47 protein-coding genes, 1 tRNA gene, 1 other RNA gene and 2 pseudogenes (2 of these 51 running past the window's edge) are annotated in these 57,671 nt (G+C 41.0%); 12 read left to right on the top strand and 39 right to left on the bottom strand.

Translation table 11 applies throughout. The features are described 5' to 3' along the window. The 3 genes in view from BWR56_RS03275 to BWR56_RS03265 are tightly spaced (each overlapping or abutting the next) and all read right to left on the bottom strand, a layout consistent with a single transcriptional unit that may run on beyond the window. Positions 1–504 carry the start of a PTS fructose transporter subunit IIABC gene (locus tag BWR56_RS03275; RefSeq protein WP_049506061.1) on the bottom strand. The gene continues 1,449 nt to the left of window position 1, outside the view, so only the first 504 of its 1,953 coding nucleotides appear in the window; the start codon lies at positions 502–504; its stop codon lies off the left edge, out of view. Then, positions 501–1,412: a 1-phosphofructokinase gene (pfkB, locus tag BWR56_RS03270; protein WP_049506063.1), complete on the bottom strand. Its 912-nt coding sequence runs from the start codon at positions 1,410–1,412 to the stop codon at positions 501–503. The genes BWR56_RS03275 and pfkB overlap by 4 nt, the downstream gene beginning before the upstream one ends. After that, the gene (locus BWR56_RS03265; RefSeq protein WP_049506065.1) at positions 1,409–2,149 is read right to left on the bottom strand and encodes a DeoR/GlpR family DNA-binding transcription regulator; all 741 of its coding nucleotides are present in this window, start codon (positions 2,147–2,149) and stop codon (positions 1,409–1,411) included. The genes pfkB and BWR56_RS03265 overlap by 4 nt, the downstream gene beginning before the upstream one ends. A 161-nt stretch (positions 2,150–2,310) precedes the next feature. Between BWR56_RS03265 and BWR56_RS03260 the strand changes: the two genes are divergently transcribed. Continuing rightward, positions 2,311–2,398, top strand: a tRNA-Ser gene (locus tag BWR56_RS03260). A gap of 242 nt (positions 2,399–2,640) precedes the next feature. Here BWR56_RS03260 and ssrA read toward each other — a convergent pair. The 4 genes from ssrA to BWR56_RS03240 all read right to left on the bottom strand — a co-directional run bounded on the left by ssrA (position 2,641) and on the right by BWR56_RS03240 (position 5,854). Beyond that, positions 2,641–2,988: a transfer-messenger RNA gene (gene ssrA, locus BWR56_RS03255) on the bottom strand. Positions 2,989–3,046: 58 nt separating this feature from the next. Further along, positions 3,047–3,682: an SGNH/GDSL hydrolase family protein gene (locus BWR56_RS03250; protein ID WP_049506067.1), complete on the bottom strand. Its 636-nt coding sequence runs from the start codon at positions 3,680–3,682 to the stop codon at positions 3,047–3,049. A 1-nt stretch (position 3,683) separates the two neighbouring features. Continuing rightward, the gene (locus BWR56_RS03245; RefSeq protein WP_049506070.1) at positions 3,684–4,511 is read right to left on the bottom strand and encodes a Cof-type HAD-IIB family hydrolase; all 828 of its coding nucleotides are present in this window, start codon (positions 4,509–4,511) and stop codon (positions 3,684–3,686) included. A 23-nt stretch (positions 4,512–4,534) separates the two neighbouring features. Continuing rightward, positions 4,535–5,854 (bottom strand): CapA family protein, encoded by a 1,320-nt coding sequence (locus tag BWR56_RS03240; protein WP_076984455.1) that lies wholly within the window; start codon positions 5,852–5,854, stop codon positions 4,535–4,537. Between the two features lie 155 nt (positions 5,855–6,009). Between BWR56_RS03240 and def the strand changes: the two genes are divergently transcribed. Further along, a complete protein-coding gene (gene def / locus BWR56_RS03235; protein ID WP_042767740.1) occupies positions 6,010–6,621 on the top strand; it encodes a peptide deformylase in 612 nt (203 codons plus the stop codon). A gap of 44 nt (positions 6,622–6,665) precedes the next feature. Beyond that, entirely contained in the window at positions 6,666–7,394 is a 729-nt protein-coding gene (rlmB, locus tag BWR56_RS03230; protein ID WP_076984454.1) for a 23S rRNA (guanosine(2251)-2'-O)-methyltransferase RlmB, read from the top strand. A 32-nt stretch (positions 7,395–7,426) separates the two neighbouring features. Here the strand turns inward: rlmB and trxB are convergent, their stop codons facing one another. The 7 genes from trxB to BWR56_RS03195 form a co-directional block, all read right to left on the bottom strand. Continuing rightward, positions 7,427–8,338, bottom strand: coding sequence for a thioredoxin-disulfide reductase (gene trxB, locus BWR56_RS03225; RefSeq protein ID WP_049506075.1), 912 nt, complete (start codon positions 8,336–8,338; stop codon positions 7,427–7,429). Between the two features lie 65 nt (positions 8,339–8,403). Further along, a complete protein-coding gene (locus tag BWR56_RS03220; protein WP_049506076.1) occupies positions 8,404–8,628 on the bottom strand; it encodes a DUF4059 family protein in 225 nt (74 codons plus the stop codon). Positions 8,629–8,705: 77 nt separating this feature from the next. Beyond that, positions 8,706–9,449, bottom strand: coding sequence for an amino acid ABC transporter ATP-binding protein (locus BWR56_RS03215; protein WP_000590997.1), 744 nt, complete (start codon positions 9,447–9,449; stop codon positions 8,706–8,708). After that, positions 9,449–10,249, bottom strand: coding sequence for an amino acid ABC transporter permease (locus BWR56_RS03210; RefSeq protein ID WP_049506079.1), 801 nt, complete (start codon positions 10,247–10,249; stop codon positions 9,449–9,451). The genes BWR56_RS03215 and BWR56_RS03210 overlap by 1 nt, the downstream gene beginning before the upstream one ends. Before the next feature lie 156 nt (positions 10,250–10,405). Next, positions 10,406–10,762, bottom strand: coding sequence for an arsenate reductase family protein (locus BWR56_RS03205; protein ID WP_049506081.1), 357 nt, complete (start codon positions 10,760–10,762; stop codon positions 10,406–10,408). 12 nt (positions 10,763–10,774) lie between these two features. Continuing rightward, positions 10,775–11,290 carry a methylated-DNA--[protein]-cysteine S-methyltransferase gene (locus BWR56_RS03200; RefSeq protein ID WP_049506082.1) on the bottom strand — a complete coding sequence of 172 codons (516 nt, stop codon included), beginning with the start codon at positions 11,288–11,290 and terminating at the stop codon, positions 10,775–10,777. Further along, positions 11,287–11,781, bottom strand: coding sequence for a GNAT family N-acetyltransferase (locus BWR56_RS03195; protein WP_049506084.1), 495 nt, complete (start codon positions 11,779–11,781; stop codon positions 11,287–11,289). The genes BWR56_RS03200 and BWR56_RS03195 overlap by 4 nt, the downstream gene beginning before the upstream one ends. Before the next feature lie 134 nt (positions 11,782–11,915). Between BWR56_RS03195 and BWR56_RS03190 the strand changes: the two genes are divergently transcribed. Both BWR56_RS03190 and trhA read left to right on the top strand, forming a co-directional pair. Next, entirely contained in the window at positions 11,916–12,362 is a 447-nt protein-coding gene (locus BWR56_RS03190) for a DUF1836 domain-containing protein (protein WP_049506086.1), read from the top strand. Further along, the gene (gene trhA, locus BWR56_RS03185; protein WP_001097972.1) at positions 12,359–13,006 is read left to right on the top strand and encodes a PAQR family membrane homeostasis protein TrhA; all 648 of its coding nucleotides are present in this window, start codon (positions 12,359–12,361) and stop codon (positions 13,004–13,006) included. The genes BWR56_RS03190 and trhA overlap by 4 nt, the downstream gene beginning before the upstream one ends. Positions 13,007–13,025: 19 nt before the next feature. On the opposite strand, the gene pdxT is transcribed toward trhA, so the two are convergent. The 3 genes from pdxT to nox form a co-directional block, all read right to left on the bottom strand. Further along, positions 13,026–13,607, bottom strand: coding sequence for a pyridoxal 5'-phosphate synthase glutaminase subunit PdxT (gene pdxT, locus BWR56_RS03180; protein ID WP_049506088.1), 582 nt, complete (start codon positions 13,605–13,607; stop codon positions 13,026–13,028). Further along, a complete protein-coding gene (gene pdxS / locus BWR56_RS03175) occupies positions 13,608–14,483 on the bottom strand; it encodes a pyridoxal 5'-phosphate synthase lyase subunit PdxS (protein WP_000138520.1) in 876 nt (291 codons plus the stop codon). 153 nt (positions 14,484–14,636) lie between these two features. Next, entirely contained in the window at positions 14,637–16,016 is a 1,380-nt protein-coding gene (nox, locus tag BWR56_RS03170; protein ID WP_076984453.1) for a H2O-forming NADH oxidase, read from the bottom strand. A 307-nt stretch (positions 16,017–16,323) separates the two neighbouring features. Between nox and BWR56_RS03165 the strand changes: the two genes are divergently transcribed. From BWR56_RS03165 to BWR56_RS03155, 3 genes are read left to right on the top strand one after another with little or no spacing between them, the layout of a single operon-like run. Continuing rightward, positions 16,324–17,238, top strand: a complete 915-nt coding sequence (locus tag BWR56_RS03165; RefSeq protein WP_049506096.1) for an FAD:protein FMN transferase — start codon at positions 16,324–16,326, stop codon at positions 17,236–17,238. Positions 17,239–17,271: 33 nt separating this feature from the next. Continuing rightward, positions 17,272–17,877, top strand: coding sequence for an NADPH-dependent FMN reductase (locus BWR56_RS03160; protein ID WP_000915929.1), 606 nt, complete (start codon positions 17,272–17,274; stop codon positions 17,875–17,877). Between the two features lie 17 nt (positions 17,878–17,894). After that, on the top strand, positions 17,895–19,136 hold the full coding sequence (locus tag BWR56_RS03155; protein ID WP_049506092.1) for an NAD(P)H-dependent oxidoreductase: 1,242 nt from the start codon (positions 17,895–17,897) through the stop codon (positions 19,134–19,136). 184 nt (positions 19,137–19,320) lie between these two features. Here BWR56_RS03155 and tnpA read toward each other — a convergent pair whose 3' ends face one another. From tnpA to BWR56_RS03050, 22 genes and pseudogenes are all read right to left on the bottom strand, one after another. Then, the gene (gene tnpA, locus BWR56_RS03150; RefSeq protein WP_049504985.1) at positions 19,321–19,785 is read right to left on the bottom strand and encodes an IS200/IS605 family transposase; all 465 of its coding nucleotides are present in this window, start codon (positions 19,783–19,785) and stop codon (positions 19,321–19,323) included. A gap of 189 nt (positions 19,786–19,974) precedes the next feature. Beyond that, on the bottom strand, positions 19,975–20,232 hold the full coding sequence (locus BWR56_RS03145) for a DUF896 family protein (RefSeq protein ID WP_049504983.1): 258 nt from the start codon (positions 20,230–20,232) through the stop codon (positions 19,975–19,977). Between the two features lie 41 nt (positions 20,233–20,273). Next, positions 20,274–22,310: a glycine--tRNA ligase subunit beta gene (gene glyS, locus BWR56_RS03140; protein ID WP_049504981.1), complete on the bottom strand. Its 2,037-nt coding sequence runs from the start codon at positions 22,308–22,310 to the stop codon at positions 20,274–20,276. Positions 22,311–22,573: 263 nt separating this feature from the next. Beyond that, complete coding sequence (gene glyQ / locus BWR56_RS03135; protein WP_000038733.1) at positions 22,574–23,491, bottom strand: glycine--tRNA ligase subunit alpha; 918 nt, start codon at positions 23,489–23,491, stop codon at positions 22,574–22,576. An 18-nt stretch (positions 23,492–23,509) separates the two neighbouring features. Further along, positions 23,510–24,271 (bottom strand): elongation factor Tu, encoded by a 762-nt coding sequence (locus tag BWR56_RS03130; RefSeq protein ID WP_061421194.1) that lies wholly within the window; start codon positions 24,269–24,271, stop codon positions 23,510–23,512. 272 nt (positions 24,272–24,543) lie between these two features. Beyond that, positions 24,544–25,386: an aldo/keto reductase gene (locus tag BWR56_RS03125; protein ID WP_049504977.1), complete on the bottom strand. Its 843-nt coding sequence runs from the start codon at positions 25,384–25,386 to the stop codon at positions 24,544–24,546. Positions 25,387–25,467: 81 nt separating this feature from the next. After that, on the bottom strand, positions 25,468–26,859 hold the full coding sequence (pgdA, locus tag BWR56_RS03120) for a peptidoglycan-N-acetylglucosamine deacetylase PgdA (RefSeq protein ID WP_076984452.1): 1,392 nt from the start codon (positions 26,857–26,859) through the stop codon (positions 25,468–25,470). Between the two features lie 103 nt (positions 26,860–26,962). Next, positions 26,963–28,690, bottom strand: a complete 1,728-nt coding sequence (gene ezrA, locus BWR56_RS03115; protein WP_049504973.1) for a septation ring formation regulator EzrA — start codon at positions 28,688–28,690, stop codon at positions 26,963–26,965. 80 nt (positions 28,691–28,770) lie between these two features. Continuing rightward, on the bottom strand, positions 28,771–30,717 hold the full coding sequence (gyrB, locus tag BWR56_RS03110) for a DNA topoisomerase (ATP-hydrolyzing) subunit B (RefSeq protein WP_000134077.1): 1,947 nt from the start codon (positions 30,715–30,717) through the stop codon (positions 28,771–28,773). A 13-nt stretch (positions 30,718–30,730) separates the two neighbouring features. Next, positions 30,731–31,294 (bottom strand): HAD-IA family hydrolase, encoded by a 564-nt coding sequence (locus tag BWR56_RS03105; protein WP_049504992.1) that lies wholly within the window; start codon positions 31,292–31,294, stop codon positions 30,731–30,733. A gap of 84 nt (positions 31,295–31,378) precedes the next feature. Further along, positions 31,379–31,933 (bottom strand): DJ-1 family glyoxalase III, encoded by a 555-nt coding sequence (locus BWR56_RS03100; protein ID WP_049504970.1) that lies wholly within the window; start codon positions 31,931–31,933, stop codon positions 31,379–31,381. A gap of 10 nt (positions 31,934–31,943) precedes the next feature. Then, a complete protein-coding gene (locus BWR56_RS03095) occupies positions 31,944–33,167 on the bottom strand; it encodes an FtsW/RodA/SpoVE family cell cycle protein (protein ID WP_049504968.1) in 1,224 nt (407 codons plus the stop codon). A 5-nt stretch (positions 33,168–33,172) separates the two neighbouring features. Then, positions 33,173–35,662 (bottom strand): bifunctional DnaQ family exonuclease/ATP-dependent helicase, encoded by a 2,490-nt coding sequence (locus BWR56_RS03090; protein WP_076984887.1) that lies wholly within the window; start codon positions 35,660–35,662, stop codon positions 33,173–33,175. Between the two features lie 200 nt (positions 35,663–35,862). Continuing rightward, positions 35,863–36,714, bottom strand: coding sequence for an NAD(P)H-hydrate dehydratase (locus BWR56_RS03085; RefSeq protein WP_076984450.1), 852 nt, complete (start codon positions 36,712–36,714; stop codon positions 35,863–35,865). Positions 36,715–36,840: 126 nt separating this feature from the next. After that, positions 36,841–41,460: pseudogene (locus BWR56_RS03080) on the bottom strand (SIALI-17 repeat-containing surface protein); the annotation flags it as partial. Positions 41,461–41,745: 285 nt separating this feature from the next. Then, positions 41,746–41,853 (bottom strand): annotated as a pseudogene (locus BWR56_RS10055) (YSIRK-type signal peptide-containing protein); the annotation flags it as partial. Positions 41,854–42,017: 164 nt separating this feature from the next. Beyond that, the gene (locus tag BWR56_RS03075; protein ID WP_076984448.1) at positions 42,018–49,130 is read right to left on the bottom strand and encodes an SIALI-17 repeat-containing surface protein; all 7,113 of its coding nucleotides are present in this window, start codon (positions 49,128–49,130) and stop codon (positions 42,018–42,020) included. Positions 49,131–49,473: 343 nt separating this feature from the next. Next, positions 49,474–50,247, bottom strand: coding sequence for an HAD hydrolase family protein (locus tag BWR56_RS03070; RefSeq protein WP_049504962.1), 774 nt, complete (start codon positions 50,245–50,247; stop codon positions 49,474–49,476). Between the two features lie 4 nt (positions 50,248–50,251). Next, positions 50,252–51,109: a bifunctional methylenetetrahydrofolate dehydrogenase/methenyltetrahydrofolate cyclohydrolase gene (locus tag BWR56_RS03065; RefSeq protein ID WP_196769371.1), complete on the bottom strand. Its 858-nt coding sequence runs from the start codon at positions 51,107–51,109 to the stop codon at positions 50,252–50,254. A 124-nt stretch (positions 51,110–51,233) separates the two neighbouring features. Continuing rightward, complete coding sequence (locus BWR56_RS03060; protein WP_049504958.1) at positions 51,234–52,397, bottom strand: hypothetical protein; 1,164 nt, start codon at positions 52,395–52,397, stop codon at positions 51,234–51,236. Positions 52,398–52,503: 106 nt separating this feature from the next. Further along, the gene (locus BWR56_RS03055) at positions 52,504–53,238 is read right to left on the bottom strand and encodes an amino acid ABC transporter ATP-binding protein (RefSeq protein ID WP_000140925.1); all 735 of its coding nucleotides are present in this window, start codon (positions 53,236–53,238) and stop codon (positions 52,504–52,506) included. Next, entirely contained in the window at positions 53,238–53,921 is a 684-nt protein-coding gene (locus tag BWR56_RS03050; RefSeq protein WP_001011622.1) for an amino acid ABC transporter permease, read from the bottom strand. Before BWR56_RS03050 ends, BWR56_RS03055 begins: the two co-directional genes overlap by 1 nt. Positions 53,922–54,112: 191 nt before the next feature. On the opposite strand from BWR56_RS03050, the gene BWR56_RS03045 reads away from it, so the two are divergent. From BWR56_RS03045 to BWR56_RS03030, 4 genes are all read left to right on the top strand, one after another. Beyond that, the gene (locus BWR56_RS03045; protein ID WP_000443577.1) at positions 54,113–54,343 is read left to right on the top strand and encodes a DUF1797 family protein; all 231 of its coding nucleotides are present in this window, start codon (positions 54,113–54,115) and stop codon (positions 54,341–54,343) included. A 237-nt stretch (positions 54,344–54,580) separates the two neighbouring features. Then, complete coding sequence (locus tag BWR56_RS03040) at positions 54,581–56,839, top strand: ATP-dependent Clp protease ATP-binding subunit (RefSeq protein ID WP_049504956.1); 2,259 nt, start codon at positions 54,581–54,583, stop codon at positions 56,837–56,839. A gap of 130 nt (positions 56,840–56,969) precedes the next feature. Then, positions 56,970–57,422, top strand: a complete 453-nt coding sequence (locus tag BWR56_RS03035; RefSeq protein WP_049504954.1) for an NUDIX hydrolase — start codon at positions 56,970–56,972, stop codon at positions 57,420–57,422. A 58-nt stretch (positions 57,423–57,480) separates the two neighbouring features. Next, a protein-coding gene (locus BWR56_RS03030; protein WP_000767205.1) for a DUF1827 family protein crosses the window boundary here: on the top strand, positions 57,481–57,671 show its 5' portion. It continues 109 nt past the right edge of the window; only the first 191 of its 300 coding nucleotides appear in the window; its start codon is at positions 57,481–57,483; its stop codon lies off the right edge, out of view.

Genomic DNA, 57,671 nt, shown 5'->3' with positions numbered 1-57,671 from the left:
GATAAAGTCGCCAGATTCATTGGCAGGTGCTTGAACAGGCTCCTCAGCTTTTTCTGAAGCTTGGTCAAAAAGTTCAATAACTTGATCAGCTGATGTTACTTGGCGAAGTTTGTCAGCAAAACCGTCTTTCATCAAGTATTGAGACAATTCTGCCAAGGCTGCTAAGTGAGTATCATTGGCACCTTCTGGAGCTGCAATCATGAAGAAGAGGTCTGTTGGTTGCCCATCCAAGCTTTCATAGTCAACACCCTTGTTTGACTTTGCAAAGAGAACCGTTGCTTCTTTGACAGCAGAGTTCTTGCTGTGAGGCATAGCAATTCCGTCACCCAAACCAGTGGAAGTGAGAGCTTCACGCGCCAAGATCCCTTCTTTAAAGGTTTCAAAATCCGTCACATAACCATGATCTACCAAGCTATGAATCATCTCTTCGATGACAGCTGTTTTTTCAGTTGCCTGTAAATCCAGCAACATGACATCTTTTCTTAATAGGTCTTGAATTTTCATCGTTTTTCTACCTCAACTTTTTCATATGTTTCTTTAATAAATTCCGCTGTTGCCAAGTCATCCGAGAAGGTCGTTGCTGTTCCACAAGCTACTCCCCATTTGAAGGCTTCTACTGCGTCTTTTGATTTAACAAATTCACCTGTAAACCCAGCGACCATAGAGTCACCAGCTCCCACTGAATTTTTGACTGTTCCCTTGATAGGTTTTGCGAAGTAAGCTCCCTCAGATGTGACAAGAAGGGCACCGTCACCAGCCATGGAGATAATGACGTTTTGAGCTCCTTTGGCCAGTAACTGACGAGCATAGTTCTCGATCTCATCTAAACTTTCGAGTTTCACTCCAAAGATAGCTCCAAGCTCGTGATTGTTTGGTTTAACCAATAGTGGCTGGTAGTCCAAACTATCAATCAAGGTCTGTCCTTCAAAGTCACAAACCACTTGCGCACCAGTCTGGCGTGTCAAGGCAATCAAATCTTTGTAGATAACATTACCTAGATTCTTAGCACTTGAACCTGCAAACACCACCGTATCTTCTGCAGTCAGACTAGACAAAATAGCTTTCAATTCTTCCAGCTGAGCTGGTTCCACATTTGGACCAGTCCCGTTGATTTCTGTTTCTTGGTCTGCTTTAATCTTGACATTGATGCGAGTATCTTCTGCTACTTGGACAAAACGAGTTTCGATTTCTTCCTCTGAAAGGGTATCTGTGATAAATTTACCAGTAAATCCTCCGATAAATCCAGTCGCTGTATTTGGAATACCCAAGCGTTTCAAAACTCGACTGACATTGATTCCTTTCCCTCCAGCAAACTTATCATCACTGTCCATACGATTGACACTGCCGACTTGAACTTGGTCCAAGCGCACGATATAGTCTATGGATGGATTAAGTGTGACTGTATAAATCATACTTCTATTACCTCCGTTTTCTTCTTAATGGCCTGCAAGTGCTCATGCCCTTGACTTGTGATGATAATGGCGCGTTTAAGTGGTGCTACCTTGGCAAAGCAAGTTTGACCAATCTTTGACGAATCAACCAAGACATAGGTTTGTTTGGCATTCTCTAAAATAGCACGCTTAACGGCTCCCTCCTCCATATCAGGAGTCGTATAATAACCATCGTCCACACCATTCATCCCGATAAAGGCACGGTCAAAGTGCAATTGATTAATTTGGTTAAGAGCAACACCACCGATACATGCATCTGTTGCCATCTTGACACTTCCTCCAACCATGACAGTTGGAATCTGTTTTTCAACCAACTGAACCGCATGATGAATGGAGTTGGTCACAACTGTGATATTCTTATTAACCAATTCCTTGATTAAAAAAGCAGTTGTCGTTCCAGCATCAATAAAGATAACATCTTGTTCCTTAATAAGAGAGGCTGCTTTTTGAGCCAGTAGCTTCTTCTCTTGAAGGTTTTTGACAGATTTTTCTTGGATGGTTTCTTCTTCCTGCAAGGAGTGGGGCAATTCTGCTCCTCCATGTACACGGCGAAGCTTGTTCTCCGCCTCCAACTCATCCAAATCTCTTCGTACTGTCGATTCTGATGTTTCTAATAGACTAACCAATTTTTCTAAGGAAACTACATGATGTTGATTTAACTCCTCTAAAATCAGTTGCTTCCGCTCAGTTTTTAACACCAAACCACCTCCTGTTATCGTTTACACTATTCATTCTAGCACAATTTCTACCAAAGTCAAGCATTTTTTATCATTTTCTTTCAAATTCTATCATTTTTCTTATTTCCAAAATTTTTATTGCAAGATAAGTGGCTTTATGGTAGACTATTTGAGTAAGTATTGGAAGATTACTCAAGAGGCTTAAGAGGCCGTGTTGGAAACGCGGTAGGCGTGTAACAGCGTGCGTGGGTTCGAATCCCATGTCTTCCGTAGAATAAAGAAAAACTGCACCTTAATGCAGTTTTTTTTATCGCAAGCATTTAAAAATCAAATAATACAAACACTATATGATTTCATAAAACAAAAGGATATCGATTTCTAGGATACAGCAAAACGTTGTATCCTTTGTTGTATCCTTTTTTTGAAAAAGAATGCCAAACAATAAAAAAGATAAAAATAAAAACGCTGATTTATCAACGTTTTAGAAAGGTTTGCGAAATAATGCAAAATATATATGGAGCCGGTGGGAGTCGAACCCACGTCCAAACACCTGCCAACATATTTGTCTACAACCATAGGTTATGTATTGTTTTAACAGCTCCTCGACACATAACTCAAGCCTAGGAACTGCGAGTCTATTAATCTCTTATCAAACCACTAGACAAGGCTTGATCGTATCTCGCTAATCATAAGACCTGTCATTGAACACGAGCAATCCAAATCAGGTCACGCCTGCTGGTTTTTAGGCAGCTAGAGCGTAAGAAGTGTTATTTTTTGCAGTTATATTTAACTGAGCGTTTACGTCGCCACACGGGTTGCAAAATATGCCTCATAATGCCTGTCGAATCCGTAACGACCCCAAAATTATAGAACTATTATAACCTATCTTCATAAAAAATGCAAAATCAAGCCAATTCTTTAGAAAAGATACGTTTTCAAAGCATCTGATAAAGCTTGATAACCAGCTACACTCAGATGGAGACCATCCGTTGTATAGGCTGATTGAAGTTGTCCTTCTGAATCTGTCAAACTATCATAAATTGGTAGAAAATCTACTTGCATATAGGCGGAAGCTAGAGCCTCATAGACTTGATTCCATTCTCTGATCTTTTCATTGGTACGAATATATACTGTCTGCTTGTATTCTTCTCCTTCATTGACTGGCAGAATAGAAACAAGCTTTATTTGTGACAGCGGATAATCTCGGTTAAGCGATTGAATCACTCCTTCAAGATTATCCAAAGCTTCATTCATAGGAATACCTTTTCCGATATCGTTTGTTCCAATTAAGAGAACAATTTGATCGACAGCATCACCATAAAGATGGGCATCAAGATTGTCTAGTAGAAGCCCCGTCTGGTAACCTCGGATGCCTCGATTAACAATCGTCTTGGCAGTTCCCAACAACTCTTGAAGAGGGTAATACTCCACTATCGAATCACCAATAAAGATGATATCTGGCTCTAGAACAGATACTTGATTCAATTCACGATACTTGGTTTGAATCTTTGCCTGCTCCTTTAAGAGCCAATTCTCTAATAACTGTACTGCCACCCTATCCCTCTTTCTCTAACCAATTCTCTAGAACTTGATACACACCCGCCTGGCTGTTGGCTGGTGCCAGGGCAGTCGCAACTGCCTTGACATTATCATCTGCATTTTCCATAGCATAGGCAATTCCAGCCAGCTCTAACATTTCGATATCGTTTTCGCTATCACCAAAAGCCATGATTTGTTCTGATGTCAAATCCCAGCGCTTGAGTAATTTTTCCAATCCCCAAGCCTTGTGAACACCAGCTTGCAGGATATCAATACAGCCATAACCGCTAGAAACAGCCCTTACACGACCATCAAAAAGATCATTGATTTCCTGCAAAACTGAACTAGAACGTTCTTCACCAACGACCATGCTCATCTTTAGAACTCCTCCAAAGAGGTCTGAGTTTAGCTCATCCACAAAATTGGTCCTTTGGTAAAGTTTTTCAATCATCTCTGGAGTCATAAATTTTTCCAGGTCTGTAAAAACCGTTCCTTCCTTGACAAAACTCCCATTCATACTGGTAACGACGAACTGATCTCGACACTCCCTCCCTTTAAAATGAAGGAGAGCCTTGTCAACCATAGCATCATCCCAAGTCTGGGCCTGAAGTAGCGTATCATACTCAAATATACGAGCGCCGTTAGCAACAACCAAGATCACTCGACTCGCCAAGTGTTCTAATAATTGCCTCATTCGATGGACCTCATTTCCCGTCGCAATGACAAAACGGATACCTCGTTCATCTAATTGGTCTAAAATCTTTTCTAAACGTGGCAAGTCCAGTTGCCCTCTTGGATCCAGCAAAGTTCCATCCATATCCGTTGCAATCAATTTAATCGTCATCTCGTCTCCTTTAGGGCGAGTACCTACCACTTCAACCCTACATGTTCATTCATTTCTTTATAGGCCGTGTCAATTCGTTCCTTGGTCGCCTCGTCCAACTTGTCACGATGACTGCCTCCCTCGATGAAGTCCTCTAGGATATAGGTCTGATAGAGGAAAAGCGGATAGCCTTCTGGAGAGTAAGTCCCTTTGGGTGTTCGATTGACCCAAGTAGGATGCGCTTTGGCCGTTTCAATCCTTGTCTTTCCATCTTTTTTCTTAATGGTCACATCCATGAGAACACCGCGCTCCGTCCACTTGGCATTTTCCTCATCTTGCATGGTTTCAATGCGTTGATTTGAGAGGAAATTTCCCATGGAGTAGATGATCAGTTTTTTGTCACCATCTTTTTCAACTGTTTCAGCAGGTTCAACGACGTGAGGATGCCCTCCAAAAATAATATCGGCTCCCCAGTCAATCATCTTGTGGTACAGTGTTTTCTGTTCTTCCGTTGGTTCTAGCTGATACTCAATTCCCATCTGAGGCATGATGACAGTAATATCTGCTTCCTTCTCTGCACGCTCGATTTCTGCCTTCATCTTATCTTCATTCAAATCAGAAAGATAGCGATTATAGTCCTCTTGAGAGATATACTGCTCAATGCCATTAAAACCGTAAGAATAGGCCAGGAGAGCTACCTTGATACCATTGACTTCCTTGATGACTATAGGTGCTTGGTCTCGGGATTCATGTGTGTAGACTCCGATGGGTGTCATTCCAGCCTTTTCAATAGCTTGAGCCGTTGAAACCAATCCCTCAATTTGAGAATCCAAAATATGATTATGAGCCAAGTCTAGAACTTGGTAGCCTGCATCCTTGATCGCATCCATGACTTCTCCTGGAGCATTAAAGAGAGGATAACCTGCCAAATAGTGGTCCTTATTCACCGTTCCTTCAAAATCACCAAGCACTAAATCCGCTTGTTTGAGCCAGGGTTTTACATACTCAAAATTTTCATGGAAATCATAGGTCCCATCTTCTTTAAGAGCTGTTCGGTAGATAGGGATATGATAAAGAAGGTCACCATTTGCCATGATACGCGCCGTCGTTTCACCAGACTGATTTTCCTTGGATTGACTGGAAGTACTTGCAGAATCAAGAGTTTGGCTACCAGGGCTTGTTCCCTTACTACCTTGTACTGCTCGAACTAATAAGTTCCCCCCCATGGATAAGGCAACTGCAAGCAATAACACAATAATAAACTGGGCATTGGTCCAGGATTTATAATTCCGAAAGAAACCAATACTTTTCTCCAACAATCCATCAATAGGTCCATGAGACCGTCTATTTTGTCGCTTTTCCATCTGTATTCTCCCTTGCTCTCTTTTGCAAGTCTTTTCTTTTATTATACCACAGACAAAAGAGGAATACCGTTTATTATATTATTTTTTAGGAACTTCTGCGGCTTTCTTTCTCGCCTATTTTGTGTTATCATGTAGAGGTAATGAAAGGAGAGAAAATGTCTGCTATAGAACGTATTACAAAAGCTGCTCACTTAATTGATATGAACGATATTATCCGCGAGGGGAATCCGACGCTTCGCGCAGTTGCTGAGGAGGTCACTTTCCCCTTGTCTGACCAGGAAATCATCCTTGGCGAAAAGATGATGCAATTCCTCAAACATTCCCAAGATCCTGTTATGGCTGAGAAAATGGGGCTCCGCGGTGGTGTTGGGCTGGCTGCTCCCCAACTCGATATTTCAAAACGCATTATTGCCGTCTTGGTCCCAAATATTGTGGAAGAAGGTGAAACTCCACAGGAAGCCTACGACTTGCAAGCTATTATGTACAATCCAAAAATTGTCTCTCACTCTGTTCAGGACGCTGCTCTTGGCGAAGGAGAAGGTTGCCTGTCTGTTGACCGAAACGTACCTGGCTATGTAGTCCGCCATGCTCGCGTTACTGTTGACTACTTTGACAAAGATGGCGAAAAACACCGTATCAAGCTCAAAGGATACAACTCTATCGTTGTCCAACATGAAATTGATCATCTAAACGGAATCATGTTTTACGATCGTATCAATGAGAAAGATCCATTTGCTGTTAAAGATGGTTTACTGATTCTGGAATAAAGAAAATCCCGTTGCAAGACGGGGTTTTGTGTTATAATAGAGGCATGAAAACAAATGATATTGTCTATGGCATCCACGCCGTCACAGAAGCCCTCCTTGCAAACACTGGAAATAAACTTTACCTCCAAGAAGACCTTCGAGGTAAGAATGTTGAAAAAGTCAAGGAACTGGCTACAGAAAAGAAGGTATCCATTTCTTGGACTTCAAAAAAATCCCTCTCTGAAATGACCGAAGGCGCTATCCATCAAGGATTTGTCCTTCGAGTTTCCGAATTTGCCTATAGCGAGCTAGATCACATTCTTGCCAAAACGCGTCAAGAAGAAAACCCTTTGCTATTGATTCTGGACGGGTTAACTGATCCTCATAATCTAGGTTCTATCTTAAGAACCGCTGACGCGACCAATGTTTCAGGTGTCATCATTCCCAAGCACCGTGCTGTCGGAGTGACTCCTGTCGTTGCCAAAACGGCCACAGGTGCTATTGAGCATGTACCGATTGCGCGAGTGACCAACCTCAGTCAAACCCTAGACAAACTCAAGGATGAAGGCTTCTGGACCTTTGGAACGGATATGAACGGTACTCCTTGCCACAAGTGGAATACAAAAGGGAAAATCGCCCTCATCATCGGAAATGAAGGAAAAGGCATCTCTAGCAATATCAAAAAACAGGTCGATGAAATGATTACCATTCCTATGAATGGACATGTTCAAAGTCTCAATGCCAGTGTTGCAGCAGCCATTCTCATGTACGAAGTTTTCCGAAACCGACTATAAAAAAGTTTCCAATCAAGTGATTGGAAACTTTTTTAACTATGTTCAGTAATAAATTTGTAAGCTTCTTGACCTGCGATAGCCCCATCTCCAACTGCTGTTGTTACTTGGCGAAGATCTTTTTGGCGAACATCCCCAACTGCAAAGATGCCATCAACGCTAGTTTTCATGTGATTGTCTGTCACAATCCAGCCTGCCTGGTCTTGGATATTCAAATCCTTAACAAAATCACTAACAGGATCCAAACCAACATAGATAAAGACACCTCCAAAGGCTTGCTCTGTCACTTGACCAGTTTTCACATTTTCAAATACAACTGACTCTACTCGGTTTTCACCTTTGATTTCCTTGACAACAGAATCCCAGATAAAGTTGACTTTCTCATTTGCAAAAGCACGGTCTTGCAAAACCTTTTGGGCACGAAGTTGGTCACGACGGTGAACAATGGTAACAGTCTTGGCAAAGCGAGTCAAGAAGAGAGCTTCTTCTACCGCTGAATCTCCACCACCAACTACGAGCAAGTCTTGATCACGGAAGAAAGCTCCATCACATACGGCACAGTAAGAAACACCACGACTGTTCAGTTCTTCTTCTCCAGGAACCCCCAAAAGACGGTGTTTTGACCCAGTTGCTACAATGACAGTACGGGTTTCGTAAACTTGATCATCAGTGATGACCTTCTTATAGTCACCCTGGTCTTCAATATTTTCAACATAGCCATAAAGATGCTCCACTCCAAGGTTTTCAAGAGGTTCAAACATCTTTTCAGCCAATTCAGGTCCACTGATGTTGGCATAACCTGGATAGTTTTCAATATCAGATGTGTTGTTCATTTGCCCGCCTGGCAGACCACCTTCAATCAAAGCCACTTTCAGATTGCTGCGAGCAGCATATAAGGCAGCGGTCATTCCCGCAGGTCCAGCACCGACAATAATCGTATCGTACATTTCGATTCCTTCTTTCTTGTTGTAACTATCTTTATTCTAACTCATTCTTGCTAGTCACGCAAGGATTATGCCTTGAAAACCAAGAGCAAACTCATGACGGCAAAGGATAACACCGGAATGACCAAAACTCCAATCATAATCATATCATAGAGATGGGCTTGGCGAGCTTTGGCTGTCTTGTCCACACCAGACATGGCTCTCAATCCAATCCAAATCCCCAGAAAAGTCACGACAAGGATGGTCGTTAAGATCAAACTCTCGAAATACAAAGAAAATAGATGCAGTAGCATGATCTCTCTCGTTTCTATCTTTTTTAAAGAGTAAACTCAGCTAGTCCAACTAACTGAGTTTTCCTTTTTCTATTATATCAAATATAAGTCCGTTTGTAACTAGCGAAGAATTCTTTTGTCCGTTCTTCTTTTGGATGATTGATGATTTCATCCGGTGTGCCAGACTCGATGATTTTCCCTTTATCTAGGAATAAAACCTTGTCTGCCACTTGGGCTACAAAAGACATATCGTGACTGACCAAAATCATGGTCTGACCTGACTTGGCAGCATCTGCAATAGACTTTTCTACTTCACCGACCAATTCTGGGTCGAGGGCTGAAGTGGGTTCGTCCAATAGCAAGACATCTGGTTTCATAGCAAGCGCACGCGCAAGGGCAACCCGTTGCTTCTGTCCACCTGATAAGTGGCGAGGGTAATGGTTTTCACGGTCAGAAAGTCCAACCTTAGCCAACTCTTCCTTGGCGATTTTTGTTGCTTCCTCGTCCGATAATTTTTTAACGACAACCAAACCTTCCTTGACATTGTCAAGAGCTGTTCGGCGTTCAAACAAATTAAACTGTTGGAAAACCATAGATAACTTGCGACGAAGGGTTAGGATCTCTTCTTGGCTAATCTGCGAAAAATCAACTTTAAAATTGTCAATCTGAATCGTTCCACTATCTGGAGTTTCAAGGTAGTTCAAACTACGAAGAAAGGTTGATTTCCCAGCTCCAGATGAACCAATCAAAGCCACTACCTCACCTTTTTGAATATCCAAGTTCAGATGATTCAAGACTGTCTGTCCTGAAAAGGATTTGCTTAAATTCGAAATCTTAATCATTAACGAAGGTCTCCTTTCACATCTGTAGACACTGTATCCGGTGCTGAGATAGCCATTTTTCTCTCGATGAAACGGCCGAGGCTTTCAATTCCGATATTGACTACCCAATAGACAAGGGCTACGGAGATGAAACGTTCAAAATAGCGATAATCAGCTCCACCTAAAATCTGTGCTTGGGCAAAGACCTCCACAACACCTGCGCTAAAGGCTAGAGAAGTTCCCTTGGTCAAACCGATAAGGGAGTTGATCAAAGTCGGTGTCGCCACAACGGCCGCATTTGGAATAATCACACGACGATAAACTTGAGCTCGAGTCATACCCAGACTACGCGCCGCCTCAATCTCACCTGGATTAACAGAAAGGATAGCTGCACGAATCGTTTCACTTGCATAAGCCGCCTCATTAAAAGCAAAGGCCACAATCGCAAAAAATGCCGCTGGAATCGCATTGATATTGAGACCAGTTCCCCATTGTTGGTTGATAGCTTTCAGTGCCAAAGGAATTCCGTAGTAGGTCAACATAAGTTGAACTAGGATTGGGGTACCTTTTAAGAAGCTGACGAAAAAGGCTTGCAAGGGATATAAAATCCTAACACGATTGATCTTAACAATGGCAAAAATCAGGGCAAGCAGCAAACCAAAGAGTGCACCTCCAAGCGTCAACATCAAGGTTGTAGGCAATTGTTGGACAATCCTTGGAATTCCATCAAAGACCGAACGCAAACTAAAGAGCTTACCATCCGGAATGAGTTGCATCAAACTTTGGTACCAATCTGATGCTAAAAATGTTGTAACAGTCATAAAAACATCCTCTCCTGATAATGATTCATTCTACCATACTTCTGCTCGCAAGCAAATTATTTGCTACGGGCTACTCAGACTTTGTCTATCTTCTAGTTTATCACACTTTAAAACAGGGAGGCTATATATTTTACCTATCAAGGAGATAAATAAAAACTATCTCAAACCTAAGTCCTCATAGGGTTTTCTATAGCCGATTTGTTTAACAGCACCATTCTCCACCAAAATGGGACGTTTCAATAACATACCATCACTCGCTAGAAGCTTGGCTGCTTCTTGTTTTGACAAACTTCCCACCTTATCTTTCAAGCCCAGTTCACGGTATTTAATCCCGCTAGTATTGAAAAATTGTTTCACTTCAAAACCGGAAGTTTCCAACCAGTCCAAAATGACGTCTTCACTTGGTGTTTCTTCTACGATGTGGACAGCTTTATAGTTCACACCGAGTTGGTCTAGTTCATTTTTTGCTTTCTTACAAGTTGAACATTTTGGGTATTCGATAAATTCTAACATCTTCTTTTCTTTCTATTTTTTATTTTCTTGAAATGCTACACCTTCATGTTGCAAGAGCCAGGCTTTTTTTTCGACTCCAGATGCATAGCCTGTCAAGCGATTGCCTGATCCTAGCACCCGATGACAGGGTACGAGGATGGACCAAGGATTACGCCCCACTGCTCCGCCAATCGCTTGGGCAGAAGCCACTTGCAAGTCTTGAGCTATTTGTCCGTAAGTTACTGTTTGACCATAAGGAATGGCCTGTAAGTAAGCCCAGACCCGGTTTTCAAAATCCGTTCCAATGGGAGCCAAAGGTAAGTCAGATAGATCCTGAACACTGCCTTCGAAATAGGTATCTAAATAGGAAATAACTTGCTCTAATACAGGATGGCCAGCAACTTCTTCTATCGTTTCGTCTCCTAATCCCCTCTCAAAATGAGTTTGGTCCTGTACCCAAATTCCATACAGATATTGCTCGTCAGCAACTAAGGATAAGGTCCCAATTGGCGACGGGTAGAGCATTTTTGCGTACTTTTTCTGCTTCATTTTTTTAATTTCTGATAGGCCAAGCGTTCCCCATCAACTGGAACCTTACCGACCTGACTAAATCCAAGTTTTTCAAAGATATGCTGCATGGTCTTGTTTTCTGCATGTGTATCTGAACGAAAATCTAGGTAATCAAAACCTTCAATCAAGCCTTCTAGGAAAGTCTGCGCAACTCCTTGTCCTTGGACATCTGTTGCGACAGCGATACGGTGAAAGACCAGATATTCTGATTCTTCCCCCTGCCAACTTCCTTCATAAATGGCTTCATAGGCTTCCTCTGGGTTCTTGGTCACAGCAGCATAGGCTAACAGTTCTCCCTCTTCTAAGGCCACATAGGCTTGACCAGAGATGATATCATCAATAATGATTTCGGCATTTGGATAGCCATTTTGCCACTGGTCACTACCAGAATTGGCTAAACACTTTTTGGCATCCTCCATCACCTGCATAATCGCATCTACTTCGTTTGGAAAAGCTAAACGAATCTCCATCTCTTCCCCTCATTTCTAACTAGTTTCTCTCATCATAGCATAATTTAAAGCTTTCTACAAGCAGTTGAAACTTGACTTTTGTTTTTTATTATTTTATAATCTAGTTATTAAAACTAGATAAAAAGGAGTTGGAAATGAATTCTAACTTTTCCTACCCAAAATGGGAAGACATTCCAAACATTGACCTCTATCTGGATCAGGTTTTACTTTATGTCAATCAAGTCTGTGCTCCTATCTCTCCAGATAAAGACAAGGGGCTAACAGCATCCATGGTTAATAACTATGTCAAAAATGGTTACTTGACAAAGCCAGACAAGAAAAAATACCAACGCAAACAGATTGCTCGTTTGATTGCCATCACCACTCTCAAGTCTGTCTTTTCGATCCAAGAAATCGCTCAAACACTTAATACTTTACAAACTCAAGCGAACTCAGACCAGCTCTACGACGCTTTTGTAGACTACATGAACCATGGGATTGATCCAGAAAATCCTATTATCCAAACTAGCTGCCAAACGGTTAAACTCTATCATCAAACTCTAGACTTAATCCTTATCAAAGAAGAGGAGGAAATCCAATGAATACCAGTCTAAAACTCAGTAAAAAACTCAGTTTTGGAGAGGAAATTGCTAATAGCGTGACCCATGCTGTGGGTGCCGTTATCATGCTCATCTTGCTCCCTATTTCATCCACCTATAGTTATGAAGCACACGGATTTTTATCATCTTTTGGTGTTTCAATCTTTGTTATCAGTCTCTTTCTCATGTTCCTCTCGTCAACCATTTACCACTCTATGGCCTATGGTTCGACCCACAAATACGTCTTGCGAATCATCGACCATTCTATGATTTACGTGGCTATCGCAGGCTCATATACGCCGGTCGTATTGACTTTGATGAATAACTGGTTTGGCTATCTGATCATTGCCATTCAGTGGGGAACGACCATCTTTGGCATCCTCTATAAAATCTTTGCTAAAAAGGTCAATGAGAAATTCAGCCTTGCCCTTTACCTGATTATGGGCTGGTTGGTTCTGGCTATCATTCCTGCCATTATCAGTCAAACAACACCAATTTTCTGGAGTCTCATGGTAACTGGCGGACTCTGTTATACAGTTGGAGCTGGATTTTACGCTAAGAAAAAACCTTATTTCCACATGATTTGGCATCTCTTTATCCTAGCTGCGTCTGCACTCCAATATATTGCCATTGTTTATTACATGTAAAAAAGTTGAGAATCTTTTCTCAACTTTTTTCTTTACACATATTGATAAAGTACTGGTGCAAGCGAGCATCATCTGTCAATTCTGGATGAAAAGAGGTTACCAGCATATTCTGTTCTTGCGCAGCAACGATTTGATTATCAACTGTTGCTAGAATTTCTACACCCTCTCCAACACTACTGATAATCGGTCCACGGATAAAAGTCATGGGAATCTGACCGACTCCCTTACATTCTGCCTCTGTATAGAAGCTTCCTAGTTGGCGCCCATAAGCGTTGCGCTCAACCACTATATCCATGATTCCAAGATGACTTTCTTCCTGAGAAGTGATTTCCTTAGCTAGCAAGATTAAGCCCGCACAAGTTCCAAAGACTGGTAATCCAGATAGAATGACTTCTCGGATAGGAATCAACATCTGTTGGTCACGCAAAAGCTTGCCCATGGTTGTAGACTCACCGCCAGGTAATATCAAACCCGACAAGTCACTCTGATGTTGTTGAAAATCATCTAAATTTCTGATTTCGACACCAGTGACTCCTAATTTATCTAACACTTTTGCATGCTCTGCAAAGGCGCCTTGCAAGGCTAATATTCCGATTTTCATCTATTTTCCTCGCTCTGCCATGAGAATTTGAATTTCATTCTCATTGATACCAACCATGGCTTCCCCTAGGTCTTCAGAGATTTGAGCCAAAATTTGAGGATTTTGGTAGTTGGTTACGGCTTTGACAATAGCACTTGCTCGTTTAACAGGATCTCCTGACTTGAAAATACCTGAACCGACAAAGACGCCCTCTGCCCCCAATTGCATCATCAGCGCAGCATCTGCAGGTGTTGCCACACCTCCGGCTGCAAAGTTGACAACTGGTAATTTTCCGTGTTCATGGACGTATTGGACCAATTCTACAGGGACTTGCAAGTCCTTGGCAGCCACATAAAGTTCATCTTCGCGTAGATTTTGAATACGGCGTATTTCCTGATTCATCATGCGCATATGACGAACGGCTTGAACGATGTCTCCTGTACCCGGTTCTCCTTTTGTCCGAATCATGGAAGCTCCTTCAGCGATACGACGCAAGGCTTCACCCAAGTCCTTAGCTCCACAGACAAAAGGAACTTGGAATTCTTTCTTGTCCACATGAAAACGGTCGTCTGCTGGAGACAGCACTTCACTCTCATCGATATAGTCAATCTCAATAGCCTCTAAAATCTGAGCTTCAACAAAATGCCCGATTCTGACCTTGGCCATCACTGGAATGCTGACCGCTTCTTGGATTTCCTTAATCATCTTTGGATCGCTCATGCGGGAAACCCCACCGGCTGCACGAATATCAGCTGGAATCCGCTCCAAGGCCATAACAGCTGCCGCACCAGCAGCCTCTGCGATACGAGCCTGTTCAGGGTTCTGAACGTCCATGATAACCCCACCTTTGAGCATCTGTGCCAAGTTTTTATTTAGTTCATAACGATTTTCAGTCATTTCTTAATCCTCATCACTTGTATTAGTAGCTACAGTTTTATTTTAAGCTAGAAATAGGAGAAGAACAAGATGAAATAAGCTGGATTGTATGGGTACAAATGGATTAAAAAAAACTATCTGACCTTAATTTAAGGCCAGATAGCTCAGCTATTGTTATTTTTCAGCTGTAAGTGCAGCCATTGTAATATAATTGTATGGTTTGTTAAAGTGTGGCAAGAAGAATAGGTCTGTCAAAGCCAATTTATCAATGGTTACATGCTCTTGGATAGCAAGTGAGAACATGTGGATTCCCATACTGATAGCAGCATCATGTGAAACCATTTGTGCACCAAGGATTTCGCGGCTGTCTTTGTCAAAGACAATCTTGATGGCAACTTCGTGGTTGTCATGTTTGATAAATTCTGGTTTTTGAAGATCGTTAAAGCCTGTTTCAGTTGCATTGTAACCAGCAGCTTTAGCTTTTTCAAGAGTCAAACCAGTTGAAACCATGTGAAGACCGTAGATTGAGATACCGTTTGATCCTTGTACACCGATTCCTTCAAGTTCGTGTCCACAAGCGTTATAAGCACCAACGATACCAGTACGAACAGCGTTTGAAGCAAGCGCGATGTAGCTAGTGTCTTTACGAGCGTTGTCATAAACAGTCGCACAGTCACCTACTGCATAAACACCTGGAATTGATGTTTCTTGTTTCTTGTCTACAAGGAAGGCACCGTTACGGAAGAGTTCAATCTTACCATCAGCAAGAGCTGTGTTTGGACGGAAACCAACTGCAAGAACAACCATATCCACATCAAATGTTTCTTTGTCTGTTACCAAGCGTTCAACTTTACCATCACCTTGGATAGCTTTTACTGTTTGACCAAGTGCCAAGCGGATGTTGTTGTCTTCCAAGTTCTTCGCCATCATTTGAGTGAAGTCTTTGTCGTAGTAGCCGTTCAAAACAGTGTCTACGATGTCAACAAGAACAACTTCTTTTCCAAGACGTTCGAAAGCTTCAGCAAGTTCAACACCGATATAACCACCACCAACAACTGCGATGCGCTCAAGGTGTTTGCTCTTGTCAGCAAGTTTTTCGATAACTTCTTCTGCGTTTTGGTACAACTTAACAAATTGTACATTTTCAAGAGTTGCTTTGAATTCGCGGTTGCCCTTAACGATTTCAACACCTTCGATTGGAGGCAAGATTGGAGTTGAACCAGTTGCAAAGATCAATTTGTCATAAGACTCTTTGTGTTCTTTACCTTCAACTTCTGCAGTCACAACTTTGTTATCGTAGTCAATTGAAAGAACTGGTGAGTTCATGTAAACTTTAGCACCTTTTGCTTCCAATTTTTCTTTATCAGAGTAGAAGAGACCTTCTGGGCCATCAATTTGTTCCCCGATCCAAAGCGCCATTCCACATCCAAGGAATGAAATATTTGAGTTTTGGTCAAATACTACGATTTCGTTCTCATGTTCGAAGTTGTCCAACATCGTATTAATACAAGCTGTACCAGCGTGGTTAGCACCAACTACAACGATTTTACTCATAGAAAAATTCCTACCTTTAATTTTTGATTTACCTTTCTAGTATACCATTTACTGTTAGCGTTTACAAGGTATTTGCTCAGAATTCTCTTTTTTTCAGAAAAAAATACACTTAACATTGATAAATCTAATTTTTCTATCGTTTTCATATTAATTCTGAGCATATTTCTTGACTTTTTGTTAAAATTTATTTGTGAAAACGCTGACTTTATGTTATGCTAGAAACATGGAAATAAAATGTAAGGGGTTCAATTTTTGTTTAACGACCTTATATTGAATGATTTCCTATAAAGAGAAAGGAGTTGGTAGCTTGCCTCTTCGTTCACGTTCTGAACGACTAATGGGAACAACTATCACTATTTCATTAGTAGATGAACAGGTAGATTGCCTGCTTCAAGGAGCCTTTAATTTACTCAGAGAGCTCGAGTACCGCTTCAACGCCAACAGTCAAGAATCCGAATTGATGGAAATCAATCACCAGGCTGGAATTGCTCCGGTCAAGGTCCATCCTGACTTATTTGAACTGATTGCTCTTGGGTTAGAACATAGTCTAGCTCCATCTAGCCATCTAAATATCAGCATTGGCCCCTTGATTCAAACCTGGCGAATCGGTTTTTCAGATGCTCGACTCCCCGAGCTAAACGAAATCGAAGCTGTCTTGCCTCTAGTTGACCCGCATTTTATCAAGTTAGATCCCGCTAGCTCTACTGTATTTTTAGAGAAGAAAGGAATGAAGCTTGATTTAGGTTGTTTAGCCAAGGGCTATAGTGCAGATAAGGTTGCCCAGTATTTGAAAACACACGGTGTCACCTCTGCCTTGATCAATCTCGGAGGAAATATCCTCACCATCGGGAATAACCAAGCCAAAGAAGGGAAAGCCTGGCAGATTGGGATTCAAGATCCGCGAAATCCTCGTGGCAATCATCTCCTAACCATCCCAGCTTCTAACAAATCCGTTGTCACTTCAGGTATCTATGAACGCCACCTGACAGTAGATGGAAAAGACTACCACCATATTTTTGATAGCGAGACAGGATTCCCTGTCGAAACAGAGCTCGCTAGCCTAACGATTATCTCAGATAAATCCGTCGATGGTGAGATTTGGACAACCCGCCTATTCGGAGAACGTAGCGCTTCTATCCTCTGGCAAGTCGAAGGTTTAGATGGTATCGAAGCCATTCTCATCGACAAAGAGGGGAACCTTACATGTTCTTCAGGCCTTTAAATTTGTATTATGTAAAAAGAGAAAGGAAATCTCATGCTAAAACTTATTGCCATTGTTGGAACGAACTCTAAACGTTCTACAAACCGCCAATTGCTCCAATACATGCAAAAACACTTTGCGGATAAAGCTGAAATTGAACTTGTTGAAATCAAGGACATTCCTGTTTTCAACAAACCAGCAGATAAACTTCTTCCTGCTGAAATTCTTGAAATTGCTGCTAAAATTGAAGCATCTGATGGTGTCATCATCGGCACCCCTGAGTACGACCACTCAATCCCTGCAGTTTTGATGAGCGCTCTTGCTTGGCTATCTTACGGTATCTACCCACTTTTGAACAAACCAATCATGATCACTGGTGCTTCTTACGGAACTCTTGGTTCATCTCGTGCGCAATTGCAACTTCGTCAAATCTTGAACGCTCCTGAAATTAAGGCAAATGTTCTACCAGATGAATTCTTGCTTTCTCACTCTCTTCAAGCATTTAACCCAAGTGGTGACTTGGTTGACCTTGATGTCATCAAGAAATTGGATGCCATCTTTGATGACTTCCGTATCTTTGTGAAAATTACTGAGAAATTGCGCAATGCGCAAGAATTGCTTCGCAAAGATGCAGAAGAATTTGACTGGGAAAATTTGTAAGATAGGAGACCGAAAGAATGAAATTTGTTGGACTTGTTGGATCAAACTACGATCAATCATATAACCGCAAACTCTTGGAATTTATCCGTCGCAATTTCAAATTCAAATTTGAATTAGAAGTCCTTGAAATCGACGAAGTTCCAATGTTTAACCAAGACGAAAAATGGGACGAAAGCTTCCAATTGCGTTTCTTGTATAACAAGATTACACGTGCTGATGGTGTCATTATCGCCACTCCTGAGCACAACCACACTATCTCAGCTTCGCTCAAATCTGTACTTGAATGGCTTTCATACGAAGTTCATCCATTTGAAAACAAGCCTGTTATGATTGTGGGTGCATCATACTATGACCAAGGAACATCACGTGCCCAGGTTCACCTTCGTAAAATCCTTGACGCTCCAGGTGTCAATGCCTACACACTTCCAGGAAATGAGTTCCTTCTTGGTAAAGCCAAAGAAGCTTTTGATAACAATGGAAACATCACCAACGAAGGCACTGTTAAATTCCTTGAAACTTGCTTAGATAACTTTGTTAAATACGTAGGAGTCGTTTCGAAATTGAAAAAACCAAAACCAATCGAACCAGAAGACTTGGATTGTGGAAAACCAATTGCTACAACCATTACAGAAGTTGACCCTGATGATCCAGAATGGGTAGAAAAAGTTGCAGCAATCACTGGTGCTGTTTCTGGTGATACCTATGTCAAATTGGACCACGGTATCCTGACAGTTAACCAAATTGATATGTTCTTGAAAGCTATGCCATTTGAATTGACATACGCTGACGACAACAACCAATTCCTCTACTACAACAACGCTCACCAAGATCCAGACACCATGTTTGCTAAACGCGTACCACCTCAATCAGGTAGCCGTATGTCGACTGTTCATGGTTCTCTTCCACCAGCTCGGATGAAGAATGTAGAGTGGGTTATCGGAACACTTCGCAACGGAAACCAAGAATACGTCCGCACGATCGTTCCAGGTTCTCCTGCAGGTGTCATCAACACCCACAACTACCAAGCAATGTACTATCCTGATGGATCATACGCTGGAATCAATGAAATCGTCTTTAACTTCCAACCATGGCTTGACTGGTACTTACAAGAAACTGGTCAACGTTTGGTAGGTGGTAGCGGACCATTTGCTCCTGCAGCTGGAGGTCATGGAGACGCCGATGCTACTTCTGGCGCTTCTGATACTCCTGACGGCGGAGGTCATGTAGGCGCTGACGCTACTTCTGGCGCAAGCAACTAAGAAATCAAAAGGAGCCTAATGGCTCCTTCTTTTTTGTTAATAATCATAACCACCCGTCAAACGGGTGGTTTGCACCAGGGCTATAAGCCCAAATTACCAGCCAGCGCCTAAAGGCGCTGGCTTTCACGTTGTTCAAGCCTCATTGCTCTTGACTCGTCACTTGCCTCTTAAAGAGGCTTTAGTATTACTTACCACTATCCCTAAAGGGATCCTCATATTCTTTTACACTTAATTTATCTAGTGCTATATCATACTTTTCCTGTTCTTGAATATATTTCTTAATTGTGGCTTCATTAAGCCCTACTGTACTTACATAATAACCTTCTGCCCAGAAATGCCGATTCCCAAACTTGTACTTGAGGTTGACGTGTTTGTCAAACATCATGAGTGCACTTTTACCTTTTAAATACCCCATGAAACTTGAAACACTTATCCTCGGTGGAATACTGACTAACATATGTACATGGTCTGGCATTAAGTGGCCTTCGATAATCTCAACACCTTTATAACTACATAATCGATGGAATATTTCTCCCAAACTGCTTCGATATTGATTATAAATTACTTTTCGTCTATACTTAGGGGTGAACACAATGTGATATTTACACATCCACTTTGTGTGTGATAAACTATGTGCCTTTTGTGCCATATTTTTCTCCTTTCGCTTTACAATTGGCTTGAACACCTTTATTGTATCGCGTTTGGAGTTTTTTGGTCTAACCTTCGATGCGCACCCGCATAGCGGGTGGTTTATTTGTCTCGCACCTTGCGGAGCGAGACGGACTAATAGTCACATAACAAAAAGGGTTTTGTAGATCATCTACAAAACCCTTGAATTTTATGAATTTGGATCATCAAGACTACGGCCGTGCAAACCTTTTTCACGTTGTACTTGACGTAGTTTTTCTGGTGTAACGTCATTTCCTTCCTCGTCCACAACTTTGAATCCTTCAATGTGGTGACGAACAGAACGACGATAGCCTTCGATATACTCCTCACGAAGTTTAGCTTGTTCCACTTTTTCAGCAGAGGTTAAGCCTTCTGTTTTTTTCTTTTTTGCAAGCTCGTTGATACGAGCGATTTTTTTCGGATCCATTTCTTCTCCTTTGTAATAAGATACAGTCCGTTCGACTGAGTTTATTTCGTATTGATTTGGTTAAAACGAGCGAGCTTAGCTGCTTTCTTGGTTAGTTGTGACAAGATTGCCAAACGATTTTGTCGAACAGTCTGATCTTCAGCCATTACCATGGTGTTTTCAAAGAAAGCATCAATAACTGGGCTAAGCGCAAAGAGTTGTTCTAATTGCTGACTTGCAGTTCCTGACAAAACGAGTGATTCTACTGCTTCCGCCAAGGCTTTCTCTTCTTCATTCTCAAAGAGAACAGGATCGATCGTGTCAGAACCTTCTGCCTTCTCAGCCAAGTTGAAAGCACGTGATAGGGATTCGACAGACGATTTGAAATCTTCTTTCTTGCTTGCTTCGACAAGAGCACTTGCTGCTTCCAACATATCCGCCACAACAAAGTTTGAACTTGCAAGAACTGCTTCCTTGATATCTTTTGGAGTAGAACCCATCATCTTATCGACACGAGCCTTGATAAAGTCCATGACCTCCGCTTTATTTTCATAAGTCAAACTGTCGAATTTCAGGGTATGAAGGCTATCAATCAGCTCATCCATAGCAATGTGCCAACCAAAAGCATCCAAGATACGAACTACACCTTGAGTCGCACGACGAAGGGCATAAGGGTCATTAGAACCTGATGGAATCAAGCCTACTGAGAAGAAACTCAAAATCGTATCCAATTTGTCTGCAATGGCTAGAATGGCTCCCACCTTACTCTCTGGAAGAGCTCCGTCAGCTGATGTAGGCATGTAGTGTTCACGAATAGCAGCTGCCACCGCTGGAGTTTCTCCAGCAAGAAGAGCATATTTCTCACCCATAATTCCTTGGAGTTCATCAAACTCACCAACCATACCCGTCAACAAGTCAAACTTGTAAATAGCTGCTGCACGCGCTAGGTCAACTGTTTCATCCACTGACAAACCAGCTTTTTCTGCCAAGAGAATGGCAATCTGCCCTGTACGAATCATGTGTTCACGAAGGGAACCAATCTTCTCATGGAAAGTCACATGGTTCAATTTTTCAACAAGATCTGAAATGACCAATTTTTGGTCTTCACGCCAGAAGAATTCTCCGTCTTCCAAGCGGGCAACTAGGACTTTTTCATTCCCCTTGATGACATTTTCCAAATACTCTGCATTTCCGTTACGGACTGAAATGAAGTTTGGCAAGAGCTTGCCATCTTGATCACGAACAACAAAGTATCGTTGGTGTTCCTTCATCGAAGTCACCAAAACTTCTTCTGGAACGTCAAGGTATTTAGCATCAAAACTTCCCATAAAGGCAGTTGGGTATTCAACCAAGTTCAAGACTTCGTTCAGCAAGTCGGCATCAATTTCGATACGTACACCATGTTCAGCTTCAATTGCCTTGATTTGGTCAACAATCATTTGCTCACGTTCACGAGGATCCGCGATTACAAACTGCTTACGAAGATCTTCTTCGTAGCTCAAAGCTGACTGAATCTTGGTTTCTTGTCCTAGGAAACGATGACCACGGCTCACACGACCACCCTTAATATCAAGGAAATCCAAATCAAACTCTTCTTCATCTAAAAGAACAGTTAAAGTGTGTACGGGGCGGATATATTCAAAGGTGTTATTAGCCCAGTGCATGCTGACAGGGAAAGTTAGTGACTTCAAGACGTCTACTACACCTGGAACAATGGCTTCAACTGGTTGCCCCACTTCTTCCTTGGTAACATAGACATATTCTTCACCTTTGATTTCACGGAATTCAATATCTTCAACTGTCAAGCCTTTTCCACGGACAAATCCTTGAGCTGCTTTGGTGAAGTTTCCATCACTATCCAAGGCGATTTTCTTTGCTGGACCCTTGAAATCTTCTGTCAAATCAGACTGTTTGTCTGCAAGTCCAGTCACACGAACAGCCAAACGGCGTGGTGTGGAGAAGGTTTGAATAGCTTCAAAAGACAGGCGGTTTTCCTTGAGGAAGGCTGCCATTTTTTCACCTAGTTGTTTTTCGCTTGGAGTTACTACGTAGGCTGGTAACTCTTCAAGACCGAGTTCTACTAATAAGTTTTTTGTCATGTTTTTTCCTTTACATCTTCTTCAATCTTTTCTTTTGATATGCACCTTAGGTACTGGGGATGTCGCTAACTAACTTTTGTGAGTCTGTAAGGAAATCTTATACCAAATAAACTAAGATTTCCAACAGTCTCATCAAAGTGGATTTAGCTGACTGATTTTTGAACCCAAGGTTTCAAAAATCCCCACATAACAGTACGGCGGTGCATATCCCTCTAGCAAGTCTTAGACTTGCCTTTAACGATTTTAGAGCACAGTATTACTTACTATTCTGCGTCTTCTGCTAGGAGTTTAGCTCGTGTTGCTTCATCCAGAAGTGGGTAGCCTAGGCGTTTACGTTCTGCGACAAATGTTTTGGCTACGACACGGGCCAGGTTACGGATACGGGCGATATAGCCTGCACGCTCCGTTACGGAAACGGCACCACGCGCATCAAGCAGATTAAAGGTGTGTGAACATTTGAGAACATAGTCATAGGCAGGGTGAACCAAGCCTTCTTCCAAGGCACGACCAGCTTCCTTTTCAAACTTATCAAAGTTTTCAAGCAACATTTCTTGGTCCGAAATTTCAAATGAATATTTTGAATGCTCGTACTCAGGCTGGATAAAGATTTCTCCATATTTTACACCATCTGCCCACTCGATATCATAAACAGAGTCTACTTCTTGGATGTAAGAAGCCAAGCGCTCCAAACCATAGGTAACTTCCGCAGTCACAGGGCCCGTTGCCAATCCACCAACTTGTTGGAAATAAGTGAACTGAGTGATTTCCATCCCATCAAGCCAAACTTCCCAACCGAGACCTGCAGATCCAGTCGATGGATTTTCCCAGTTATCCTCAACGAAGCGAATATCGTGTTCCAATGGATTGATGCCCAATTTTTCCAAAGACTCAAGGTAAAGTTCTTGGATGTTTGATGGAGAAGGCTTCATAACCACTTGGAATTGGTGGTGTTGGTAAAGACGGTTAGGATTTTCTCCATAACGACCATCAGCAGGACGGCGTGATGGCTCCACATAAGCCGCATTCCATGGCTCAGGACCAATAGCACGAAGGAAAGTGTAAGGACTCATCGTCCCCGCACCTTTCTCATTATCATAAGCCTGCATCAGCATACAACCTTGGTCATTCCAAAATTGTTGCAAAGTCAAAATAATTTCTTGAAATGTTAATTTCTTAGACATTGAATACTCCTTTAGTTTTTATATTTCTTTTTCAATTAATTTCTGCTGAACAAACCAATTTAACAAGGGAAGAGTTTTATCTGTGTTTGCCCATAGATGATAAGAATCGAAGACCGCTTGTACACTACCTAGATTTTCTACCAACTTATCTACTGTCAAAAAACTACGCCAGTATTCGTAAAAAATACTTGCATAGTTCTTATCATAAGTAGAGGAACCAAAATCATTCAATGAATGCCAACCATACTTCTTCTGATAAAGTTCTACGAGAGATTGATTACAAATTTTTTCCGCTTGAAATTCCTCTTCTGTCAAGAAATACTTGCGACTAATATATTCAACCATCCCTTCTTCAAACCAGATGTAAGAGTCGTAACCATCAAAATCATCTGAAAAATGCTCCGACCAATGAGCTAACTCATGTCCTACAATCTGTAAGAGGAAATTTTCAGATAAAGAATGATAGTGACTTTCTATTGCTTGAGTTTGCTGAGAACGCTCGTAGTCCATCAACTGATACAAATACAGCTCTTTCCAAACAGTTAAATCAGGCGTCATAACCATTCGTCTATTATTTGTATAGGCAGGAACAGGAATTTCCCTAATAATCTGTGTAGCAGCATTAAAACCTGACCAAATGATGGCTTGCGGTAAATCGTAGACTGCAAGTTCATTCTTTAAAAAAGATTGATAAGCCTCCAACTTTTCAGTATTTCTTAATACAAAATCACGAAATGCAACTAGTTGGCTATCATCTTTTACAAGATAAAGGTTATCCACGACTCTCCTTTCTTTTACACACATAGGCTGAATAAACAAAAGAACCGCATCCGACAATCCTAGGTTGATTTAACCTAGGGGCGTCAGAAACGCGGTTCCACCCTAATTTATTACTTCATTGTTTTTAAAAATACGACAGAAAGCGCCAGTTTCTTACCTTGTCCTACTTGGCTCCCACTATCCCAAGCTCGCTGAAGAACGCCATAAGACTTTCTTTCCTGTTGAATATTATATCAGAAAGGTACAAAATTTACAATTCTTTTTCTTACTTTCTAAAAATCCATCTCATCCACACGAGGTGCGCCCGAAGTCACTGAAATTGTCTTTAAGACTTGTCGCTCGTCTTTGCTGAGTTCAATCCCAAAACAGTCAAGATTGCTCTGGATACGAGAGGCTGTCACTGACTTGGGTAGGGGTAAAAATCCTTCTGCCAAACTCCAAGCCAAGGAGATTTGAGCCACTGATTTCCCATGCTTATCAGCAATTTCTTGGACTTCTTTCTGTTCAAACAACTCTCCTTGTCCAAATGGCCCCCAAGCCTCTAAGAGAATTCCTTTCTCTCTACAGTAGTCAACCACTTCCTCTTGATAAACTCCTGGTGCCAAGCGCACCTGATTGACCGCTGGAATGACTCTTGCTGTCTCAAGCAAGGCATCCAAATGATGAGGAAGGAAATTACTAACGCCGATAGCACGGATTTTGCCTTCTTGGTAAAGATCCTCCATCGCTCTCCAGACTTCAGCATTGCGAGTTTTCCATTCGTCATTTTCTCTTAAAGGTTTTGGATTTGGCCAATGGATAAGGTACAAATCTAGATAATCCAATCCCAGTTTTTCCATTGATTCTTCAAATGCTTGGCGAGCTTCATCATAGCTGTGATTGGTATTCCAGAGTTTGGTCGTTACAAAGATTTCTTGTCTTGGAATACCGCTATCTCGAATAGCACGACCAACACTTTCCTCATTTTTATAGATAGCTGCAGTATCGATATGTCGATAACCATCCTTTAAGGCTTCTAAAACGGCTTGGTAGGCTACCTCTCCATTTTCAGCTTTCCATGTTCCAAATCCTAGTACAGGAATTGAAATTCCATTATTAAGGGTATAAGATTTCATCGTTTTTCCTTTCTATGTGAAGAAAATCTAAAGAAACAAAATCCTGATTATCAGAACACTTGCTCCTTTAGATTTTAAAAATTATTGATCACGATCGTAATAGATCTCGTGAGCTTTTAAGCGAGAATTGAGTAATTCAGGAACGGTCACAAATGTATACCCTTCACCCTTTAAATACTCAATAACACTTGGTAGAGAATTAACAGAAGGACCATGGATATCATGCATGAGAATGATAGAACCATTGCGAACCTGGCGCTGTATCTCTGTCAAAATGGCTGTCTCGTTTTTACTCTTCCAGTCCAAACTATCCACGTCCCACATGATGAAGCTTAAATCAAGGCCGTTTCGAATATCATCAGTGATGGCACCATAAGGTGGGCGCATCAGTTTAGAGCTTGATCCTAAAACTTGAGTTAACAGATCTTCTGTATCAGTGATTTGCTTTTTAGCATCTTCGAGCGAAAGTTGTGAAAGAACGGGATGACTCCAGCTGTGGTTTCCTACAACATGACCTTCAGACTTCATCCGTTTAAGGATGTCTTCATTACCAGCGATGTTTTTACCAAGTACAAAGAAGGTCGCTTTTACTTTGTACTTAGCTAATGTATCCAAAGCTTGTGTAGTTGTAGACGGATTTGGACCATCATCAAAGGTCAGTGCTACAACTTTTTTGTCTTTTTGTGCAAAGTAAGCTTGATAGAGTTCAGCATCTTTTTCTAATAGATAAGAGGACTCCAAAACATCAAAGAAACTGGATATGGGTAGAGCAATTTCCTCAACAGTCTCTCCAGGATTAGCAGGATAAAGGATGATTTGACTATCCTTATAATCAAAGCTCCAAGATGTCAATTCTTGGTCTGTGAAGCTCTTTATAACTTGATCAATTTTTGCCTGGTCAAGTTTCTTATCTTCTAGAGTTGTTTTGATTTGAGTCAGTAAGAGTTCCTTAGCCTTGCTAGCATCTTTGAAGAGTTTGCTAAGGTCAAAATCTTTCCCATCTTCAGTCAAGAAAATTTTCCCTAAGGAAGTCTTTTCTTTTTCTTCAACCTTTGATGCAGACAAATCGTAGACTTGCTTACTGATACTACGAGCAACAACTCCCTTTAAGACTGGGTCCAACTGCTCACTATAATAAAAGACCAAATCCTCTTTATCTTCCAGCTTTTCTTTGATATCCTGGTTGATTTTTTCTCTAACAGACGCAATGACTTCCTCTCCTTGCAGAGGGTAGTAGGCAATCACCTCAGCTTGACCTTTTCGGAAATGGTCCTTCTGACTACCTGAGTTGAATTGCTGGTCCTTTTCGCTTTTTAGCGCTTCAATTTTTTGTTCGTAAGATTGCTTTTGTAGTAGCTTATAACCAATAGCACTCCCTAATAGAATCGTAGCAATTCCTAAGATTCCAACAAGGGAAAGCAATAGCCTTCTCGTTTTATCGTGAGAAACACGTTTCGCTCTATTTTTTTTCATATTTCCATCATATCAAATCGAGGCTATTATTTCAATGATAAACAGGGATTCTGTCTTTTTTTAGGAAAATAAAAAAGCTTAGAAATCTTCTAAGCTTCTATTTTTAAAAACGAATCGCTTCACGTGTTTTCTCATATGAAGTTACAAAACGGTTTGTAACCCCTGGTTCAGCAACTTCCAAGGCTTGTGAAATTTTTTCAAATGATGCCTGGTAGTCAAACTCTTTTTCAAAAATTTCAAGCGCTTCGTTGAAGGCCTCTTGGATACGCTCATCAAATGAACGGTAACGGTTTGAGTATTGGAGTAGTTGCTCCGTCAAGGTTGCATATTGAACGATATCATAGGTTTCTGTTTCAAGTGCTTCCATATCATTTGTTGCAATTTCAAGAATTCGTTTAACCGATTCAATATTCACTTGTGGTTGTTCTAACTCTGCCATCAAATCTTCTGTGTTATGACTTGCAGTAAAGAAAAGTTTCAAGAAACTTTGAGGAATACCTGGCAAGTTTCTCTTCTCCATGTAACGTTTGATAGTATGCAAACGGTTCACATAGACATTTGCTTTTTGGCGAGCATTGAGGTCGTCTTTTTCAATTTGCGCAAGTCGTTCGCTAACAGAGATTTGCTCATCCTCTATATCCTTGAGGTTGCTTTGAAGCATTTCCAACTGTTCTTCAAGAGCAGAGTAGGCTTGTGTTGACTCACCTTGATCCTCTGTCACTTCCATGATTGCCGTATCAAATGCAGCCAATTCTGCTTGAAGACGACGAACATGATTTCCATCACTTTCAGGAAGAAGGTAGGTTTTAGTCAAGCGTTCAAGATCTTGAACAAGCACCTGATTATTTTCTTTCAAGTGGTTGAGATAAGTTGGTAATGTAGCAAGAAGACTTTCAACTACTTTTTGAGCTGCAATTTCACGAGTGAAGATATCATAAAGGGCGTTGATTTCTTCTTGGATGCGATTATTTTCATACTCTGCATTGTCCAACTCCAACTGACGGATGTTTTCTTGATTATTCTTCAAAGATTCATGCAAAAGTTGGAAACGAGACTCGATATCTGTTTCTGTAAAGTGGTAGTTGGCATCCAACAGCTTGCGATAGCCTTCTTCCAAATCTGCTAATTGTTCTGGCAGTTCCTTTGTCAAGGTTTCAACAAGAGCTGGAATTCGCTCAACGATGTGTGTCAAAGCAAGAATATGATTTTCAGTTGAATCAAGAATTGCTGCCGCTTCAACTGGGTCACCTGATGAATTTAGGGTAACAAATTGAGAGAATTCAGATTGGATGTTTTCCAATTGTTTCTCAATCTCAGGAAGGGCCTTCCCATATTTCTCCGAGTCTTCTGCAACGGTATGTTGAAGGGATTCAAACAAGTCCAAGGCATGAAGGACACGGCCACTATTCTTAGATTCTTGCTTTTCAAGTTCAGAAAGGGCATTGCGAATAGCTGCAATATCTTCTTCAATCAAGCCAATTTGGCTTTCAATTTGATCAATCTTGTGAGCAGCTTTGAAAAAACGGAAAGAATTATTGTAGCTTTCAGCTTCAAAGAGGTGATTTTCAATATCAGCAAATGAATTCAGAGATAAATCAACCCATTTTTGGTTCCATTCACGGAAGGTCACCTGACTTTGACCAATCAAGTGCATGTTTTTAACTGCTTCAACCTCATCATTTACAGGAAGGTTGTAGAGTTCTTCTTTTCTTTCTTCAAGGGCCGTTAATCTGCTTACATTACGCTTACGTAAAAAGATAGCTGTTACATAAGCTAAGATCAGAATGACTGCAATCGCAACCATTAGATAAATTAGTTGTCCATTAGACATATCAAACTCCTTTTATACTAGAAACAATCGTAATGATTATATCATATTTTTTAAACCAAGGGAACTATTTCCCACATTTTTTAGACGTCAAGTGTACTGTAAACAGCGTTTTCTTCGATAAATTCGCGACGAGGTTCTACTCGATCCCCCATCAACATATCAAAGATTTTATCTGCTTCGGCAGCATCATCTACCGAAACACGCGCCATCAAGCGATGTTCAGGATCCATGGTTGTTTCCCACAATTGGTGGTCATCCATTTCTCCCAAACCTTTATAACGTTGGATGGTTGGTTTTGAACGCCCTTCACTATGACGTGCTAAGGCTTCTTGGAGTTTAATTTCTTGATCTGCACCAGGTTGAATGTATTCTTTGATCTCACTTCCCACTTTAACCCCATAAATCGGTGGTTGGGCAATATAGACATAACCAGCCTCTAAGATTGGTTTCATGTAGCGGTAAATCAAGGTTAGCAGGAGAGTTCGAATGTGGGCTCCATCAACATCGGCATCGGTCATCAAAACGAGTTTTTGGTAACGAGCCTTAGTGACATCAAATTCTGCACCAAATCCTGTTCCCATGGCTGTGAAAAGACTTCGAATTTCTTCGTTTGCAAGGATTTTATCCATGCTAGCTTTTTCAACGTTCAAGATCTTACCACGAATTGGAAGGATAGCCTGGAACTCACGGTTACGACCAGATTTGGCTGATCCACCAGCTGAGTCTCCTTCGACGATGAAGAGTTCGGTTTCAGCTGGGTTGTTCGAAGAACAGTCTGCTAGTTTTCCAGGAAGATTGGAAATTTCCAAACCAGATTTCTTGCGTGTGACTTCACGCGCACGCTTGGCAGCTACACGAGCCTTGGCAGCCAAGATCCCTTTTTCCACGATACGCTTGGCGATCTGTGGATTTTCCATAAGGAAATCAGAGAAGGCATCGCTGAAGAGGCGATTGGTAATCTTGACTACTTCACTATTCCCCAGTTTGGTCTTGGTTTGTCCTTCAAACTGCGGATTTGGATGCTTAACTGAGATAACTGCTGTCAAACCTTCACGGACATCTTCTCCTGTTAGGTTATCTTCATTGTCTTTTAGTAGCTTATTCTTGCGGGCATAATCATTGATAACACGCGTCAGAGCTGTACGGAAACCTTGCTCATGTGTTCCACCTTCATGGGTGTGAATGTTATTGGCGAAACTCATAACGTTTTCGTGGTAACCGGTTGTGTACTGCATGGCTACTTCAACTGTGATATCATCCATCTCACCGTCTGTGTAGATTGGTGTATCAAAGATCACATCCTTGTTCTCGTTGATATATTCAACGTAGCTAGCAATCCCACCCTCATAGTGGTAATGTTTAGTCTGTTCGAGACCTTCACGCCTATCTGTGATGGAGATTCGAAGGCCTCGATTCAAAAAGGCTAGTTCTTGAATACGTTTGTTTAATTTTTCAAAGTCAAAAGTTGTTGTTTCTGTAAAAATCTCTGGATCTGGTGTGAAGTGAACTGTTGTTCCCGTTTTATCCGTATCTCCAACCACCTCAAGATCAGCAACAACATGACCACGACGGTATTCTTGGTAATGAATCTTACCATTTTTGTGGACATGAACATCTAGTTGCGTTGAAAGAGCGTTTACTACTGATGAACCTACACCGTGCAATCCACCTGAAACCTTGTAACCGCCACCGCCGAATTTTCCTCCAGCGTGAAGAACTGTAAAGACGGTCTCAACAGCGGGACGTCCTGTCTTTTCCTGAATATCAACAGGAATTCCACGCCCATCATCCACTACGGTGATGGAGTTATCTGGCTCTATAAAGACTTGGATGTGACTGGCAAATCCAGCTAGGGCTTCGTCAATTGAGTTATCAACGATTTCCCATACTAGATGGTGAAGACCTTCTTTTGAAGTCGATCCAATATACATACCTGGACGCATACGAACAGCTTCAAGTCCCTCCAAAACTTGAATTTGACTGGCATCATAATCCTGTGCCTGTTGATTTTTGATTTCTTCTGTCATTTTTTCCCTTTTCTTACATGTCTATTGCTTGTCTCAATGTCGCAACGTTATTAAAAAGATAGGCATCTAAGCCAGCAGCTTTACCTGCTTCTACATCAATATTTCTGTCACCAATGACCAAACCAGATGTAATATGATATTTATCACGTAAATAAATCATGGACTCAGGATCTGGTTTCCGTTTAAAGCCAGAACTGGCAGTCACCACCTCGGTGAAGTAGTTCGCTATCTGGGTCTTAGCAAGAAGTTCTAGCACTTGGTCATTTCGATGAGAAACTAAGAAATGGCGACCACCCTTGTCCGAAATGTCTTTGAGTAATTCTGGAATTCCCTCAAACAAAACTGGGTGCTCTAGCTCACGTGCTTCATTTTCTTTGTAGTGCTCTAAAAAATCCTCGATATCTGGAGCAAACTTCTCAATGGCAAAAGCTGTCGAAACCTTCAAGGCTTCGTAGACACAGTCGTGTTCTTGCTCTATTCCGTATTGGGCTAAGGTTTCTACAAAGGCTGCAGTAGAAGTCTCATAATTATCCAATAGGGTACCACCTAAATCCCATATATAGTCGTGATATTTCATACCCTTCATTATACCATTTTTTTATGAAAAAAGCGATGATTTCCTAGATTTTTCCAAGTAAAAAACGAGAGCCGAACTCTCGTCTTACTGTTGATTTCCAAAGACATCTCGATAGAGCATGCCAACTCGTAAACTTTCAGCATCTCCTCCCAACTGCTCTACCAACTCATAGGCAAAGGCAAGTGCGGTTGACGGTCCTCGGCTGGTTGTTAGATTGCCATCTACAACCACTGTTTGCTTTTGATAAATTCCGTCAGTAATTTGCTCCTGAACTCCGTCATAACAAGTAAAGTGCTTGTCTTTCAGGACACCTGCTTGATGGAGGGCGATTGGGGCTGCACAGATGGCAGCAATTTTCTTTCCAGCTTTGTCAAAGGCTTTAATCTCAGAAATGAGGGCTTGATTATCCCGTAGGTGAGCTGATCCTGGCATGCCACCCGGAAGAACTACCAAGTCATAGTCAGACAAATCACTATCAAAGATACGGTCAGCTTTTACCTGAATGCCATGTGATCCTGTCACGTGCTCTTCAAATCCTACCATATCACAGGAAATGTTTGCTCGACGCAAGACATCGACTACTGTCAAGGCTTCAATTTCTTCAAAACCTTGGGCCAAGATAACTGCTACTGTTGCCATAGTGGCCTCCTTATTTGATTTGTTTTAGGACGACTTTCTTTCGTTTGAATGGAACTTTTCCACTTTTCTCCTCCGCTAGGTTGGTCTGGTAACTCATAGATAAGAGGAGACCGACACCAATGAGGTTGCTAATAATTGCGGAGCCCCCTTGAGAGATGAAAGGTAGAGGAATCCCTGTCAAAGGAAGTAAGCCTGTCACGGCACCGATATTTTCAAAGATATGGAAGAGCAACATCATGATAAATCCAGTCGAAATGTAGGTGTAGAACTGGTTATTTGACCTGAGCGTAATCTTCAACATCCGGTAAATAAGAAGCAAGTACAGGGCAACCACAAAGACCGAACCAATGAAGCCGAAATCTTCAGCAATCACGGTGAAAATCATATCGCTCTCGCGTACTGGAATGAGGAGATTGGACACATTGAAACCTTGTCCAAACAAGCCACCACTTCCAATCGCAATTTGTCCCTGCGCCTGTTGGTAAGTCGTTGTTTGCGCAAAGTCAAAGGGATTGAGCCAAGCCAAGATGCGGTTGATCTGGTAAGTTGGCATTCCAATCTGATGCAAGAAGGCACGTCCATCCTTGCTTATAAAAATGGCCATAAAGCCTGCAACAGCAGTCACTCCTGTCGCAAAAACCGGAATGATAATCTTCCACGAAACACCTGAAAGGAGAACCATACCGGAAAAAATAGCTACAAAGACCAAGGCAGTCCCTAAGTCACTTTGTAGGGCTAAGAGGATCAAGACTGGTATGGTAAAGGCGATCATCCAACCAATCAATAGGAAATCCAAGGGAATAGTCCGTCGCCATTCCTTGTGTTTTTGAGTGAATCTTACAATGGCTCGAGCCAACATCAAGATATAGGAAATCTTCATGAATTCCGATGGCTGGAAAAGTGTCGTTCCACCAATCGATACCCAGTTCTTGGCACCTGTTGACGCTACAAGATTTGGATTGTAGAAAACAAGAGGGAGGACCATCAAAGCTAGCCCTAGACCATAAAGATAGGGAGTCACCTTCCATAAAAACTCGGTATTAAAGAACATGACCACAAATCCAATGACAAGACCCAAGGCAATCCAAGCGATTTGCTGACCTAGAATTGGTAATACATTATTTGGATAGTCATGACTAACTGCTATATAAATGGCCACTACTCCAATCACCAGTAAACAAAACACTGGTAGGAGAAGGCTATAATCGACTCGAGAGTCGAGTGAACGTTTCATATTTTTTACCTTTTCTCTTTCTGGGATTTTTCTTTCATTCTATTGCGACGAAATTGGAGAAAATCAGCTACAGCAGGCTCTAGCTGTTCTATAGAAAGAACCTGAACAGCCCTTTCTTTTGACAAGGCCTGGGCGATTTGTTTGCCGTAACGCTTGCTGACAACTCGACTGTCTAAGATTACAGCAACCGAACCTTGGTCAGGTCGTCTAACAGTACGACCAAGGGCTTGTTTTAGCCGAATAATCGCCATCGGCAACTGATAATCATAGAAAGGATTTTTCCCTTCTTGACGCAGTTCTTGGTTTAATTTTTTTGTTAAAGGTTCTTGGTGGTTTTGGAAAGGCAATCTCGGAATCACTTGAATCACGCAAGGATGGGTTGAAAAATCAACTCCTTCCCAGAAACTGCCTGTTCCAAGCAAGATCTGGCGTTCACCTTTTTCAAAACGTTTTTTCAGTTGGCTTGGTTCCCCATTTTTATACTGAGCTAGATGCGGTTGGTCGAGCAGGTCCGAAACTGCCAGCAGCATTTCTTTTGAGGTAAACAAGACCAATAAGGGTTCTTGAAAGGCTTGTAACCTTCGGATAACAGAAGCCACTTCACTAGCATAGTCAAAAGGCGAAACTTCTGTCACAAGAGGAAAGTCATTGACTAGAAAGACTTCTTGTTGCTCCTGTTTTGCTACATCAAGCTTAACAAGCGGAGCGTCTGGAAATCCCAATAAATCTGCTAGGGAAACCCGATTGCTGATTTCAAGAGTGGCAGATACTCCTAGGAGCCTGCAATCTTCTGGCAATAGGTCTGCTAGTATAAAGCGGCCTTTTTTACTTGAACAAATCAAGACATCCTTGCTCGATTTTTCTGCTGTAGCAAGCCAAAATTCACGGTCCGAGGTGAAAAAGTTTGCAATCTCTCTATACTCTGGGAGAGCTAACTCCGAAAAATGCTGGCGCAACTCTTCAAGAGAATCCAACCACTTTCCATTCTTAAGACCTGATTGATACTGCTCCATCAAGTATCGACATTCAAAGCTAATACTCTCAAGCAAGCGTTTCTGAACCAAATCTTCCTCTGACTCTAAGGACTTTTCAATTTGAGTTACAAGATCCTCAAGGTGATAAGCCTGCTGGGCTAGATTTTCGAGAGCTAGCAGCATTTTTTGAGCTTCATCCAAAATTACCAAACGGTTATCAACAAACTCTGGATTGTCTTCCAAACGAGTGACCAGATAGGCATGATTGGTCAGAAGAACACGACTGGTCTTGCACTTTTCCTGCCCTCGTTTCCAAAAATCCTCTGTAGCAAATAAACTTTTCTTTGAAAGCTTGCCATCGTGGACTAGTTCTGGCAGAAAATGCTGGTAGCGGTAAAGTTGCCCGATTTCGTCCAAGTCACCTGTTTCTGTCTCTGTTAGCCAGATAAGCAGTTGCATCTTAAAGCGAGTGAAAAGGCGATTGGACTCCGGTCGATGGAAGACTTGGTGAAAGGCATCCAGTTTTAAGTAATTTTGAGGCCCCTTGAGACTATGAATCTCCAGATGGAAAACCTCTTTTAAGCGCTGACCTTCTTCTTGCATGATTTGATTTTGAAGAATTTTGGTCGGAACACTCACTAGGATACCTGCTTGACTCTCCAAGTTCAAAGCTGGGAGGAGATAACCATAAGTCTTACCCAGTCCCGTTTGGGCTTGGATAAAGGAAATCTGGTGTTCTTCCAATAATTGCTCAATCTTCTCCGCAAATTCCAACTGTTGCGGACGCTCCTCCAGCCCCAATAAAGAAATGTTTTTAGCAAAGTCTTTGGATAACTTTCGTGGGACTAAGCCTTTGCTTTCCTTTCTGAGGAAAAGCCCATGAAGTTCCATCAAGTCGGGCGAAGATAAGAGAGATTGTTGCTGATAGACTTCCTCAATCACAAGATAACTTTCATAGAGAAGGTTGTCTGCAAGGTTTAATAAGCTTTCTAAAAGCCCTTTAGGTAGCTCAAAAAGTTTTTGACGCATGTAAAGCAAGAGTTCAGCTGTTGCCTGAGCATCTGACAGGGCAGTATGGGCATGTTCCAGCTCAATGCCCAATTCTTGACAAAGGATACCTAGATTGTATTTTTCAAACTGAGGATATAGAACTTGGGCAAGCTCAACTGTATCCACCCGAGGTGTGCGCAATTCATATCCTTCAAAAAAGAGAAATTCTGCAAGAAGGTTGGCATCAAACTGTACATTGTGCGCAACAAAAATACCGTCCTTAACCAATTCAAAAATTTTTCCAGCCACCTGAGAAAATTCTGGTGCCACAGCCAAACGCTGATCGGTCAGACCCGTTAATTCTTTGATATGAGAATCCAAGGGTTCATGGGGATTGACATCAGTCGCATACTGATCGATGATTTCACCATTCTCAATCACCACAATGCCTACTTGAATAATTTTTGCCTTGCTTCCGGTGCTGGTCGCCTCTAAATCAACGACTACATACCGATCATTTCTTGCATTCATCATTAAAAATTATATCAAAAAAAGCATGATTTGACACCCCTCAACTTTGATAACAATCTCACTTTCCTTGCGAGTTTGACTAAAAATCAAGACCTTAAAAGTGAGAATTTCTCGCAAATTCAGCAGTTGATTCCTGATTCTGAGGTATTTGAAAACCTTATTAACAAAGCTACATCAACAAAAAAAAGACAACTAAGGTATTAGCTGCCTTTTTGAGATATTTTTTTCATTGCTTTCGGAAGTAGCTTGCTAATTTCTGTTGGCAAGACAAGGTAGTGTTCTTGAGCAAGTTCTTGCGCGATAACTGAATGAAGGTGGGTTGCTGCCACCACTCTTTCATAGAGGCTGACTTGATGAAACTGACCTGCAAAACCTGCAATCATCCCAGCAAGTGTATCTCCCATTCCACCAGTTGCTTGATAGGGGCCTCCGACTTCTAATTGATAATATTCAGGCTGACCGACTTGCCAGATACGAGTTGCCGGACCTTTCTCAACTAGAATCGTTCCTTGAGGAAACGCTGAAAGAGCACTAGCAGTCGCCTCTGTATTTTGATGGTCAAGAACTATACCAGACAGTCTTTCCCATTCCTTTTGGTGGGGAGTTAGGATGAGCTGACTAGATGGGAATGTCAAATGAGCTTTTGCTAAGATGCCCAAAGCACCGCCGTCTGCAATCAAAATCTGGTCTTTTCTAAGGCTGTCAAAGACCCGTTTTACGAGTTCTTCTCCGAATGCATCTTCTCGCAAACCCGGACCTAACAAGACAACTTCTGCCTTTTCCAACTGCTCTTTTAACAATTGCTGATCTTGAAGAGAAAATGCCATGGCCTCAGGTAAATGACTGTGCAGAGCCGGAATATTTTCCTTATCCGTGCCAACAGTCACCAACCCTGCCCCACTTTCGACAGCTGCAATGGCTGGCATGATGATAGCTCCCCCATAAGGATAGGTCCCTCCCAGCAAGAGCAGGCGACCGTAATCTCCCTTATGGCTGTGACGACAACGTTCAATAATAACTTTTTCTAATAAAGCTTGATCAATCACTTTCATCGTTTTTTCCCTCTCTATTCATTATACTATAAAGTTTATTGACCTTGCATTTTAAACATAAATCTCTTCCTTCATATAGAAAAAGAGGGGACAAAGCCCCTCTACGAAATATCTCTTTTTTCAAAGTCAATTAATTTCTTTTTTACTTTTTGCGACAAAGATAGCAGATAGAGCTAGTCCAACACTTGCCAAGAAAATAGCTGTTTCTGACTGTTTCTCACCAGTTTCTGGCAATCTCTTGTCTTCTTTGGCAATTTGAACTGGTGCTCCTGAAGTCTGAGTTTTTTCTAACAAACTTAGCTTGAACTCTGGTTTCTCTACTGTCGGTGCTGCCTGGTCGCCTACTGTTGATAAGGGACCTGTGTAAGCTGGGAGCTCATGTTTAAAGGCCATAACGGAGTTGACTCCGCCCTGGAACTCAGGTTTCTCTACCATTGGAGCAGTTTGATCACCTACTGTTGCTAGCGGGCCTGTGTATTCTGGCAATTCATGCACTAGAGCCATCACTGCATTGACGCCACCCTTGAACTCAGGTTTCTCTACTGTTGGAGCAGCTTGGTCACCTACTGTTGCTACTGCACCTGTGTACTCTGGAAGCTCATGTACCAAGGCTTCAACTGCATTGACACCACCTGTGAATTCAGGAACCTCAAGAACAGGTGCTGGTTCTTCACCCTTGCTTGATTGGATCGGTTCTTCTGTCAATTCTTGATGGAAGCTTGCCAATTCATAAAACTCAGCCTTGCCGCCTTCCCAGACTAATTTGACGTCTAGAAGAGAGCCACCATTTCGGATAGCGAAGGTTTGGAGACTAGATGTAATGGCACCGAGGTCTGTCCAACTGTCTTGACCATCCTTGAGTGTTCTAGCAAGAACACGTGCCTTAGCTCCTTCAGGAAGACTGGAAACGATACGAAGGTGGTTGGCATTGGTTGGATCAGATAAGTGATACACCAATTCACCCTTATCTTTTTCAGACTTGTAGCTGGTCAAGACTTTTCCGTCTACAAGATTATTATAAAGGTTGCCCTGACTTTCTCCACTACTTCCTTCTACTGTAGGATCATTGATTGGTTTGACAAATTCACCATCGTTAATGACCAATTCTGTAAAGCCTACAAAACGGGCATCATAATCTGTTGTATAGAGGACTCGGAGATAGTTAGCTTTAACTGGTGTCGTCAATTCGCCCTCGACGTAGCGATTTCCTGGCATCTTAGAATCATGTGTCCAACCATCTGTCAATGAATCATCGTGTTGGCTATTGGCCACACCATCTCCTACTGTCACGACATCTGTCCAAGTTTTACCGTCTTGGCTGACTTGGATCTTACCATCACGAAGGTAGTTTTGAGTTCCGTCTTGGATGTAGGCTCTGATCTTCTTGATGGTACGTTCGCTACCAAGTTTCAAGGTTACGTGACCATCTTTATGGGCGTAGTCTGAAAATTCAACGAAGTTGTTATAAACACCGTCAAATAGTTGATCTAGGTTGTTCAGCTTACGAACATCATTGCTTCCGTATGTTGGATGAATGCCCATTGTTGTAGATTCTAGTTTGGTTGGTTGCACTTCTTTAGTCGTCACAAGGAGAGAAGTCGCTGTAATAGCTTGCTCCTGATCTGTTTTGTTGACCAAACGCACATAACGTACTAAGTGGCTTGCTGCAGATCTATCAGTCAACTGGCTAGCTGGCGTCCATTCTTGCGCATTTGCAGAGTACTCTAGATTAAGAGCTGGATTGGCCTGACCTTGGAGTTGGATGCTCTTGATCTGATGGATACGGTCAAGCTTCATTCCTAGATAGCTATGAGCAGGGAGTTTGGTTCCAGCTGGAATTTGAAGCTCGTAACTGCCCAAGCTACCCACTACCGGCGTTTCCTTCAAGGATTCCACGTTGGTGTCTGTTAAGTCAAAATTTGGACTATCGACATCTACTGTAAATTCCGCAATTCTCCACCACTTATTTAAGGTTTGTGTATTGCGAATGCGAACAAAACGAGTTGTAAATTCTTTCACAATATCAGAAGTTCGTTGCCCTGATAAATTTTGAAGCGTTGTCCAATTTGTACCATCTGCAGAATATTCGATGACACCAGATGCTAGTTTGTCTCGTTCCCCTTGCATCAGATGAACTCGTTTTACTTTGTGCAGCCCACCTAAGTCCATTTTTACCCAGGCTTGCGCTGGTGTGACATTGGTCTGATCAACATGTGCCATCATGGATTCTGTGTTTTCTCGACCATCTTGCATCTGAACAACACTTGTTCCATATTTGTAAACAAGGTTTGGACTTAAACTAATAGTGCCCCTAACCTTCTTACTACCCAATTCTAGGGGTCTGTTAACAGCAATTTCACGCATGGCAAGCCAAGCATTATCCTTCTTAGCTGTTGCTATCATACGAACAGCTTGAGCTGTGATATCGAGGTCATTAAATTCCAGAATACGTTCTCTACCAGTATAAGCGGGGCTCGTTATGGCTACCCATTCTCCATGTTCATTTTGATACTCAACAAGAGCATTACTAAAGGTATAATTATCGGCCGTATTAGTACCCGTAGCGAAACCTAATTTGTGTATTTTAATTGCCTTATTAAAGCGCAAGCCTACATAATCGCCTCTCTCAATCACAATGGTTGTTTTGGCAATCACATGTGTATCAAAGTCACCATCTGTGACTTCTTTCAATCCGCCTTCTATTCCAGCACGATTCGTAATAAATGTTGTCACAAATTTATCTGGATTCAACATTGCTTGGATATGTAAGGCTAAGTATTCTTTGAGATTATTGATAAATGGTCGAATATGTTGGACACCAAATTCTGCGTATTCATAATGGTCAACGTAAAAGAAGGCATACTTAACTGACTGGTCATAATGTTTGACTCCGGCCTGATAATACTCCCACACCTTGGCATCATTCTTTTCAGTAAGACCTTCTGTAGCTGTTAGGAAAGCCTCAAGCGCGTTCATTTGATCTACTGTATTCTCTAACCAATAGTGAATTTGTTCGATTAATTTCTGATCGCCTTTTTCTTTAAGCAGAAGAGCATTGGCTTTCAAACCAGCAAAAATGTCCCTCAACTCTTTTCTTTCAGAATCCAGATTTTGACCAGATTTGAGTTTGTTATAGAATTCTGTCAATTTTGGAGCCAATTCTACAGACTCTTCTAATTTAGTGACATGGGGAGGTCTATTTTGATTGCGCATGTGTTTTCCGAGTTCTCGAAAAGCCTTTGAAACACTGCTTTCTTCAAAATGATCATTGACTACATAGTTAAAGGCCATATCGTTGATTTGTTCTGCTTCTTCTGCACTTCTCCATTGCTTCCATCCATACTGAGCCATATCAAAAAGTGCCACTTTAGATGCTTCAGATTGTTGCATTGGATTTAGCATAATTCCTTGTGCAAGGGATAAATCAACATTTGGATGTAAGAATTTTTCACCACCTCCAAGAATTAGGTGGGGTTTTGTATTGTCATTACATGGCCAGTTAATCCAGAACTGAATTGGACGGTAAGTCTTACCACCTTCTGTTAAATTTTTCTTTAAGTTCGTTAAAAATGTTTGGTCAACAGCCCCCCAGACCTTTCCACCAGTAAGAGTTAAATGGACATTTTCAGGAAGATGTTCATTCAAGGTCCGAAGTTCAGCTTCAGTTCCTTGCCCCATGTACCAGGCAGGAACAAAAATCATATCTTTACGGAGACCACTGTATGTTGTTTGTTTTTCAGTCAACCAATTTGTGATATCTTTCATCAAACGAACATAACTATGGTAACCACCAACTGGGCTTGGTGCATCATCTGCAAGCACACCAAATTCACGCACTCCCACGTCCAACAACTGAGTAAACTTAGCCTTTATGGTTGCAAGATCAGCCTGGTAGTGCGCTTCATTGCCAAAGCGGATACGATTGTTCATAAATGGATGGATGGTCCAAACATAACGTGTTTTCGTTTGATTACCGACACGTGCAAGTTCTCGGATTTCAGCCAGTTTTTCTTCTGGGTAAAGTTCACGCCATTTCTTATTGTGGTATGGATCATCTTTTGGTGCGAAATAGTATTGAGTTAACTTCAATTCACTTCCATAACGCATCAATTCTTTACGATTTTCATTAGACCATGGATTGCCATAGTAACCTTCGATGAAACCACGGTTCTTGAGCTCTGCGTAATCTTCTACTGTAACATTGCGAAGGACTGGTACTTGACTTTCCTTGAGCATGTGTTTCAAGGTTGTCAAACCATAGAAGACTGCATCAGTGTCTTTTCCGACGATAGAAATCGAATTATCCTTGATACTCAAGACATAGGCGTCAATCTTGTCAAAGAGACCTGCTGAAACATTGGACAAGTTTTGCTCTGCTTGTGAACCTTGTCCATGCACTCCAAGATAGATATTGGTTGCGCCAGCGATTGCTGCCTTACCAGTTGTATAAGATACTTGATTGTCCTGCAAGACACTCTTCAAGCGATTGCGAGTATAGATATCGAGTTGATCGCCCATGACCAGATTGACTTGCTTACGAAGGGCTGTGACTCCTTCTTCATAAGTCACTTTTTGTGGAGTTGGAAAGACCTTGTACTCTTTTTTGAGATAGTCTGAGCTCTCGCTGGCAGCTTCAATACTGGCTTCGCTAGCTGGTTTGCTTGCCGTAAATTGATTGGCCAATTCAACTGTTCCATCACCTGTTTGCTCTACTTTTGGAGTTTCAGGTGTAATTGGTTGACTAGGTTTAGCGATTTCTTTATCATTTTGTCCTCCACTCATGGCTTCAGACGGCTTTGTTTCATTCTCTGGAATTCTAGGTGCTTCAGCTGGTTTAAGATTATTTGTCGAATCAGTAGAACCAATCGTTCCTGTAGTTTCTCCATTTTCAACTGTCGAGCTAGCTTCCTTCCCAGCATTTTCCTCTGCTTTCTTCAAAACTGCTGCAAGTTCATCAGGTAACTTTTCCAATGGCTGAGCTTGAGTTATAGTTCCCTCTTTATCTCCTACATTACCTGTTTCTGCCGCCTCTACTAAATTAACACCAAAGATACTGGCACCAATCATAATAGAAGCTACTCCAATAGCGAATTTACGAATACTGTAATGACAACGTTTATTGAAAAAATTTTTATCCATCTTTATCTTATCTCCTTTCATCCAAAAACGAAAGTAAACGATTCCATTTTTACTAGTAAAGACGGAGAGGCCAATCGGTCCTCTCCATCTCTTCAACTCATTTATCGATGTGATTTTTTATCATCGACCAAGCTATACCAATAGGATAGCATTAGACGCACAAACTAATCCTCTTTTCGTTTTGCAGTTAATAGGGCTGCTGACAAGGCCAAGCTAACACCTGCCAAGAAAATGGCTGTTTCAGATTCTCCCTCACCTGTTTCTGGTAATCTATTTTGCTCTTCTTTTACTACTGAAACATTTGGTTTTATAGTCTGGTCATGAGCTAATAGCTCTACTGGATAATCTGGTTTTTCAAGAACAGGCGCTTCCTCATTTCCTACCGTGGCTAGAACACCACGATACTCTGGAAGTTTATGTTCTAGAGCCATTACAGCATTAACGCCACCCTTAAATTCAGGTTTCTCAACGCTTGGTGCCGCTTGATCTCCTACAGTAGCAAGAGTTCCTGTGTATTCTGGAACTTCGTTTACTGCTGCTTCTACAAAGTTAGCACCTCCTTTGAATTCTGGAACTTCATTGACTGGAGCTGGCTCCTCGCCTTTACTACTTGAAATAGATGCTTTCACTCCTACTTCAACAATGCGATCCTGAGCCTTTCTTTCTTCAGAATGAACAAGACTTCTAGTAGTACCCAAAACTTGAATATAGTCAACTTTTTCTCCATCTTGTCCTTCAGAAACGATACGACGTTGACCTTGAGCAAGTTCAGGGTTTTCACGAATAACTTCTTTAAACGGAAGCGGAGTCTTTTCAATTTCCAAACTTGGAGTTTCTGCTACTAAGTTCTTAACGCCTTCTGTTGGTGTTGTTTGGAAGGTAGACTTAAAGTGTAAACGATATTCTTTCACCAGATTTCCATCTTTGGAAACAAGACGAACCAGTGTTGGAAGATTGGCATTTCCAGAATCCACAACTGTAACTACTCCATATCCACTAGTTGTTGCAGTGACTTTTGGTTTTGAACCCATTGTTGTTAGAGTGTAATCTGTCACATTTGGATCAAAGTTTTCCAATGCTTTTCCGTCGATCGAAATAGTCGCTGATGGTGTTTCCACTTCTGATCCCTTGCCTGCAGAGTAGGCTGTAAATTCTACAAGTGCAAGACCATTGGTGGTAGCCTTACGAGTCATGCGCGCACGAATAGCTGTCGTTTGAACCGGTTCAAAGTTAAACTCGATTGGTTTACCAGCTACTAATTCTCCAGAAGCTTTGTAAGAAATTGGTACCCAATTTTCTGCCTTGTTAAATGGATGATCGGCATTTTCTTCGTAACGAGAAATCGTACTTGGTTCTGTAAAAGCAGGACCAATATATCTTTCTAGAACCATTTTCTCTGGAGCATCTGTGCCACTATCTTTAAAGAACTGAATGGCTACTTTCCCAATAGATTGAGAAGCAATTTTTCCATCCTTCTTAAAGAGTAATCCAACAGAAGTTTCTTGATTTTTCGGAGTACGAGACCAGTTTGTCCAACGTCCATCTTCATTGTATTTTCCATCATTGATATAGAAAATTCGATCATGTGAAGCTGCTTGAGTATCGTTCGTTGTCGAAGCAAAGGCTTTAGAATCAGTTTCATTGTTGCTTGGATTTTCTGAAATGACTTGATTGCCTTTAGCAACAACTGTCACCTGCATTTTAGTCGTTAGATTTGTACCAATGACATGACCGGTAACTTCAAATGTTCCCTCATGCTCTGTCGCATGTTCAGGAATAGCATCCCACTTCACTGCAAGTTTATCTGTAGTCCAATTAGTTGAAGTTGGATAATAAACACTTACTTCTGAAGGAAGTTGAAGATTGTCTCCAACATTCAAGATTTTAGCACTGTTTTCTGCAGCAAGAGGTTGACTAGTTTCTCTCTCATCATTGCGGAAAATTCGATATTCTTTCAACACCGTACCATCTTCTGCTTTCAAGATGAGACGTGTTGCACCTTTTGGACTTGTTGCAGGAACAACTGTTACCAAACCATTATTGCTAGCTGTTGCTGTGATTTCTTTGCTAGATTGAGGAATATAGTAATCTGTCTTAGATGGATTAAAATGTTCAAGATCCTTGCCATCTACCTTGATAGAAATCTCTGAACTTGTTTCACTTAAGACCTTGTTTCCAAGCACAGTTAGCTCTGTCAGACCAACACCTGATGTTCCATCTGCTTTCTTCATACGAATACGAACAGCGTAGGTTTCGACCTTGTCAAATGTGAAGTGATTGGTTTGAGTTGCAGACAGCTGACTTGGAGCATGTAAGTTTTCAACTGCTTTCCAATTGTCTGGATTATTAAATGGATGATTGCTATCTCGTTGCGCATGACTGACATCACTTGGTAAATCTGGAATTTCTTTACCTACATAATATTCAACTACATATTCTTTTGGAAGACCAATTGCTCCATCAGTATAGAAATCAACCGACAAATTGTTGACAAAACGCTTCGTCAAGTCTCCTGAATTACCAAATAAGATAGAAGCCCAGTCATTATCAGTATTTGTTCTCCAAGTAGTCCATCTATTTTTAGCATCTGATGGCGTTCTTGATACAGTCAAATCGTTCAAGGTGTTGGCTGTGTCATCTCCTCCTGTATTGGATACAATGGCAGCTGGTAATTGTGAACCTGTCCATTGTTTAGAGATATTATTTCCAGCAACCACTTGACTAGACACTCGAACATAAGCTTTAGTTGTCAGATTGCTACCTACTAAACGACCATTGATTTCATAGACCCCTTCAGTTTGACTAAAGTTGGCTGGAACCTGATCCCAAACAACATCTTTATAGATAGTTGTTCCGTTAGAATGGTAAGCCCGAACATTAGCTGGCAATTGAACCGTCTCACCCTTAGGTACTGTGAGACTGATTTCCTCTGCAACTTGCAATCCTTCAACCGTTACAGTCGCTTGAGCTTCAATATCTGTGCCTTCCACATGTCCTTTAAGCGTAAAGCTATGATAGTGCCTCAACTCTTTTTCATCTACCTTATCCCAAGCTACAGATACTTTGCGTGGCAAGCCCTTATCAAATTCTGCTCCAACTTCTTTAGGTAGATTCGGTTGCTGATTGATATCTGTAGAAACAGACACAGGATGAAGTTTCACAATCTTCTTGCTGACTTTATTTTCTTTAATCACCACTTCAGTGGTTACAGATTCTGTTTTCTCTGTTTGATTATCGATTCGAGGTGTCAAAGTCACTCTTCCCTTAGTATAGAGGAATATATTCTGACCATTCACCTCAAGATGTCCCCCATCAGATGATTTAGCTTCTAAGTGAATATCTGAAGCCGAAAACTCTGTTTGTGAACCATCCTCATAACGACCAATGACGTGATAAGTTAATACTTGATCTTCAGTGGCAGTTTCTTTTCCTTCTACAACCACTTCCAAACGTTTCAAAGCAGGAGCTTCCTTCACAAACTGAATTAAGTAAGTTTGAACCAAGTCACCCTTTTGGTCACTCAAGAAGACAGAAGCCTGATAACCATTATCAGCAGAAGCTTGCTGAACAGTTACTTGATATCCGGTAGTCTGAGCTCCAACACTTGGAATAGTTGCAGTGTAAGGAAGGGATACACGGTAATAGGTCTTGCCAGACTCAAAATTCTCAAGAGCTTTATCCCCAACAGTAAGTCCTGTAATGCTACTTGTTGTTTCCTTACTACTTGCGATAAAGGTTGCAGTCACTTCACGGTCGTCATCTACCAATTTACCAGTAGCCTCCGTACGTCCACCTTCCTTGTTCAAAGCAGCAGGGTCTTTCAAGGTCCAAGAAACAACATCAGTATCAATCAAGCTACCATCTGTCAGAACAGCTGTGACCGTTTTATCCAAATCAGCCGCATTCGTTCCAACTGGGACTGTAGCAACTTTTGGTAACCATCTATCTAAAGCAATCACTTTAACAAGTGCCTCAGCTTTAGTTTCCAAACCTTCTACACGTCCAGATACTTTTTTCTCACCTGCGCTTGTAAGCAAGTCAGATGGCATTTCCCAAGTTACAGTCTTTTCCTCAACACTACCGTCACTATAAATAGCTGTTACTGTTTGAGGTAATTCAGGATTTGTCGTCACATCAGTTGTTGCTTTTACAGGAGCAAAGGCTACAAAGTGACGATTTTCTTTCTTACCAGACACCGTTGCGACCGTTGCGCTATCAGATGTCAAACCAGCAGAATCTGCATAAAGAGTAAATTTACCTTCTTTTTCTGTTGATTTTACAATGACAATCCCTTTACCATTGAAAGCACGTCTTTGCCATGTTCCATCTGCTTGAGCTTTGTAGCGTTCACGACTAGCTTGTTCTCCATTATCCACACCAACGATTTGTCCCTGACCATGAAGATTGAAATGAACAAGATTGTTAGCTGTAGGAACCACATTACCATCGCCATCAACAATTTCATAATGGATGTAGGATAGGTCCTTTCCATCTGCAGTGATAACATGCTCTTCTTTAGTCAGACGAACTCTTGCTGGCTCCCCAGCAGTTGTCACACTATCACGCGCAATTTCGTTGCCATTTTCATCTCGAGCAATCGCAGTCAGTGTGCCTGGTTGGTATTTCACAAGCCACTCAAGATACAATTCACTTGGTTTAGCTCCCTCATGATATGGACGTCCATCTTCTGTCCTTTTCTTAGTAAATTCCTTTTTACCAAGCGACTCTCCATTTAAGAACAATTCGACGCTTGCAGCATTTGAGAAGGTACGAACCGGAACCTTTCCATCAATCAGCATCTTGCGATCCTTAAGGGTCTCTTCAGTCCAGTTCCAATGTGGTAAAATGCGAACAGTTGGCTTTTCTTTAGCACTATACCATTCACTACGGTAAAGGTAGAAATCATTCTTTGGTAAACCAGCTGTATCAATAATACCAAAGTAAGAGCTCTTGACAGGTGTACTATCTTGGTTATGCCATGGAGTCGGTTCTCCAATATAGTCAATTCCTGTCCAGATAAATTGTCCAGCATAGCCAGCACGATCACGGTCAAAAGTCCATGATTCAGTAGCTGTTCTTCCCCATCCAACACGGTCATTACCATAGTCAGATTGTTCATAGTGACGATTTGGACGATTGTCATGTCCAAGGATTTGAGCAGGGTTATAATAAGAATCACGCGTCCTAGTAGCTGAAGAAGTTTCAGAACCATAAATGAGCCAGTCTGGATGCGCTCTACGAACAGCATCATAATTACGTTCACCATAGTTCATACCGACAGCATCCATAATTTCCGCGAGTTTCAAGAAATCACCTGTCGCCGCACGACTAAATTTGTTTTCCCCCATGGTTACATAACGCTCAGTATCAATCGCTTTGATAACTGCCTTCAAGCGTTTAGCAGTTTCGATAGAACGAGGACTACCATTTGCCTCCTCTACCTCATTTCCAAGAGACCACATGACGATAGACGGATTGTTCTTATCACGTTCTACCATTGTTCTGAGATCAAAATCAGACCACTTCTCACCCTTCTTAGCCTCCGGATGAGTTGCATCTTGATCAAAGAACCGTCCATAGTCGTAAGTCTTCTTGCCACCATACCAAGTATCAAAAGCTTCCTCTTGAACCAAAAGACCTAAACTAGCTGCAGCATCAAGCAACTGAGGACTCGCTGGATTGTGGGTTGTTCGAATAGAGTTAACCCCCATATCTTTCAAGAGTTTTAATTTACGATAGGTAGCCTTATAATTCTCTTCTGCCCCCAAGGCTCCATTGTCATGGTGAATACTTACTCCGTGGAATTTCATGCGTTCACCATTCAGAGAGAAACCTTCCTTAGCAGTCCAATTGAAATAACGGTAACCAAATGTATCTTCTGTTACATCAACCAGTTGACCTTCTTTATAAACCTTTGTTTTCAACACATACAGTTGAGGATGATAACTTTTTGTCGTCCAAAGAGTTGGTTTATTAACTAGGATTGTTTGTCTGAAATCTGCAGTTTCATTTTCTGCTAAATTCTTCGTTTCAGAGCGGACTAATTCTGAAACAACCTTACCTTCCTTAGTAAAAATTTGTTGTTCCACAAAGACTTTAGCAGCCTTCTTATCCGTATTTTTAATCTTACTTTGAACCTGTGTTTCAACATTCCCTTCTTTTTGCTCAGCAAGTTTTGGAGTATTGATATGATTACCATTTTCGGCAACATGGACTTTATCACGATAACTAAGGGTTACATCACGATAAATCCCACTTCCTGAATACCAACGACTACTTGGTTGCTTATTGGTCACTTGAACAGTAATTGAATTTTCACTACCATCCTTGTTTAAAAATTCTGTGATATCATATGAAAAATGATTATAGCCACTTGGATAATGTCCGACAAATTTACCATTTACATAGACCTTTGAATCCATGTAAACCCCATCAAAATTGATACGAACATCCTTATTCTTGTCTGCTTCGTCTAATATGAAAGTCTTACGATACCAAGCTGTTCCACCATTTAACTGCCCACCTTCATTACGAGCGGGAGACTTGTGATCAAAGTCAAAATAAATACTCCAATCATGAGGAAGATTCAATTTAGACCAATCATGAACATCCACATCTTTTTTTGAAAAATCTCCTTGGGCATTTAGTTTAAAATACCAATCTTTATTAAAATCTTGTTTTCGTTCCGATAATAGCTGTTTTTCCTTTTCAACTTCGGCTTTGTTTGACTCTCTAGACAGCACTTGCGATTTTTCAGAAGAAGGTTTAATCTCTGTGTCTGCTTTCACTTGGTCCTTTTCAGAAGTTTTTTTAGAATCCTCTTTCACTTCTGTTCCAGCTGTTACTGCAGATTCAACAGGCTTTGGATTTGCCTCTTCAGATTTCTGTTTGTTATCAGCCTTGTTTCCTTCTTCTACTTTATTTGGAGTTTCCCCTTTAGGACTAACCAATTCACGACTACTCTCGTTAGTAGGTGTAGTAGGTTCTGTATCCTTAGTCACTTTGTCTTCTGCCGATTCAGCTTTTGGTTTTACAAACTCACGCCCACCATTCTCATCAGCCTTTGCAATAGCAGCTACCACATCATCGGGAAGCTTATCTAAAGGTTGAGCTTGATGAACAGTTGTTTCTTCTGTTTTAGCATTGGATGAAGCCACCTCCTCAGCTTGTACAGCAGAAATACCAAATATACTAGCCCCAATCATTACAGATGCCGCACCTATTGCAAATTTACGAATGCTATAATGACAACGTTTATCAAAAAGTCTTTTGTTCATTAAAATCCTCATTTCTTTTTCTTGATTCAAAGTAAGCGTTTACTTTATTTTAAAAAATAACCTCCTTCTGAATACACAAACAAGTACCAAGTTTTATAATATATTTTATATATTAAATATATCAAAAGGCACCTTAAATTGCAATTATTTTCCATTAATTTAACCCAATAAAATGATATATAAGAAGGGGTCATTTAAAAGGAATAGTTGCAATGAAAATAGCTTTCGGTTCTAGACTCTTTCTACTACAAATTGAATTCCATTAATATCTTTTTCAAACTTCAAATTTATAGTTTATAGACTGCATTACTCTACATAAAAAGAAGGCGAACCTCCTTCTACACTATTTTCCCTTAAATTCCGCAAAAGTCTGTAAGATCTTAGCTGCCACTGCTGGAGAAGGAGCTCCTTTTAGCTCTAACGTGTCATCTGCATATGGAGTAAGACCAGCAAAATCTCCTATCTGGACTGAATAAAGAGACGTTTTAAACAATTCAATATCGTTTTGGTCATTTCCAAAAGCGATGAAGTTCTCCCCGCATAACTTTTCAACAGTTGTCGCCTTATGAGTATCCAATGGATTAACATAAAGGCACTTTTCATGCGCATGATAGGAGAGATGAGCCTGGCCTAGTCTTTCTAGCTGACCAAGCAGATCATCAAGCAAATCCTCATGGTCACCCATATAAACGACTACCTTAATCGGAGTCCCTAAGTCCTCAAGTTTCTGATGACGAGCCACCTTTAGGGGATCCACACTGGAAATAAATGGAATCTTCTCTACAATCTGACCACTATAGTCAAAGCGATCATCTACAAAGAAAGGGAGATTATAAGTCTGGCAATAATCCACTAGCGCCTGATAAACTCTAGCATCGAGATTTCTTTCATAGATAGCTTTCCCCAGATAATAGGCTACACCACCATTCAAACCTATAACCAAGCGCTGACTGAGTTCAGGGCCTAATAAACCCAAACAATCCCGATAAGAGCGAGCTGAAGCAAACACAATCTCATGCCCATAATCTTCAGCCTTTAAAAGAACCTGCTTAATCTCCTCATCAATGGTCATATAGTCAAAAGACAGCGTCCCATCCAGATCAAATACGAATTTCATCTTCCTAATCCTTGTTCAGTGTTCGAAGTACTGCCTGATAGGTTTGCTCCATTAGCATGGTAATCGTCATAGGACCAACTCCACCCGGTACAGGTGTGATGTGACTAGCAAGTGGTTCAACAGCATCATAGTCAACATCTCCACAAAGCTTTCCATTTTCATCTCGGTTCATCCCAACATCAATGACAACCGCTCCTGGTTTGACAAAGTCAGCAGTCACAAACTTAGCGCGACCGATAGCAACCACCAGAATATCTGCTTTAGCAGCCACCTTGGCAAGATGATGGGTACGTGAGTGAGTCAAAGTCACTGTTGCATTTTTAGCCAAAAGAAGCTGAGCCATCGGTTTTCCAACAATATTTGAACGACCGATGACAACCGCATTTTTACCTTCTAGATCAATCCCATATTCATGAAACATTTCCATAATTCCTGCAGGTGTTGAAGGAATCATAACTGGATGACCAGACCAGAGGCGACCCATGTTTAGAGGATGGAAACCATCCACGTCTTTTTCGGGGTCAATGGCTAATAAAACTGCCTCTTCATCGATATGTTTGGGTAAAGGTAACTGGACCAAAATCCCATGCCAAGCTGGATCTTGATTGTATTTGGCAATCAAGTCTAACAATTCCGCTTGGGTAATGGTCTCTGGAACTCGCACTACTTCACTACGGAAGCCAGCAGCGAGAGCTGATCGTTCCTTGTTGCGAACGTAGACTTGGCTGGCAGGATTGTCCCCCACCAAAATCACCACCAATCCTGGAACTAGACCTGTTTCTTCTTTTAGTTTGGCCGTCTTTTCAGCCAACTGTCCTTGTAACTTAGCTGCAAGAGCCTTCCCATCGATAATCTGTGCCATATCTCTTCTCTTTTCTATCAAATATCCTCTATTATATCAAAAAATAATTCGCCATCCTAACACTTCTTGCCTAATGGACCTTATAGTCTGAAACTATAAGAAAAAGCCCTTGTCAAGCTTTTCTTTAATAGTTTAGTAATTTTCTTAAAACACTTAATAAATTGATTCCATCTTCAAAATTATTTAATCCTCTTCTAATTTTAAATAGGGAACTTTTCTCTTCTCTTGATAGATTTTCAAAAAATTCTTTATTAAAGAATATATTGGTAGAATTAATCAATATAAACTCTATTAATTCATAGTCTTCAATTTTTTTACCAAAATCACCATAAGTGGATAATACAACATAAGCATTCTCACTGTTAAATACATTAACAAAAACAACTTCATCGCAATCATTCGTCATACACTCCGATAACGAGAATCCAATCTTTGAAGTTTGTAAATGCCTAATATCATATTTAAAATTCATATTAATTTTACCATAAGTTGTATATTCCTTGTAATCAATTAATAATCGTTTTAAATATTTTTTAAACACACAATAATAGTCAATTTCACTTTTATATGCTCTAATAAAATCTGAGTTATAAATTTCTTTCGAATCTATAAAATACTCAGCTAGATAAAAAATCTGCAACAATTTATAGTATAGTTCAAAAGAAGCAGCTTTTATTGAATATTCTAACGCCTCTATGTACTCTTTTTCTTTCTTGAAAAAAACCTTATTATCATTCTCAATATCTGAAAAAATTAAATTATCATGATTACCACAAAACATTGTATACTTGCTTGCAGTTGTTGGATTTATTTTCTTATAAAATAAATCAACATGCTCAATATCGAACTCTTCAACAAAAGCATGATCATTGAAAGTATACAACTCCTCTGTCTCTGTTTGTAATTTCTTTAAATTTTTCTCTGCTATTGTATGTGCCTTAATAATTTTAGACGAACAATTCATAGAAATATTATCTTCCTCAAATAGTTCTCTGACAAAGCAAAACGATAATTTTTTGCGAGCTCGTTTTTCAATCTTTTCCCCTAAGATATTTGGCGCACTTCGTTTATCAGTTCTTTGTTTTGCATTCTGAAATTTCTTTAATCCAATCTTTTTACTAATTGTTTCGTAATCTCTTGTAGCTTCGTTAAGAGAATCAACATAGGCTTTACAACAATTTTTATAAAGTTTACCTGAAAGACATATACATTTAGAGTCACTCGGAATCTCAAACTGATTCATAAGTGTGTTAAATACAATTTTAGGAAATAGATTTTCAAAATCCATATTTGATTCTCCTATAATTTTTGTGTAGCTTAAAGTCAAATTAAAAGCTTTCTTCTAATTTTAAGTTACTAGTTTATCAGGTTGTTAGTAAATTAAAATCTTCTCTTTACAAAACCTTACTCAAAAATTCCTTGGTCCGTTGTTCTTTTGTTTGATCGAAAATCTCCTCTGGTGTTCCATCTTCGACAACAACCCCATCCGCCATAAAGATAACACGGTCTGCTACCTCACGCGCAAAGCCCATTTCATGCGTCACAATCACCATAGTCATCCCTGATTTAGCGAGGTCTTGCATAACAGCTAGGACTTCTCCAACCATCTCAGGGTCTAGGGCTGAAGTCGGCTCATCAAAGAGCAAAACATCTGGTTCCATAGCAAGTCCACGTGCAATGGCAATCCGTTGTTGCTGACCACCTGACAAACTCTGTGGGTAGGCCGTTGCCTTGTCTGGCAAGCCAACTTTTTCTAACAGTTCCTGTGCTCTTTTCTCCGCAACTTCCTTGCTTTCACCTTTGGTTTTAATTGGTGATAAAGTGATATTTTCCATCACTGTCATATTGGGAAAGAGGTTGAATTGTTGGAATACCATGCCCATCTTTTCACGCATAGCAAAAAGGTCATTTTTCTTATCAGTGATATCAACTCCTTCAAAGATAACCTTACCTTTACTTGCTTCTTCAAGGAGATTCATCGAACGAAGGAGAGTTGATTTCCCGCTCCCTGACGGACCGATAATGACCACAACTTCTCCTCGTTTAATCTCAAGGTTGATGCCTTTTAAAACTTCATTTTTCCCAAAAGACTTATGTAGTTCTTCAATTTTAATCAAGGTTTCTGTCATTATTTCTTGTCTCCTTGTCCAATATGTTTTTCAAATGCTTTCAACGCCACTGTCAAAACAGAGGTCATAATCAAATAGTAAAAGGCCGCAAATAAAAGAGGAGTCAACGGTAAATACGTTGTTGTTGCTACTGTCGTTGCACCATTCCACAACTCCATAACTCCAATCGCAGACAAGAGGGAACTATCCTTGATAATGGTGATAAATTCATTTCCCAGAGCTGGAAGAATATTTTTGATAGCTTGTGGCAAAATGACATAACGCATGGCATTTTTGGGACGAATACCTAGAGAATATGCAGCCTCTAACTGCCCTTTAGGAACGGCATTGATCCCCGCACGAACAGTTTCTGAAACGTAAGCACCACTATTCATAGAAATAATCAGAATACCAGGAATCAAACGAGAAAGATCAACTCCTAAAATTCCCACTTGGATAGTCGGAGCATTGATATGCATAAGAGCAAAGGCAATCATTATTTGAACCATCATTGGCGTCCCACGGAAAATCCAAACATAGACATTTGCAAACCAAACGAGCGGTTTAAAGCGTGAACGTTGGGCAAAGGCCAGTAACACACCTATAATGGTCCCTAAGCAGACAACAAGGATGGAAATCAATACGGTAATCAGAGCACCATAGTTAAAATACGGTAAATACTTTGGTAAAAAAGAAAAATTCATATTCAATCAACTTTCTATGTATTAGATTGTATTATTATAACATGAATTGAATTAAAATGCAATCCTTTTTCCCTAATTTTAACAATTAACTTGATAGAATAGAGAAATAGAGAGAAATCACAGTTTTTTTCTAGTCAACTACCTCTTGTTTATGGTAAAATAGAAACGATAAGAAATGGAGGAGAATCAAAATGGAATCACATTTGGTTAGAATCATTAACCGCCTAGAAGCAATGACAAAAGATGGTGGAAATCTAAAACGTAATTTTGAACGTGAAGGTGTTGTTGTCGCAGAAGTTGCATACAGCCACGACGAAGAAAACGGATCACTCTTCACCCTTCGCGATGTAGAAGCTCGTGAAACTTATACCTTTGATAGCATTGATTTGATTGCAATGGAGATCTACGAACTCCTTTACTAATATAAAAACAACGGGCAGTAAGGCCCGATGAATGAGAATCCTTTTTGTCACCACAAATGGGATTTTTTCTTACCTTCAATGTCGCTGGATTCTCCATAGATCCTTCTTTTAAAAACGACCACTTCCCAATCTTTTTACTTGCTTTACACCTTAATCATGCTATAATGAGAGTATAAAACTTTGACTATTCTTGACCTTTTTCTTAGGCCAAGAATAAGAATGAAATGAGGTAGATGTATGCTCTGTCAAAACTGTAAAATTAACGACTCAACAATTCATCTGTATACCAATATCAATGGACAGCAAAAGCAAATTGATCTCTGTCAAAATTGCTATAAAATTATCAAAACAGATCCAAATAATACCCTCTTTAAAGGAATGACTGACTTAAACAATCATGACTTTGATCCTTTCGGCGACTTTTTCAATGATTTGAACAATTTCAAACCTTCTTCAAATAACGTCCCTCCAACTCAATCTGGTGGAGGATATGGAGGAAACGGTGGTTATGGACCTCAAAACCGCGGACCTGTTCAAACACCTCCTAGTCAAGAAAAAGGACTCCTAGAGGAATATGGTATCAATATTACTGAGATTGCTCGTCGGGGAGATATCGACCCTGTTATCGGTCGAGATGAGGAGATTATCCGCGTTATTGAAATCCTCAACCGTCGAACCAAGAACAATCCTGTCCTTATCGGAGAACCAGGTGTTGGTAAAACAGCTGTTGTTGAGGGTCTAGCTCAGAAGATTGTCGATGGTGATGTTCCCCATAAACTCCAAGGCAAGCAGGTCATCCGTCTGGATGTGGTTAGTCTAGTTCAAGGAACAGGGATTCGAGGCCAATTTGAAGAACGTATGCAAAAACTCATGGAAGAAATTCGCAAACGTGAGGACATCATCCTCTTTATCGACGAAATCCATGAAATTGTTGGTGCAGGATCTGCTGGCGATGGCAATATGGATGCAGGAAATATCCTCAAACCTGCTCTTGCCCGTGGTGAATTGCAAATGGTTGGTGCCACTACTCTCAATGAATACCGCATCATTGAAAAAGATGCTGCTCTAGAGCGCCGTATGCAGCCTGTCAAGGTAGATGAACCAACTGTCGAAGAAACCATTATCATCCTTAAAGGAGTTCAAAAGAAATACGAAGACTACCATCACGTCAAGTATACTGATGCTGCTATCGAAGCTGCTGCAAATCTTTCCAACCGCTATATCCAAGACCGCTTCTTGCCAGACAAGGCTATTGACCTGTTGGATGAAGCTGGTTCTAAGATGAATCTGACACTGAATTTTGTTGATCCTAAAGTGATTGATCAGCGTTTAATTGAAGCTGAAAATCTCAAGGCGCAAGCTACACGAGAGGAAGACTTTGAAAAGGCTGCTTATTTCCGCGATCAGATTGCCAAGTACAAAGAAATGCAAAAGAACAAGGTGACAGATCAGGATACTCCAATCATCAGCGAGAAAACAATCGAACATATCATTGAGCAGAAAACCAATATCCCTGTTGGAGAACTCAAAGAAAAAGAACAGTCTCAGCTTATCCATCTAGCAGACGACCTCAAAGCTCATGTCATTGGTCAAGATGAAGCTGTCGATAAGATTGCCAAGGCCATCCGTCGTAATCGTGTTGGACTTGGAACTCCTAACCGCCCAATCGGAAGCTTCCTCTTTGTCGGACCAACTGGTGTCGGTAAGACAGAACTCTCTAAACAACTAGCCATTGAGCTCTTTGGTTCTGCTGACAGCATGATTCGCTTTGATATGAGTGAATACATGGAAAAACACAGTGTGGCTAAATTGGTCGGAGCCCCTCCAGGTTATGTTGGTTATGATGAAGCTGGGCAGCTGACTGAAAAGGTTCGTCGCAACCCATATTCTCTCATCCTTCTCGATGAGGTCGAGAAAGCCCATCCAGATGTGATGCACATGTTCCTTCAAGTCTTGGACGATGGTCGTTTGACAGATGGGCAAGGACGCACAGTTAGCTTTAAGGATGCCATCATTATCATGACTTCAAATGCTGGAACTGGTAAGGCCGAAGCCAGCGTTGGTTTTGGAGCCGCTCGTGAAGGGCGAACCAACTCTGTCCTTGGTGAACTTGGCAACTTCTTTAGTCCAGAGTTTATGAACCGTTTTGACGGCATCATCGAGTTCAAAGCTCTCAGCAAGGACAACCTTCTTCAAATCGTCGAACTCATGCTAGTAGATGTTAACAAACGCCTCTCCAGCAACAACATTCATTTAGATGTAACGGACAAAGTCAAGGAAAAGTTAGTTGACCTAGGTTATGATCCAAAAATGGGGGCGCGCCCACTCCGCCGTACCATTCAAGACCATATCGAGGATGCTATCACAGACTACTACCTTGAAAACCCAAGTGAAAAAGACCTCAAGGCAGTTATGACAAGCAATGGCAAGATTCAAATCAAATCTGCCAAAAAAACTGAAAAAACAGAAGAGATTGCTTCTGAAAGAGAAGAATAAATCTATCTAACAAGTGCAGAAAGTCTATCATTTTCTGCACCTTTTTTACTAAAATAACTGTAAAACCTTGACAGCTAGCCCCTCGTCCATTATGATAATAATAAAGATACTAGAGAATGAGGAAAATGCAATGGCAAACCCAACTTTTGGTGAAAAAAAAGAGAATGTGACTTACCAGCCTCGCTATGGCGTGTACGCAGTTATTCCGGATGTGGAGAAAAAACAAATCGTCTTAGTCCAAGCTCCCAATGGTGCTTGGTTCTTGCCAGGTGGAGAGATTGAAGCAGGCGAAGATCATCAAGAAGCACTGAAGAGAGAACTAATCGAAGAACTTGGCTTTACAGCTGAGATTGGAACCTATTATGGACAAGCTGATGAGTATTTCTACTCTCGCCACCGTGATACCTACTACTACAACCCAGCTTATCTCTATGAAGCTATTTCTTTCCAAGAAGTACAAAAACCATTGGAAGATTTTAATCATATCGCCTGGTTCCCTATTGACGAGGCAATAGAAAAACTCAAACGTGGTAGCCATAAATGGGGAATAGAAGCTTGGAAAATCCAGCATGGAATTGACTAAAATACACGATTTTATCCAAAAAGTGCTATAATAGAGTTAGAAAATCGGAGGAACTGTTATGAAGCTTATCAATACGACAAACTCACACTCGCAACTTGTTAAAAGCCAATTAGAAAGCACAGACGCAACTCTTGTCGAGGTTTATTCTGCTGGAAACACAGATGTAGTTTTCACGCAAGCCCCGCTTCACTATGAAATCCTCATTTCCAACAAACACCGAGCTATTCGTGAACCTGAAATCGAAACCAT

Source organism: Streptococcus oralis (assembly GCF_001983955.1).
GTDB lineage: Bacteria > Bacillota > Bacilli > Lactobacillales > Streptococcaceae > Streptococcus > Streptococcus jiangnanensis.
Note: the sequence above shows the minus strand (reverse complement) of the source record. Positions and strands in the feature narration are given on the sequence as shown.

Excerpts from the sequence above, each read along its gene's own strand:
- BWR56_RS03050 (WP_001011622.1), bottom strand. The coding sequence starts at position 53,921 with ATGAATTTTTCTTTTTTACCAAAGTATTTACCGTATTTTAACTATGGT.
- glyQ (WP_000038733.1), bottom strand. The coding sequence starts at position 23,491 with ATGTCTAAGAAATTAACATTTCAAGAAATTATTTTGACTTTGCAACAA.
- BWR56_RS03070 (WP_049504962.1), bottom strand. The coding sequence starts at position 50,247 with ATGAAATTCGTATTTGATCTGGATGGGACGCTGTCTTTTGACTATATG.
- gyrB (WP_000134077.1), bottom strand. The coding sequence starts at position 30,717 with ATGACAGAAGAAATCAAAAATCAACAGGCACAGGATTATGATGCCAGT.
- rlmB (WP_076984454.1), top strand. The coding sequence starts at position 6,666 with ATGAAAACAAATGATATTGTCTATGGCATCCACGCCGTCACAGAAGCC.
- trxB (WP_049506075.1), bottom strand. The coding sequence starts at position 8,338 with ATGTACGATACGATTATTGTCGGTGCTGGACCTGCGGGAATGACCGCT.
- BWR56_RS03190 (WP_049506086.1), top strand. The coding sequence starts at position 11,916 with ATGAATTCTAACTTTTCCTACCCAAAATGGGAAGACATTCCAAACATT.
- trhA (WP_001097972.1), top strand. The coding sequence starts at position 12,359 with ATGAATACCAGTCTAAAACTCAGTAAAAAACTCAGTTTTGGAGAGGAA.
- pdxT (WP_049506088.1), bottom strand. The coding sequence starts at position 13,607 with ATGAAAATCGGAATATTAGCCTTGCAAGGCGCCTTTGCAGAGCATGCA.
- tnpA (WP_049504985.1), bottom strand. The coding sequence starts at position 19,785 with ATGGCACAAAAGGCACATAGTTTATCACACACAAAGTGGATGTGTAAA.
- ezrA (WP_049504973.1), bottom strand. The coding sequence starts at position 28,690 with ATGTCTAATGGACAACTAATTTATCTAATGGTTGCGATTGCAGTCATT.
- BWR56_RS03205 (WP_049506081.1), bottom strand. The coding sequence starts at position 10,762 with ATGTTAGAATTTATCGAATACCCAAAATGTTCAACTTGTAAGAAAGCA.
- BWR56_RS03040 (WP_049504956.1), top strand. The coding sequence starts at position 54,581 with ATGCTCTGTCAAAACTGTAAAATTAACGACTCAACAATTCATCTGTAT.
- BWR56_RS03045 (WP_000443577.1), top strand. The coding sequence starts at position 54,113 with ATGGAATCACATTTGGTTAGAATCATTAACCGCCTAGAAGCAATGACA.
- BWR56_RS03195 (WP_049506084.1), bottom strand. The coding sequence starts at position 11,781 with ATGGAGATTCGTTTAGCTTTTCCAAACGAAGTAGATGCGATTATGCAG.
- BWR56_RS03160 (WP_000915929.1), top strand. The coding sequence starts at position 17,272 with ATGCTAAAACTTATTGCCATTGTTGGAACGAACTCTAAACGTTCTACA.
- BWR56_RS03105 (WP_049504992.1), bottom strand. The coding sequence starts at position 31,294 with ATGAAATATCACGACTATATATGGGATTTAGGTGGTACCCTATTGGAT.
- BWR56_RS03090 (WP_076984887.1), bottom strand. The coding sequence starts at position 35,662 with ATGAATGCAAGAAATGATCGGTATGTAGTCGTTGATTTAGAGGCGACC.
- BWR56_RS03200 (WP_049506082.1), bottom strand. The coding sequence starts at position 11,290 with ATGAAGCAGAAAAAGTACGCAAAAATGCTCTACCCGTCGCCAATTGGG.
- BWR56_RS03125 (WP_049504977.1), bottom strand. The coding sequence starts at position 25,386 with ATGAAATCTTATACCCTTAATAATGGAATTTCAATTCCTGTACTAGGA.
- BWR56_RS03155 (WP_049506092.1), top strand. The coding sequence starts at position 17,895 with ATGAAATTTGTTGGACTTGTTGGATCAAACTACGATCAATCATATAAC.
- nox (WP_076984453.1), bottom strand. The coding sequence starts at position 16,016 with ATGAGTAAAATCGTTGTAGTTGGTGCTAACCACGCTGGTACAGCTTGT.
- BWR56_RS03075 (WP_076984448.1), bottom strand. The coding sequence starts at position 49,130 with ATGAACAAAAGACTTTTTGATAAACGTTGTCATTATAGCATTCGTAAA.
- BWR56_RS03145 (WP_049504983.1), bottom strand. The coding sequence starts at position 20,232 with ATGGATCCGAAAAAAATCGCTCGTATCAACGAGCTTGCAAAAAAGAAA.
- pfkB (WP_049506063.1), bottom strand. The coding sequence starts at position 1,412 with ATGATTTATACAGTCACACTTAATCCATCCATAGACTATATCGTGCGC.
- def (WP_042767740.1), top strand. The coding sequence starts at position 6,010 with ATGTCTGCTATAGAACGTATTACAAAAGCTGCTCACTTAATTGATATG.
- BWR56_RS03065 (WP_196769371.1), bottom strand. The coding sequence starts at position 51,109 with ATGGCACAGATTATCGATGGGAAGGCTCTTGCAGCTAAGTTACAAGGA.
- BWR56_RS03245 (WP_049506070.1), bottom strand. The coding sequence starts at position 4,511 with ATGACGATTAAATTGATTGCAACGGATATGGATGGAACTTTGCTGGAT.
- BWR56_RS03240 (WP_076984455.1), bottom strand. The coding sequence starts at position 5,854 with ATGGAAAAGCGACAAAATAGACGGTCTCATGGACCTATTGATGGATTG.
- BWR56_RS03055 (WP_000140925.1), bottom strand. The coding sequence starts at position 53,238 with ATGACAGAAACCTTGATTAAAATTGAAGAACTACATAAGTCTTTTGGG.
- BWR56_RS03220 (WP_049506076.1), bottom strand. The coding sequence starts at position 8,628 with ATGCTACTGCATCTATTTTCTTTGTATTTCGAGAGTTTGATCTTAACG.
- BWR56_RS03035 (WP_049504954.1), top strand. The coding sequence starts at position 56,970 with ATGGCAAACCCAACTTTTGGTGAAAAAAAAGAGAATGTGACTTACCAG.
- glyS (WP_049504981.1), bottom strand. The coding sequence starts at position 22,310 with ATGACAAAAAACTTATTAGTAGAACTCGGTCTTGAAGAGTTACCAGCC.
- pdxS (WP_000138520.1), bottom strand. The coding sequence starts at position 14,483 with ATGACTGAAAATCGTTATGAACTAAATAAAAACTTGGCACAGATGCTC.
- BWR56_RS03210 (WP_049506079.1), bottom strand. The coding sequence starts at position 10,249 with ATGACTGTTACAACATTTTTAGCATCAGATTGGTACCAAAGTTTGATG.
- BWR56_RS03060 (WP_049504958.1), bottom strand. The coding sequence starts at position 52,397 with ATGGATTTTGAAAATCTATTTCCTAAAATTGTATTTAACACACTTATG.
- BWR56_RS03085 (WP_076984450.1), bottom strand. The coding sequence starts at position 36,714 with ATGAAAGTGATTGATCAAGCTTTATTAGAAAAAGTTATTATTGAACGT.
- pgdA (WP_076984452.1), bottom strand. The coding sequence starts at position 26,859 with ATGAAAAAAAATAGAGCGAAACGTGTTTCTCACGATAAAACGAGAAGG.
- BWR56_RS03100 (WP_049504970.1), bottom strand. The coding sequence starts at position 31,933 with ATGGCAACAGTAGCAGTTATCTTGGCCCAAGGTTTTGAAGAAATTGAA.
- BWR56_RS03215 (WP_000590997.1), bottom strand. The coding sequence starts at position 9,449 with ATGATTAAGATTTCGAATTTAAGCAAATCCTTTTCAGGACAGACAGTC.
- BWR56_RS03095 (WP_049504968.1), bottom strand. The coding sequence starts at position 33,167 with ATGAAACGTTCACTCGACTCTCGAGTCGATTATAGCCTTCTCCTACCA.